Source organism: Erythrobacter sp. HKB08 (genome assembly GCF_004114695.1).
GTDB lineage: Bacteria > Pseudomonadota > Alphaproteobacteria > Sphingomonadales > Sphingomonadaceae > Parerythrobacter_A.
Map to the genome: position 1 here is coordinate 1,651,131 of NZ_CP035310.1, position 56,786 is coordinate 1,707,916.

The 56,786-nt window shown below is 64.4% G+C and carries 49 protein-coding genes, 4 tRNA genes and 1 other RNA gene (2 of these 54 cut by a window edge); 29 read left to right on the top strand and 25 right to left on the bottom strand.

All coding sequences use genetic code 11. The features are described 5' to 3' along the window. The 3 genes in view from EO245_RS07955 to trxA are tightly spaced (at most 48 nt apart) and all read left to right on the top strand, a layout consistent with a single transcriptional unit that may run on beyond the window. Positions 1 to 319: the 3' portion of a PD-(D/E)XK nuclease family protein gene (locus EO245_RS07955; RefSeq protein WP_128892419.1), read on the top strand. It extends 2,633 nt beyond the left edge of the window; 319 of the gene's 2,952 nt are visible here — the last part of the coding sequence; the start codon falls outside the window, past its left edge; its stop codon occupies positions 317 to 319. Next, positions 316 to 3,810: a double-strand break repair helicase AddA gene (gene addA / locus EO245_RS07960; protein ID WP_128892420.1), complete on the top strand. Its 3,495-nt coding sequence runs from the start codon at positions 316 to 318 to the stop codon at positions 3,808 to 3,810. The genes EO245_RS07955 and addA overlap by 4 nt, the downstream gene beginning before the upstream one ends. A 48-nt stretch (positions 3,811 to 3,858) precedes the next feature. Next, a complete protein-coding gene (gene trxA / locus EO245_RS07965) occupies positions 3,859 to 4,179 on the top strand; it encodes a thioredoxin (RefSeq protein ID WP_128892421.1) in 321 nt (106 codons plus the stop codon). On the opposite strand, the gene EO245_RS07970 is transcribed toward trxA, so the two are convergent. Together EO245_RS07970 and argJ are read right to left on the bottom strand one after the other, a co-directional pair. Then, positions 4,176 to 4,943, bottom strand: coding sequence for an inositol monophosphatase family protein (locus EO245_RS07970; RefSeq protein ID WP_128893510.1), 768 nt, complete (start codon positions 4,941 to 4,943; stop codon positions 4,176 to 4,178). The genes trxA and EO245_RS07970 overlap by 4 nt on opposite strands. A gap of 29 nt (positions 4,944 to 4,972) precedes the next feature. Continuing rightward, entirely contained in the window at positions 4,973 to 6,199 is a 1,227-nt protein-coding gene (gene argJ / locus EO245_RS07975; RefSeq protein ID WP_128892422.1) for a bifunctional glutamate N-acetyltransferase/amino-acid acetyltransferase ArgJ, read from the bottom strand. Positions 6,200 to 6,363: 164 nt separating this feature from the next. Here argJ and EO245_RS07980 point away from each other — a divergent pair, with 164 nt between their 5' ends. After that, positions 6,364 to 6,633, top strand: a complete 270-nt coding sequence (locus EO245_RS07980; RefSeq protein WP_128892423.1) for a hypothetical protein — start codon at positions 6,364 to 6,366, stop codon at positions 6,631 to 6,633. A 95-nt stretch (positions 6,634 to 6,728) separates the two neighbouring features. Continuing rightward, on the top strand, positions 6,729 to 9,476 hold the full coding sequence (secA, locus tag EO245_RS07985; RefSeq protein WP_128892424.1) for a preprotein translocase subunit SecA: 2,748 nt from the start codon (positions 6,729 to 6,731) through the stop codon (positions 9,474 to 9,476). A gap of 240 nt (positions 9,477 to 9,716) precedes the next feature. Here secA and EO245_RS07990 read toward each other — a convergent pair. Both EO245_RS07990 and EO245_RS07995 read right to left on the bottom strand, forming a co-directional pair. After that, positions 9,717 to 9,791: transfer RNA gene (locus tag EO245_RS07990), tRNA-Asn, on the bottom strand. 76 nt (positions 9,792 to 9,867) lie between these two features. After that, positions 9,868 to 10,656 (bottom strand): NAD kinase, encoded by a 789-nt coding sequence (locus EO245_RS07995; protein WP_128892425.1) that lies wholly within the window; start codon positions 10,654 to 10,656, stop codon positions 9,868 to 9,870. A gap of 136 nt (positions 10,657 to 10,792) precedes the next feature. Between EO245_RS07995 and EO245_RS08000 the strand changes: the two genes are divergently transcribed. Next, positions 10,793 to 12,100, top strand: coding sequence for a bifunctional diguanylate cyclase/phosphodiesterase (locus EO245_RS08000; protein WP_234026852.1), 1,308 nt, complete (start codon positions 10,793 to 10,795; stop codon positions 12,098 to 12,100). 8 nt (positions 12,101 to 12,108) lie between these two features. On the opposite strand, the gene mfd is transcribed toward EO245_RS08000, so the two are convergent. Together mfd and EO245_RS08010 are read right to left on the bottom strand one after the other, a co-directional pair. Next, the gene (gene mfd, locus EO245_RS08005) at positions 12,109 to 15,588 is read right to left on the bottom strand and encodes a transcription-repair coupling factor (protein ID WP_128892427.1); all 3,480 of its coding nucleotides are present in this window, start codon (positions 15,586 to 15,588) and stop codon (positions 12,109 to 12,111) included. Positions 15,589 to 15,624: 36 nt separating this feature from the next. Further along, entirely contained in the window at positions 15,625 to 15,912 is a 288-nt protein-coding gene (locus tag EO245_RS08010) for a succinate dehydrogenase assembly factor 2 (RefSeq protein WP_234026853.1), read from the bottom strand. A 55-nt stretch (positions 15,913 to 15,967) separates the two neighbouring features. On the opposite strand from EO245_RS08010, the gene recG reads away from it, so the two are divergent. Further along, positions 15,968 to 18,028, top strand: a complete 2,061-nt coding sequence (gene recG / locus EO245_RS08015; protein WP_128892428.1) for an ATP-dependent DNA helicase RecG — start codon at positions 15,968 to 15,970, stop codon at positions 18,026 to 18,028. Here recG and EO245_RS08020 read toward each other — a convergent pair. Further along, on the bottom strand, positions 18,025 to 18,498 hold the full coding sequence (locus EO245_RS08020; protein WP_128892429.1) for a low molecular weight protein-tyrosine-phosphatase: 474 nt from the start codon (positions 18,496 to 18,498) through the stop codon (positions 18,025 to 18,027). The two genes, recG and EO245_RS08020, sit on opposite strands and share 4 nt — an antisense overlap. 66 nt (positions 18,499 to 18,564) lie before the next feature. Between EO245_RS08020 and EO245_RS08025 the strand changes: the two genes are divergently transcribed. Continuing rightward, on the top strand, positions 18,565 to 20,337 hold the full coding sequence (locus EO245_RS08025; RefSeq protein ID WP_128892430.1) for a DUF885 family protein: 1,773 nt from the start codon (positions 18,565 to 18,567) through the stop codon (positions 20,335 to 20,337). Here EO245_RS08025 and EO245_RS08030 read toward each other — a convergent pair whose 3' ends face one another. Together EO245_RS08030 and EO245_RS08035 are read right to left on the bottom strand one after the other, a co-directional pair. Beyond that, positions 20,338 to 21,672, bottom strand: a complete 1,335-nt coding sequence (locus tag EO245_RS08030) for an AarF/ABC1/UbiB kinase family protein (protein WP_128892431.1) — start codon at positions 21,670 to 21,672, stop codon at positions 20,338 to 20,340. A 61-nt stretch (positions 21,673 to 21,733) separates the two neighbouring features. Beyond that, positions 21,734 to 21,895, bottom strand: coding sequence for a YqaE/Pmp3 family membrane protein (locus EO245_RS08035; protein WP_128892432.1), 162 nt, complete (start codon positions 21,893 to 21,895; stop codon positions 21,734 to 21,736). Positions 21,896 to 22,001: 106 nt separating this feature from the next. On the opposite strand from EO245_RS08035, the gene EO245_RS08040 reads away from it, so the two are divergent. Further along, entirely contained in the window at positions 22,002 to 22,499 is a 498-nt protein-coding gene (locus tag EO245_RS08040) for a DUF3429 domain-containing protein (RefSeq protein ID WP_255416936.1), read from the top strand. A 4-nt stretch (positions 22,500 to 22,503) separates the two neighbouring features. Here EO245_RS08040 and EO245_RS08045 read toward each other — a convergent pair whose 3' ends face one another. From EO245_RS08045 to EO245_RS08070, 6 genes are all read right to left on the bottom strand, one after another. Then, positions 22,504 to 24,672: a DUF11 domain-containing protein gene (locus EO245_RS08045; protein WP_128892433.1), complete on the bottom strand. Its 2,169-nt coding sequence runs from the start codon at positions 24,670 to 24,672 to the stop codon at positions 22,504 to 22,506. Continuing rightward, positions 24,669 to 29,675: a hypothetical protein gene (locus tag EO245_RS08050; protein WP_234026855.1), complete on the bottom strand. Its 5,007-nt coding sequence runs from the start codon at positions 29,673 to 29,675 to the stop codon at positions 24,669 to 24,671. Before EO245_RS08050 ends, EO245_RS08045 begins: the two co-directional genes overlap by 4 nt. A gap of 89 nt (positions 29,676 to 29,764) precedes the next feature. Further along, positions 29,765 to 30,811 (bottom strand): DUF11 domain-containing protein, encoded by a 1,047-nt coding sequence (locus EO245_RS08055; RefSeq protein WP_128892435.1) that lies wholly within the window; start codon positions 30,809 to 30,811, stop codon positions 29,765 to 29,767. Between the two features lie 67 nt (positions 30,812 to 30,878). Continuing rightward, entirely contained in the window at positions 30,879 to 31,358 is a 480-nt protein-coding gene (locus EO245_RS08060; RefSeq protein ID WP_128892436.1) for a hypothetical protein, read from the bottom strand. A 19-nt stretch (positions 31,359 to 31,377) separates the two neighbouring features. After that, positions 31,378 to 32,343 carry a DUF11 domain-containing protein gene (locus tag EO245_RS08065; RefSeq protein WP_128892437.1) on the bottom strand — a complete coding sequence of 322 codons (966 nt, stop codon included), beginning with the start codon at positions 32,341 to 32,343 and terminating at the stop codon, positions 31,378 to 31,380. A gap of 437 nt (positions 32,344 to 32,780) precedes the next feature. Beyond that, positions 32,781 to 32,857: transfer RNA gene (locus EO245_RS08070), tRNA-Pro, on the bottom strand. Positions 32,858 to 32,968: 111 nt separating this feature from the next. On the opposite strand from EO245_RS08070, the gene thyA reads away from it, so the two are divergent. The 5 genes from thyA to EO245_RS08095 all read left to right on the top strand — a co-directional run bounded on the left by thyA (position 32,969) and on the right by EO245_RS08095 (position 37,946). Further along, on the top strand, positions 32,969 to 33,925 hold the full coding sequence (gene thyA, locus EO245_RS08075) for a thymidylate synthase (RefSeq protein WP_128892438.1): 957 nt from the start codon (positions 32,969 to 32,971) through the stop codon (positions 33,923 to 33,925). Between the two features lie 76 nt (positions 33,926 to 34,001). Next, positions 34,002 to 35,312 carry a 3-methyl-2-oxobutanoate dehydrogenase (2-methylpropanoyl-transferring) subunit alpha gene (locus EO245_RS08080; protein WP_128892439.1) on the top strand — a complete coding sequence of 437 codons (1,311 nt, stop codon included), beginning with the start codon at positions 34,002 to 34,004 and terminating at the stop codon, positions 35,310 to 35,312. Continuing rightward, a complete protein-coding gene (locus EO245_RS08085) occupies positions 35,312 to 36,376 on the top strand; it encodes an alpha-ketoacid dehydrogenase subunit beta (RefSeq protein ID WP_128892440.1) in 1,065 nt (354 codons plus the stop codon). Before EO245_RS08080 ends, EO245_RS08085 begins: the two co-directional genes overlap by 1 nt. After that, positions 36,373 to 36,645 (top strand): lipoyl domain-containing protein, encoded by a 273-nt coding sequence (locus EO245_RS08090; RefSeq protein WP_164931285.1) that lies wholly within the window; start codon positions 36,373 to 36,375, stop codon positions 36,643 to 36,645. The genes EO245_RS08085 and EO245_RS08090 overlap by 4 nt, the downstream gene beginning before the upstream one ends. 5 nt (positions 36,646 to 36,650) lie before the next feature. After that, positions 36,651 to 37,946, top strand: a complete 1,296-nt coding sequence (locus tag EO245_RS08095; protein WP_128892442.1) for a dihydrolipoamide acetyltransferase family protein — start codon at positions 36,651 to 36,653, stop codon at positions 37,944 to 37,946. 4 nt (positions 37,947 to 37,950) lie between these two features. Here EO245_RS08095 and EO245_RS08100 read toward each other — a convergent pair whose 3' ends face one another. Further along, the gene (locus tag EO245_RS08100) at positions 37,951 to 38,304 is read right to left on the bottom strand and encodes a hypothetical protein (protein WP_128892443.1); all 354 of its coding nucleotides are present in this window, start codon (positions 38,302 to 38,304) and stop codon (positions 37,951 to 37,953) included. A 270-nt stretch (positions 38,305 to 38,574) separates the two neighbouring features. Here EO245_RS08100 and EO245_RS08105 point away from each other — a divergent pair. Continuing rightward, positions 38,575 to 38,651: transfer RNA gene (locus EO245_RS08105), tRNA-Asp, on the top strand. A 24-nt stretch (positions 38,652 to 38,675) separates the two neighbouring features. On the opposite strand, the gene EO245_RS08110 is transcribed toward EO245_RS08105, so the two are convergent. The 6 genes from EO245_RS08110 to EO245_RS08135 form a co-directional block, all read right to left on the bottom strand. Continuing rightward, positions 38,676 to 40,115, bottom strand: a complete 1,440-nt coding sequence (locus EO245_RS08110) for an MFS transporter (protein ID WP_128892444.1) — start codon at positions 40,113 to 40,115, stop codon at positions 38,676 to 38,678. Positions 40,116 to 40,174: 59 nt separating this feature from the next. Continuing rightward, positions 40,175 to 40,390, bottom strand: a complete 216-nt coding sequence (locus EO245_RS08115) for a DUF2842 domain-containing protein (protein WP_128892445.1) — start codon at positions 40,388 to 40,390, stop codon at positions 40,175 to 40,177. After that, positions 40,387 to 40,965 (bottom strand): 5-formyltetrahydrofolate cyclo-ligase, encoded by a 579-nt coding sequence (locus EO245_RS08120; RefSeq protein WP_128892446.1) that lies wholly within the window; start codon positions 40,963 to 40,965, stop codon positions 40,387 to 40,389. The genes EO245_RS08115 and EO245_RS08120 overlap by 4 nt, the downstream gene beginning before the upstream one ends. A gap of 30 nt (positions 40,966 to 40,995) precedes the next feature. Then, a non-coding RNA gene (gene ssrS / locus EO245_RS08125) (6S RNA) lies at positions 40,996 to 41,167 on the bottom strand. An 11-nt stretch (positions 41,168 to 41,178) separates the two neighbouring features. After that, positions 41,179 to 41,829, bottom strand: a complete 651-nt coding sequence (gene zapA / locus EO245_RS08130) for a cell division protein ZapA (RefSeq protein WP_128892447.1) — start codon at positions 41,827 to 41,829, stop codon at positions 41,179 to 41,181. Further along, a complete protein-coding gene (locus EO245_RS08135) occupies positions 41,826 to 42,020 on the bottom strand; it encodes a hypothetical protein (protein WP_128892448.1) in 195 nt (64 codons plus the stop codon). The genes zapA and EO245_RS08135 overlap by 4 nt, the downstream gene beginning before the upstream one ends. Positions 42,021 to 42,226: 206 nt before the next feature. Between EO245_RS08135 and tkt the strand changes: the two genes are divergently transcribed. The 6 genes from tkt (at position 42,227) to EO245_RS08165 (ending at position 48,568) form a co-directional block, all read left to right on the top strand. Continuing rightward, on the top strand, positions 42,227 to 44,227 hold the full coding sequence (gene tkt / locus EO245_RS08140) for a transketolase (protein ID WP_128892449.1): 2,001 nt from the start codon (positions 42,227 to 42,229) through the stop codon (positions 44,225 to 44,227). Positions 44,228 to 44,242: 15 nt separating this feature from the next. Beyond that, entirely contained in the window at positions 44,243 to 45,250 is a 1,008-nt protein-coding gene (gap, locus tag EO245_RS08145; protein WP_128892450.1) for a type I glyceraldehyde-3-phosphate dehydrogenase, read from the top strand. 10 nt (positions 45,251 to 45,260) lie between these two features. Next, positions 45,261 to 46,460 carry a phosphoglycerate kinase gene (gene pgk, locus EO245_RS08150; protein ID WP_128892451.1) on the top strand — a complete coding sequence of 400 codons (1,200 nt, stop codon included), beginning with the start codon at positions 45,261 to 45,263 and terminating at the stop codon, positions 46,458 to 46,460. Then, the gene (locus EO245_RS08155; RefSeq protein WP_128892452.1) at positions 46,457 to 46,909 is read left to right on the top strand and encodes a PaaI family thioesterase; all 453 of its coding nucleotides are present in this window, start codon (positions 46,457 to 46,459) and stop codon (positions 46,907 to 46,909) included. The genes pgk and EO245_RS08155 overlap by 4 nt, the downstream gene beginning before the upstream one ends. 2 nt (positions 46,910 to 46,911) lie before the next feature. After that, entirely contained in the window at positions 46,912 to 47,550 is a 639-nt protein-coding gene (locus EO245_RS08160) for a 2OG-Fe(II) oxygenase family protein (protein ID WP_128892453.1), read from the top strand. A 124-nt stretch (positions 47,551 to 47,674) separates the two neighbouring features. Next, positions 47,675 to 48,568 carry a fructose bisphosphate aldolase gene (locus tag EO245_RS08165; protein ID WP_128892454.1) on the top strand — a complete coding sequence of 298 codons (894 nt, stop codon included), beginning with the start codon at positions 47,675 to 47,677 and terminating at the stop codon, positions 48,566 to 48,568. A 76-nt stretch (positions 48,569 to 48,644) separates the two neighbouring features. On the opposite strand, the gene EO245_RS13390 is transcribed toward EO245_RS08165, so the two are convergent. Further along, positions 48,645 to 48,818 carry a hypothetical protein gene (locus EO245_RS13390; RefSeq protein WP_164931286.1) on the bottom strand — a complete coding sequence of 58 codons (174 nt, stop codon included), beginning with the start codon at positions 48,816 to 48,818 and terminating at the stop codon, positions 48,645 to 48,647. A gap of 170 nt (positions 48,819 to 48,988) precedes the next feature. Here EO245_RS13390 and thiE point away from each other — a divergent pair, with 170 nt between their 5' ends. Genes thiE through EO245_RS08180 form a run of 3 tightly spaced genes read left to right on the top strand, consistent with a single transcriptional unit; the run spans position 48,989 to position 51,615 of the window. Further along, entirely contained in the window at positions 48,989 to 49,621 is a 633-nt protein-coding gene (gene thiE / locus EO245_RS08170; RefSeq protein WP_128892455.1) for a thiamine phosphate synthase, read from the top strand. A gap of 54 nt (positions 49,622 to 49,675) precedes the next feature. After that, positions 49,676 to 50,899, top strand: a complete 1,224-nt coding sequence (locus EO245_RS08175) for a L,D-transpeptidase family protein (RefSeq protein ID WP_128892456.1) — start codon at positions 49,676 to 49,678, stop codon at positions 50,897 to 50,899. A gap of 17 nt (positions 50,900 to 50,916) precedes the next feature. Next, on the top strand, positions 50,917 to 51,615 hold the full coding sequence (locus tag EO245_RS08180) for a M23 family metallopeptidase (RefSeq protein WP_128892457.1): 699 nt from the start codon (positions 50,917 to 50,919) through the stop codon (positions 51,613 to 51,615). A gap of 3 nt (positions 51,616 to 51,618) precedes the next feature. Here EO245_RS08180 and EO245_RS08185 read toward each other — a convergent pair whose 3' ends face one another. Next, on the bottom strand, positions 51,619 to 51,999 hold the full coding sequence (locus EO245_RS08185) for an elongation factor P (RefSeq protein WP_234026856.1): 381 nt from the start codon (positions 51,997 to 51,999) through the stop codon (positions 51,619 to 51,621). A 131-nt stretch (positions 52,000 to 52,130) separates the two neighbouring features. On the opposite strand from EO245_RS08185, the gene efp reads away from it, so the two are divergent. The 4 genes from efp to EO245_RS08205 all read left to right on the top strand — a co-directional run bounded on the left by efp (position 52,131) and on the right by EO245_RS08205 (position 54,040). Beyond that, positions 52,131 to 52,694 carry an elongation factor P gene (gene efp / locus EO245_RS08190; RefSeq protein WP_128892458.1) on the top strand — a complete coding sequence of 188 codons (564 nt, stop codon included), beginning with the start codon at positions 52,131 to 52,133 and terminating at the stop codon, positions 52,692 to 52,694. Between the two features lie 25 nt (positions 52,695 to 52,719). Continuing rightward, on the top strand, positions 52,720 to 53,073 hold the full coding sequence (locus EO245_RS08195) for a hypothetical protein (RefSeq protein WP_128892459.1): 354 nt from the start codon (positions 52,720 to 52,722) through the stop codon (positions 53,071 to 53,073). Between the two features lie 17 nt (positions 53,074 to 53,090). Then, entirely contained in the window at positions 53,091 to 53,912 is an 822-nt protein-coding gene (locus tag EO245_RS08200) for an inositol monophosphatase family protein (RefSeq protein ID WP_128892460.1), read from the top strand. Positions 53,913 to 53,955: 43 nt separating this feature from the next. Further along, positions 53,956 to 54,040, top strand: a tRNA-Leu gene (locus EO245_RS08205). Between the two features lie 12 nt (positions 54,041 to 54,052). Here EO245_RS08205 and EO245_RS08210 read toward each other — a convergent pair. After that, complete coding sequence (locus EO245_RS08210; RefSeq protein WP_128892461.1) at positions 54,053 to 55,102, bottom strand: alcohol dehydrogenase catalytic domain-containing protein; 1,050 nt, start codon at positions 55,100 to 55,102, stop codon at positions 54,053 to 54,055. A 117-nt stretch (positions 55,103 to 55,219) separates the two neighbouring features. Between EO245_RS08210 and EO245_RS08215 the strand changes: the two genes are divergently transcribed. Further along, on the top strand, positions 55,220 to 56,786 hold the 5' portion of the coding sequence (locus EO245_RS08215; protein ID WP_199798637.1) for an SLC13 family permease. It continues 233 nt past the right edge of the window; the window shows 1,567 of its 1,800 coding nt (coding positions 1-1,567); its start codon is at positions 55,220 to 55,222; the stop codon falls past the right edge of the window.

A 56,786-nucleotide genomic window follows, 5' to 3' on the forward strand; every position in this document is an offset into this window, starting at 1 on the left:
CGGGCTGATGGCGCAGAATGGTGCATTCGGCTCGCTGACCGGGACACCTCTTCGCTTCGAATACTGGTCGCTCGCCAAATCGAGCAAGAGCCCGACCGGCTTCGGCTATGTCAGCAGCCCGGTGAAAGACGGGCGCAATCGCGCGTCGATGGAGCCTGAGGAGTTCCTGCCGAAAACAGAGTACTTCCTTCACGATGCGCTCGATAAATGGATACTCGGTAGCGAGCCGTTCACTGCGCGCGAAAATCCGGATGCCAAGGTTTACAACACCTACGACCAGCTGATGCGGCTCGAGGAATGGCTGGGGCGCGAGACATGAGCGGCAAGGTCTATCCCCTCTCCCCCAACCAGTCGGCGGCGGTCGAACCGCTCGATAGCGTCTGGCTTTCCGCCTCTGCCGGGACAGGCAAGACGCAGGTGCTGTCGGCGCGGGTTCTGCGACTGTTGCTGCAGGAGGATGTCGACCCCTCGCAGATCCTCTGCCTGACTTTCACCAAGGCGGGCGCGGCGGAAATGGCGAACCGCGTGAGCGAGGTGCTCGCAGGCTGGGTGCGCATGCCGGACGAAGTGCTCGGTAAGGACCTGCTCGCCATTGGCGCGCGCAACGATGCGGCAACGATCAGCCGCGCGCGGGGTCTCTTCGCCTGCGTGCTCGATTGCCCGGGCGGCGGGCTGCGGATCGATACGATCCATGCCTTCTCGCAGTGGCTCCTCTCCGCTTTCCCCGAAGAAGCAGGCCTGCGCCCCGGCACGCGCGCGATGGAGGACCGCGACCGCGAGGTGCTGGCCCAGCAAGTGCTTTCCGACATGCTGGTCGAATGGCAGCGCGATGGCGAGACGGAGATGCTCGATGCGCTCGCCGACCTCTCCATTCGCATGGGTCCGGGCGAGGCGCGGGCATGGATGCTCCGCTGCGGAGAGGCGCGCGACCTGTGGTTCGGCGCGGGTGGCTGGCAGGACGATCTCGAGCCTCGCTTGCGCGGGGTGCTCGGCATTCCCGCGGATGCGGACGAGAGCGATCTCGCACAGCTGTGTTCGGACGAGGCCTTCGACGTCGCATCGCTGCGTGCCTGTATCGCCGACCTCGAGGCATGGGGGACGGCGACGGCGGACAAGGGGATCGCCTCGATCAACGCATGGCTCAGCCTGGAGCCGGCGGATCGGCTGGAATCGCTGCACATCCTGTCGAACGACTTCTTCAAGAAAGCGGATTTCGAGACTCCCGATCGCGGCGCATCGCGCGGCGAGCAGATCGAGAAGAAAGCTCCCGGTTATATCGCGCATACCGAGGCGGTCAGCCGCTCGCTCGATACCGTGTTCGAGCTGCGCAATGCGCTGCAACTGGTTGCGTGGCTCGCACCCGCGCTGCGCATCGGGCGGCGCTTTGCGCTCAAATGGGACGAGGCGAAGAAACGCGAAGGCTTCGTCGATTTCGACGACCTGATCCGCAATGCTGCAGGGCTTCTCTCGCGCGCGGACATGGCGGACTGGATCCGCTTCAAGCTCGACCGGCGCTTCGACCATATCCTCGTCGACGAGGCGCAGGATACCAATGCGGCGCAGTGGCTCATCATCAAGAAGCTGGCGGAGGAATTCTACGCCGGGAAGGGCCAGCGCGACGGCAAGATGCGCACGGTCTTCGTCGTCGGCGATTACAAGCAGGCCATCTTCCGCTTCCAGGGGACCAGCCCGGAGAATTTCGAGGCGGCGAAGCGCTATTTCGAGAAGGAAATGGCCGAGGCCGCGAAGAATGCGGCGCAGCTGCGCGAGAATATCGACGCGCGCGAATTGCAGGACCTCGATCTCGACCGGTCCTATCGCACTTCGCAGCCGATCCTCGATTTCGTCGATAAGGCGATAGCTTCCATCGGGCCGCGCAATATCGGGCTCAAGGAAGACCCGCCGAAGCACGAAGGCGCTACCGACAGGCCAGGCGAGGTCGTGCTGTGGAAGCCGGTCTCGATGATCCCGGATGAGGACGAGGAGGAAGAGGAGCCGGAAGAGCGCCAGCAGTGGATATCGCCGCCCGAGCGCCTGATGGCCGACAAGCTGGCCGAGCAGGTCCGGTGCTGGCTCGACGAAGGCTATCCGCTCTTCAAGGGCGAGAAGCGCAATGCCGGGCCGGGCGACATCATGATCCTTGTGCGCAAGCGGCGCGAGCTTGCCGGGCTGATCGTCGCGCGGCTTCATGCGGCCGGCATCCCGGTGGCCGGTGTCGACCGCCTGCGCATCGGCGCGCCGCTCGCCGTGCAGGACCTGATGGCGGCACTGCGTTTCGCCGCCCAGCCGCTCGACGATCTCAACCTTGCGAACCTGCTTGTCTCGCCGCTGGGCGGGTGGTCGCAGGATGACCTGCTCGAACATGGCTACCGCGCAAAGAACGTGCGGCTGTGGGACCACGTCCGCAAGAGCGAGCATCCCTTTGCGATGGCGACTACGGAGCGGCTGCGCGACCTGTTGCGTCGGGCCGATTTCGAGCCCGTGCAGGCATTGCTGCACTGGATCCTCGTCGGGCCTTGGCAGGGTCGGCGCAATCTCGTCGCGCGATTGGGCGGCGAGGCGAACGACCCGATCGACGAGCTACTCAATGCCGCGCAAGCCTTCGCCAGCGCGCATACGCCGAGCCTTCAGGGCTTCATCCGCTGGTTCGATGCAGGCGAGGGCGAGTTGAAGCGCGAGGCGGGCGAGAGCAGCGGCCTCGTGCGCGTGATGACGGTACATGGCTCGAAAGGCCTGCAGGCGCCGATCGTGATCCTTGCGGACGCGGTGGGCGATCCCGACCGCTCGCTCTCAAGTCCGCTGGAGCTGCCGGACGGAGATCGCTCGGTCCCCATCCCGGCATTGAGCGCCAGGGACAGCATACCGCGGATCGAAGATGCGAAAGCGGCTGCGGCTGCCGAAGAGCGCGAGGAGCATTGGCGCCTCCTCTACGTCGCGATGACGCGGGCGGAGGAGGCGCTGTTCCTCGGCGGCGCGCTGCTGAGCAAGGAAAAGGCTCCGGCGCCCGATAGCTGGCATGCCCGGCTCGAGCCTCTGTTCGACGGCGATCCCGAGGACGATCCGATCTGGGGCTATCGAAGAACCCATGGTGCGCGCGGGGAAGCACACACGGGCCTCGTCCCGAGCGAACGCGAGGACGTGACCGCCGAGCTTCCCGACTGGGCGACGCGTCCCATCGGGCCGGAACCGCGCCCGCCGCGACCGCTCGCTCCATCGGCAGCAGGCGAGGATGCAGGGGCCGACCCGCCTTTGCCTCCCGATATTGCGAAGGAGGCGGCACGCCGCGGTGTGCTCATCCACGCACTACTCGAACGTGTGCCGCAGGTCGCTGCGGCCGATCGCGAGGAGAAGGCGCGGCAATGGCTTGCGAAGCAGGCGGACGACCTCGGCGAAGAAGCGCGGGAGGAGATGCTGCAATCCGCGCTGACGGTGCTCGATACGCCGGAATTCACCGCGATCTTTGCGCCCGATGCACTGGCGGAAATTCCGCTTGCGGCGACGGTCGAAGGGCAGGTCGTGGCAGGGACCGCCGACCGCCTGCTCGTCGAAGAAAAGTGCGTCACCGTAGTCGATTTCAAGACCGCACGGCGCCCTCCGTCTACTCTGGCGGAGGTGCCACAAACCACGATCCGCCAGATGGCGGCCTATGCCGCGGCGCTCGAAAGGATCTATCCGGGGCGCGAGGTTCGCGCGGCCGTTCTCTACACGCAAACCCCGCAATTGATTGCGATTCCCGCCGCCATGCTGGCCGAAGGGAAGGGCGCGTTGTCCACAACGCAGGAAAGCTATCCGCCCGAAAGCGTTGAGTAACCGATGCCTGCCTCTACATAGGCTGCAACAGCAAACAGGAGATTCCCCATGGCGACCGTCAACGTCACCGATGCGAGCTTCCAGTCGGACGTGCTCGAATCCGAAACCCCCGTCCTCGTCGATTTCTGGGCCGAATGGTGCGGCCCCTGCAAGATGATCGCCCCCGCGCTCGAGGAAATCAGCGACGAGCTTTCGGGCCAGGTGAAGATCGCCAAGATGGACATCATGGAAAACACCGGCGTGCCGGGTGAGATGGGCGTCCAGTCGATCCCGCTGATGGTCCTGTTCAAGGGCGGCAAGCCGGTCGCGCAGAAGCTTGGCGCTGCACCGAAAAGCCAGCTCAAGCAATGGCTTGAGAGCGAACTCTAAGCGAGTTTTTCCATTCGCTGCGCCAGCTCGTCCCACAGGGATGGGCTGGCCGCACCGATAAGGCCGGGGCGGTCCCATTCGTCCACCCGGTATTCGCTGCCGTCCGGGCGCGCGACCTTGCCGCCCGTTTCGTTGAGCCAGAGCGCTCCGGCAGCATGATCCCACGGCAGGGTGCGCTCGAACAGCGTTACGTCGTTCTCGCCCAGGGCGAGGCGCGGGTATTGCTCGGCAGCGCAGCGCGGGATGTCGACCAGCGTGTAGTTCGGGGCGATATGCTCCTGAACCTTCTCGCGGCGCCCTTCCTTCATGAACAGCGTCGAGATGCCCGCGATCGGCGGTGTCTGTCCGGTCGAGCGAGCGGACACGGCTTCGCCATCGATCCATGCGCCTTGCCCGCGATGGGCATGGCAGAACCGTTCGGCGAGCGGGTCGTAGATCCAGCCGCTCTGCGTCCGGCCGCCTTCTGCTAGCGCGATCAGGATACCGAAGGGCGCGTGCCCGCCGGCAAAATTGCCGGTTCCGTCGATCGGGTCGATGATCCAGCACTGGCGCGACAATCCCTCGTAGAGCAAGGGATCGGTCTCGCACGCTTCCTCGCCGACGATTGCGAGGCCCGGCATGATCGCCTCGACCCCTTCGGTCAGCGCGATTTCGCTTTCCTTGTCCGCGACGGTGACGAGCTCGTTCTTGCCCTTGTCCTCGATCTCGCTCGCTTCGAGATTGCGGAAGCGCGGCAGGATTATGTCGCGCGACACCCGCTGCATCAGCGCGAGCACGGCTTTGTCGATGGTTTTCACGAGCGATAGTCCGCGTTGATCGAGATGTATCCGTGGGTGAGATCGCAGGTCCAGACTTTCGCGCGGCCTTCGCCGATGCCGAGGTCAACCTCTATGCCGATCTCGTCGCCCTTGAGGTGCTGCGCGACCGGAGCCTCGTCGTAATCCGGCACGGGTAGCCCGTCGCGTGCGGCCCAGGTGCCGCCGAAACCGATCGAGAGCTTGTCGCGGTCGGCCGGTTCGCCTGCCTTGCCCACTGCCATGACGACGCGGCCCCAGTTGGCGTCCTCCCCGGCGATGGCGGTCTTCACGAGCGGCGAGTTGGCGATCGAAAGCGCGACCTTGTGCGCGCTTTCATCGGATGCTGCACCGGTCACCGCGATCTCGATAAGCTTGCTCGCCCCTTCGCCGTCGCGGACGACCAGCTGTGCGAGCCGGCGGCACACGTCGTTCAGGGCTGCAGCGAAGGCGTCAGCGCCCGCATCGTCGAAACTCGCAAGCGGCGCGTTCCCAGCCTTGCCGGTCGCAAACGCAAGCACCGTGTCACTGGTCGAGGTGTCGCTGTCGACCGTGATGCAGGAAAAGCTCGAGCGGTTCGCATCGGACAGCAATTGCTGGAGGAATGCCGGTTCAACCGCCGCGTCGGTGAAAATGTAGCCGAGCATGGTCGCCATGTCGGGCGCGATCATGCCGCTGCCCTTGATGATCGCTGCAATCTCGACCCGCGTGTCGCCGATGATCGCCGAGGCATGCGCGCCCTTGGAGAAGGTATCGGTCGTCCCGATTGCGTTCGCCGCCTCTTCCCAACCGACCGGTTCGGAGCCGAGCACGGCGGCAACGCCTTCGCGCGCCTTGTTCTTGGGCAGGGGTACGCCGATCACCCCGGTCGAGGAAACGAACACCTGGCTGCTCTCGCACCCGAGATGCGCGGCGACCTGGTCCATGATCTGCTCGACCGCCTCGCGCCCGCGATAGCCGGTGAAGGCGTTGGAGTTGCCTGCATTCACGATGAGTGCGCGCGCGTGGCCCGATTTGACCTGCTCGCGACCCATTTCGACTTCGCTCGACGGGCACGCGCTCTTGGTGAAAACGCCCGCGACCGCGGTACCTTCAGCCAGCTCGGCATAGGTCAGGTCGGCACGGTCCCAGTTCTTGTATCGCGCCCGCGCCGTGCGCAGCGTCACGCCGTCGATCTGCGGCATTTCCGGGAAGGGCAGGGCAAGCGGGGAGCGTTCGAGGTCCATGCGGCCTCGTATGGTTCGCGCCCCTTGACCGCAAGCGGCAATATGCAAGTACGCGCGGCCAGATCTCGCGATGTGCGGAGTACGAGGATCGGGAGGAACGCTTTTGTTGAACCTCCTTGCGCGCAGCTAGACTTGCCCCTGCGCCGACCCTATATGCGCCTGCGATGCTTCGCCGTCTTCTAACCTGCCTTGCGCTTATCACGGGCCTCGCCGCTTCCGGCGCGCCTGCGCATGCCGGTGTGGTGGAAATGGCGGCAGAACGGGTTGCCAGCTTCGAACAGCAGGCCACCGGCGAGAGCTCGGCCCATGTCGTAGCTGCCACGCCCGACGTTGCCGCCGTTGCCGAAGTTCCGGTCGCAGCGCGCACGGTTTCCGCACCGCGTGTCATCGAGACTGCCCCGGTCCTGATCGGTCCCGACCGCGCGCTCGAATAGCGCGAAGCTTTCGACACAATCCGAATTTCCGGCTGTCCGGCGACCGCGCTCGCCGTGGACGGCATCCCGTCAAGAATCCATTCGAAAGCCCCAAAATGCTCAAAGCACTCGGCAAAACCCTCTTCGGCTCGGCCAACGACCGCTATGTGAAGTCCATCGGCAAGGTCGTCGAGCAGATCAACGCGCTCGAACCGCAAATCCAGGAGCTCACCGACGAGGAGCTCAAGGCGCAGACCGACAAGTTCCGCCAGCAGCTCGCCGACGGTCAGACGCTCGACGACATCCTGCCCGAAGCTTTCGCCACCGTGCGCGAGGCATCGATCCGCGTGCTCGGCATGCGCCACTTCGACGTCCAGATGATCGGCGGCATCGTGCTCCACCGCGGCGAGATCGCCGAGATGCGCACGGGTGAGGGCAAGACGCTGGTTGCGACCCTTGCGACCTATCTCAACGCGATCGAAGGCAAGGGCGTCCACGTCGTCACCGTGAACGACTACCTCGCCCGCCGCGACGCGGAATGGATGGGCCAGCTGCACAATTTCCTCGGCCTGACGGTCGGCGTGATCGTGCCCAACCTCAACGAGTTCGAGCGCCGCGAGGCCTACGCCTCGGACATCACCTACGGCACGAACAACGAGTTCGGCTTCGATTACCTGCGCGACAACATGAAGCACGAGCGCAGCCAGATGGTGCAGCGCCCCTTCAACTTCGCGATCGTCGATGAAGTCGACTCGATCCTGATCGACGAAGCGCGCACCCCGCTGATCATCTCCGGCCCGACCGAGGACAAGTCCGACCTCTACGTCGCGCTCGACGAGATCGTGAAGAAGGTGCCGGAAGACTGGTACGAGAAGGACGAGAAGACCAAGAACATCTCGTGGACCGAGGACGGCATCGAACAGGCCGAGCAAATGCTCAAGGATGCCGGCCTCCTCGAGACCGACAACCTCTACGACGTCGAGAACACCCAGGTCGTCCACCACCTCGACCAGGCGCTCAAGGCGAACATCATGTTCAAGCGCGACACGGACTACATCCTGAAGGACGACAAGGTCGTCATCATCGATGAGTTCACCGGCCGCATGATGGATGGCCGCCGCTGGTCGAACGGCCTGCACCAGGCGGTCGAAGCGAAGGAAGGGGTCAAGATCGAGCCCGAGAACCAGACGATGGCCTCGATCACCTTCCAGAACTACTTCCGCATGTATCCCAAGCTGTCCGGCATGACCGGTACCGCCGCGACCGAGGCGGGCGAGTTCTGGGAAATCTACAAGATGAACGTCGTCACGATCCCGACCCACAAGCCGGTGTCGCGCATCGACGAGGAAGACGAGTTCTACAAGAACACTGCAGACAAATTCCAGGCGATCGCCAAGGCGATCCGCGAGAAGAACGAGATCGGCCAGCCGGTCCTCGTCGGCACCGTGTCGATCGAGAAGTCGGAACTGCTCAGCCAGTATCTCGACAAGGAAGGGGTGAAGCACGAGGTGCTCAACGCCCGCCAGCACGAGCGCGAGGCGCATATCGTGGCGCAGGCGGGCCGCCTCGGTGCGGTCACCATCGCGACCAACATGGCCGGGCGCGGCACCGACATCCAGCTGGGCGGCAACCTCGAGTTTCGTATCGAGGACGAAACTGGCCAGATGGAAGATGGTCCGGAAAAGGACGCCGCGATCGCGCGGATCAAGGAAGAGGTCGCAGGCGAGAAGAAGAAGGTGCTCGAAGCGGGCGGCCTGTTCGTGCTCGGCACCGAGCGTCACGAAAGTCGCCGCATCGACAACCAGCTGCGCGGCCGTTCGGGCCGTCAGGGCGACCCGGGCCTCAGCCGTTTCTACCTTTGCCTGGAAGACGACCTGCTGCGCATCTTCGGGCCGGACACGCTGTTCGCCAAGATGATGAACTCGAACCTCGAGGACGGCGAGGCGATCGGTTCGCGCTGGCTCTCCAAGGCCATCGAGACTGCGCAGAAAAAGGTCGAGGCGCGCAACTACGACATCCGCAAACAGGTCGTCGAATACGACGACGTGATGAACGACCAGCGCAAGGTCATCTACGAACAGCGCGCGGAGATCATGGACAGCGAGGCGGTCGACGATGTGGTCGTCGACATGCGCCACGATGCGATCCAGGCACTGGTCTACGAACACTGCCCGCCGGGGTCCTATCCCGAGCAGTGGAACGTCGAAGGGCTGAAGGAAAAGGTCGAGGAGGTGCTCGGCCTTACCCCGCCGCTCGACCAGTGGCTGGAAGAAGACCAGGTCGAACCGGAAATCATCGAGGAACGCTTGCGCCAGCAGACCGACGAGATCATGGAGCGCAAGTTCGCCAATGCCGAACCGGGCATCTGGCGCCGGGTCGAGAAGTCGATCCTGCTCGACCGTCTCGACCACCACTGGAAGGAACACCTCGCAACGCTCGACGCGCTGCGCCAAGTCGTCTTCCTGCGTGCCTATGCGCAGAAGCAGCCGATCAACGAGTACAAGCAGGAAGCCTTCAGCCTGTTCGAGAAGATGCTCGACACGCTGCGCGAGGACGTCACCGGCATTCTCGTAAAGAGCGAGCTGCGCGTGCCCGAGCCGCCGAAGGAAAAGCTGCCCGACCTGCCGGACTTCCTGACCGGCCACATCGATCCGCTGACCGGCCTCGACAATTCGAACGACGGCGATGGCTCCGAAGGCCAGGAAGCGCAGTTCGGCGCGCTCGCGGGTAGCCCGCGTGCGGCAGCAGGACCGGGCGGCGCATTCGTCGAGGATCCCTACAAGGACCAGAACATCAGTCGCAATGCGCTGTGCCCTTGCGGCTCGGGCAACAAGTACAAGCACTGCCACGGCGCGATGCGCTGAGCAGCTGCGCCCGGCTTGAATTCCGCCAGTGACCGCGCTGCGCCCCTGACCGGGGTCAGCCGGTCGCAGCGGCAAATACCGTCATGAATGCTTCTCGGCGCAGGATTCGCGCCCTGTTGGCTGCTGCCGGTCTATCGGGACCGGCGGACCGGGCAGGGACGCCAGTTCGGCGCGCCACAGGCGCACGACCGGGCGAGCAGCCCTAGGGCTGCTGCAAGCTGCTGATTTTCTGGAAAGAAGTGGCTCCCCGAGTTGGATTCGAACCAACGACCAAGTGATTAACAGTCACCTACTCTACCGCTGAGCTATCGGGGAGCAGCCTTGTCGGCAGGGGTGCGCCTATATGGGTGGTGAAACGGCTTTGCAAGCCTGTTTTGCAGGGTTTTTCGCTTCAGGTGACAAACTGCTCTGCAACGATGCGTTCGTCGAGCGCATGGCCGGGGTCGAACAGCAGGGTCAGCTCCGAATCGCGGGCGATTTCGATGCTCACCTCGGCGATGTCGCGCACTTCCTTCTGGTCGGCGACGGCGGCCACTGGGCGCTTGTCGGGCTCGAACACGGTGAACTTGATGCTCGACCGGTCGGGCAGGATCGCACCGCGCCAGCGACGCGGGCGGAAGGCGCTGATCGGGGTGAGGGCGAGCAGCTGCGAATCGAGCGGCAGGATCGGACCGTTGGCCGACAGGTTGTAGGCGGTCGAGCCGGCCGGCGTGGAAACCAGTACGCCGTCGCCCACCAGTTCCTTGATCCGCACGCGGTCGTCGACGATCACTTCCATCTTCGCCGTCTGGCGCGTTTCACGCAGCAGCGAGACTTCGTTGATCGCGCATTCGACGTGCTTCTCGCCGTCCTGCGTCACCGCCTCCATGCGCAGGGGAGAAATGCCGATCGAGCGCGAGCGGTTGATCTTGTCGAGCAGTTTCACGCCCGCACGGTACTTGTTCATCAGGAAACCGACGGTGCCGCGATTGATCCCGTAACACGGGATGATCGGCCCCTCGTCGAGCATCTTGTGCAAGGTCGCCAGCATGAAACCGTCGCCGCCGAGGGCCACGACCGCGTCGGCCTCTTCCATCGGCACCCAGTCGCACGAATCCTGCAATTCCTGCGCCGTTTCCTGGGCTTTTGCGGTGTCCGATATGGCCAGGGCCAGTCGCCGGAAGCCGTGATTGCTGCCCATGGGTCCCCTCATTCCCTCGGTGTGCGTAAAGCGGCGCGACCCTATGAATAGCTGTGCCATTTGGCAACGCGTTAGATTTCCTCCGCAAAAAGATGCGGCAAGGGGTTAGGGCAGGATCATGCTAGGACGCAGCCGGATGGATGATGCACGCGAAAGGGACAGCCTGACAGGTCTCGGCGGACCGGCTTTGGCCCGTGAAAAGCTGCTCGCGTGGCAGGAGGGGACGGCGCAGGGCGGACAGCCTGCGCCGGTTCACGCCATGCTGCTGGGGCTCGGGCGGTTCCACACGGTCAACATCGCGTTCGGCGAGGCTAGCGGCGATGGCGCCCTGATCGAGGTCACGCGGCGCATCCAGCACTTCGCCGACGATGAATTCGAGCATGCCGACTGGGCGGTCGTGCGCATGGGCGGCGGGCAGTTCCTGATCCTCGCCCACGAGGCTTGCAGTCGCGAGCGTTGGCAGTGGCTCGGCGAAGCGCTGGCCGATGCCGTGGCGCACCCGATTGCCGACGATGCGGGCGGCGGCTCCATTCGCTTGTGGCCGCGCGTCGCGCTGATCCGCGTCCTGCCGGGTGAGGGGCCTGACCTGATCTTCGACCGGCTCGCGGAAACGCTCGACCGGGCACAGCAGATCCGCGGGCGCCGGGTCCTGTGGGCCGATGGCGAGTGGACCGTTCCCGGTGTTCGTGCGGCGAAGGTCGAAGCGGATTTGCTCGGCGCTCTCGACCGGGGTGAAATTAGCGTTCGCTACCAGCCGCAATTCTCTTTCGGGGATGACCGCCTGTATGGCGCAGAGGCGCTGGCAAGCTGGGAGCATCCGAGCCTCGGCAGGATCGGCGGATCGACGCTGTTCGCCATTGCCGAGCGGGCCGACCATGTCGCGCAGCTGTCGCGCCATATCGCGGCGCAGGCGCTTGCCGGCGCGCTGCACTGGCCGGAGGGGCTGCGCCTGTCTGTGAACGTCACGCCGGCCGACCTTGCAGCCGCCAGCTTCGCGGACGAATTCCTCGCGCTCGTGCGCCGCTCGGGCTTTGCAGCCAGAAGGCTGACGGTCGAGATTACCGAGCAGGTCCTGCTCGGCGATCTTGAGCAGGCGCGAATAAGCCTCGGCAAGCTGAAAGATGCGGGCGTCCGTATCGCGCTCGACGATTTCGGCGCGGGTTTCTGCAACTTCCGCTACCTCAAGATCCTGCCGCTCGACTACATCAAGCTCGACCGCTCGATGATCGACGGCGTGGCGGAGGATCAGCGCGACCTCGAAGTGCTGCGCGGTATCATCGCGATGGCGAAAGCGCTCGGCCTCGACGTGATTGCGGAGGGCATCGAAACCGAAGCCCAGCTCGAGATCGTCCGCAGCGAGGGCTGTTCGAGCTGGCAGGGCTTCCTCGGCGGCAAGGCCGAAGGACGCGCGGTCTTCAACGAAAGAGCGAATACGCCACTCTAGGCGCCGGCTCAGGCGGCCTTCTTCGCCTTGCGGGCAACCCCGCTCAAACCCTTTGTCAGCTGGAACAGGCCGTTGAGGCGGCTCTGCGGGTCGTTCCACGCACGGTTGATCACCAGCTTCATGTCCGGCCGCAGCTTGGCCGTCCCCTTCAGGCGGTCGACATAGGCCAGCAGTCCTGCCGGGTCCGGGAAGTCGTCCTTGTGGAAGGTGACGAGCGTGCCGCGCGGACCCACGTCGATCTTCGCAATGTTGGCTGCAATCGCCTGGTGCTTGATCTCGATCAGCTTGACGAGGTTCGCGGTTGCATCGGGCAGCGGGCCGAAGCGGTCGATCATCTCGGCTGCCATCGCTTCGATCTCGGCCTTGTCCTGCGCATCGTTTAGGCGGCGATACAGCGCCATGCGTACGGCGAGGTCGGGGACGTAGTCTTCCGGGATCATGATCGGCGCATCGACCGTGATTTGCGGGCTGACGCTCTCCGGCTTGGCTTCGAGACCCGCCGCGCCTGCCTTTGCCGCCAGGATCGCGTCTTCCAGCATCGACTGGTAGAGTTCGAACCCGACCTCGCGGATGTGGCCCGACTGCTCGTCGCCGAGCAGGTTGCCTGCACCGCGAATGTCGAGGTCGTGGCTGGCAAGCTGAAAGCCTGCGCCGAGGCTGTCGAGATCGCCCAGCACCTTGAGACGCTTTTCAGCGACTTCGGACAGAGCGACGTTCTTCTCGTAGGTGAGATAGGCGTAGGCGCGCAGCTTGGACCGGCCGACGCGGCCACGCAGCTGGTAGAGCTGGGCGAGGCCGAAAATGTCGGCGCGGTGGATGATGATGGTGTTCGCGCTCGGCAGGTCGAGTCCGGATTCGACGATCGTGGTCGAAAGCAGCACGTCGTACTTGCCCTCGTAGAAGGCGCTCATGCGCTCTTCGATTTCGCCTGCGCCCATCTGGCCGTGCGCGGCGACGTATTTCACTTCCGGCACGTGTTCATGGAGCCAGTCGGACACAGCCTCCATGTCGGAAATGCGCGGCACGACGATGAAGCTCTGCCCGCCGCGATGATGCTCGCGCAGCAGCGCCTCGCGCATCACCATGTCGTCCCATTCCATGACGTAGGTCCGCACCGCGAGGCGGTCGACCGGCGGGGTCTGGATGGTGGAGAGCTCGCGCAGGCCGGTCATCGCCATCTGCAACGTGCGCGGGATCGGCGTCGCGGTGAGGGTCAGCATGTGCACGTTGGAGCGCAGCTGCTTGAGCTTCTCCTTGTGCGTCACCCCGAAGCGCTGCTCCTCGTCGACGATAACGAGGCCCAGGTTCTTGAACTTGGTGCTCTTCGACAGAATCGCATGGGTGCCTACGACGATATCGATATCGCCCTTTTCGAGGCCCTCGCGCGTTTCGCCCATTTCCTTCGACGGTACGAGACGGCTGAGGCGCCCGATCTTGAGCGGGAAGCCGGAGAAGCGTTCGACGAAGTTGGTGTAGTGCTGGCGGGCGAGCAGGGTGGTCGGCGCGACGACGGCGACCTGCTGGCCGTTCATCGCCGCGACGAATGCGGCGCGCAGGGCGACCTCGGTCTTGCCGAAGCCGACATCGCCGCAGACCAGCCGGTCCATCGGCTTGCCGCTTTCGAGATCGCGCAGCACGTCGGCGATCGCGCGGTCCTGGTCGTCGGTTTCCTCCCACGGAAAGCGGTCGACGAACTGGTTGTAGCTGGCCTCGTCCGCTTCGAAGACCGGTGCCTTGCGCAGCGCGCGTTCGGCGGCGACCTTCATCAGTTCGCCGGCAATCTCGCGGATGCGCTCCTTCAGGCGGGCGCGGCGCTTCTGCCATGCTTCGCCGCCGAGGCGGTCGAGCTGCACGGCCTCTTCGCTGCTGCCGTAGCGGCTGAGGACGTCGATATTCTCGACCGGGATGTAGAGTTTGTCGCCGCCGCGATATTCGAGCATCACGCAGTCGTGCTGGCTCTTGCCGACCGGGACAGGTTCCAGCCCGAGATACTTGCCGATGCCGTGCTCGACATGGACGACGAGGTCGCCGCGCCCGAGCGCCTGCAATTCGGCGAGGAAGGCATCGGAATCCTTCTTGCGCTTGCGGCGCCGCACCAGGCGGTCGCCGAGCACGTCCTGCTCGGTCAGCAGTTCAAGCTGCTCGTTGGCGAAACCGGTATCGATCGGCAGGACCAGCGCGACTGCCGATCCCTTGGCCGCGAGCCCCAGCGCTTCCTGCCAGCTTTCGGCAGGCTTCGTCTCCGCGCCGGCTTCCGACAGGATCGAGGCGATGCGTAAGCGGCTACCGGTCGAATAGGCGGCGAAGATCGGCTTCTTGCCCGATTTCAGGACCGCGTTAAGATGCTTGGCCGCCGCTTCGTAGATATTGTCGCCGCGGGCCCGCTCGGGCGCGAAGTCGCGTGCGGAACTGAAGCCGAAATCGACCACTTTGGCGCTGTCCGGCTCGGCGAAGATCGTCGCGCGGTGGGCGGGCGCGGCATCGAGCTCGCGCCCGAATTCGTCGTGTTCGAGATAGAGCGCGTCCTGCGGCAGCGGGCGATAGCTGCCCTTGGCCTGTCCGCTGGCGGTTTTGCGCTGCTCGAAATAGTCGGCGATATCGGACAGGCGCTCTTCGCCCGCCTGCAGCGCTGCGCTGTCGATCACCAGCAGGTCGTCGTCGCCGAGATGGTCGAACAGGGTCGCCATGCGCTCTTCGAACAGCGGCAGCCAGTGTTCCATCCCGGCGAGCCTGCGGCCTTCGCTGACCGCCTCGTAAAGTGGGTCCTGCGTGGCGGCGGCGCCGAACATCTCGCGGTAGCGGCTGCGGAAACGTTTGATGCTGTCTTCGTCGAGAAGCGCTTCGCTGGCCGGAAGCAGCAGGTGCGACTTAAGCACGCCGGTGCTCATTTGCGTATTCGGATCGAAGCTGCGCAGGCTCTCCAGCTCGTCGCCGAAAAAGTCGAGGCGCAGCCCTTCGTCGAGGCTCGAGGGGAAGATGTCGACGATCGAGCCGCGCACGGCATATTCGCCCTTGTCGACCACCGTGTCGGTGCGGCTGTAGCCCTGTCGCTGGAGGAGGGCGGATAGGCTCTCGCGGCCGATCTCCACGCCCTGCTTGAACTCGCGTACGCTCTCGCGGATGCGGAACGGGGTGAGGACGCGCTGGGTGACCGCGTTCACGGTCGTCACGAGCAGCTGCGAGCCGGTCTTGCCCGCCTGCAGGCGATAGAGCGCCGCCAACCGCCGTGCGCTGACCGAAAGGGCCGGGCTGGCGCGGTCGTAAGGCAGGCAGTCCCACGCGGGGAATTCGACGACTTCGAGCTCGGGCGCGAAGAAGTGCGCCGCATCGGTCACTGCCCGCATTGCCGCATCGTCCGCCGCGATGAACACCGCGCGGCCCTTCGCCGCGCGCGCGAGGTCGGCCATCACCAGCGGCTGCGCACCGCGGGCGACGGAAGACAGGGTCAGGGGCTGTTTCGCCGCGAGGATGCGGTTGAGGTCGGGCATTTCAGGTCAAACGTAGAAGGGCTCGCGAGTATCCCGTCAGCGCGGGATCTCCACGTAATCGAGCTTTTGCATCAATTCGATCATCTCGCCCTGGAAGCGTTCGGGCGTCGGCTGGGTCTTGAGCGCCCATGCCATGACGTCGACGTCGTCTTCGGCGAGAAGGTCTTCGAACCAGTCCATTTCCGCTTCGCCCCAACGGGCATGATAGCGGTCGAAAAAGCCGCCGATCATGTAGTCGGCTTCGCGCGTGCCGCGGTGCCATGCGCGGTATTTCGCGCGGGCGAGGCGTTCGGCCATGTCGGGTGTCTGCGGATTATCGGGCATGGCGCAGCGGGTAGGGCACTCGCATTGGCTGCGCAAGCGGCTATAGGACTGGGCAATGCGGCCCGAAATCCTCAACCCGCTGTTCGTGGAAACCGACGCGCTCGACGGCGTCGGGCCGAAGCTGCGCAAGCCGCTGGAAAAGCTCGGGCTGACGCGGGTGAAGGACGTCGCCTACCACCTGCCCGAACGCTTCGTGACGCGCCGTCCGATCGAGACGCTCGACGAGGGGAGCGAGGGCGAGCAGGTCGTCATCGCGCTTACCCCGACCGAGCATCGCGCCGCACGCAACCAGCGCGGCCCGTATCGCGTGCTGGCACAGGACAGCATCGGCAACATCTGCGCGCTGACCTATTTCGGACGTGCTTCCTACACCGCGAAAAAGCTTCTGCCGGTGGGCGAGAAGCGCTGGGTCGCCGGGCGGCTCGACCGGTATGGCGACATGCTCCAGATCGTCCACCCCGACCATGTGCTGGAAGAAAGCGGCGCGTCGCTCGCGCGGCTGTGCGAGCCGGTTTACGCGCTGTCCGAGGGGCTGACGCAGCCGAGGGTCGCGTCTCTCGTTGCACAGGCGCTCGAACGGCTGCCTGACCTGCCCGAGTGGATCGAGCCCGGACAGTTTGACAAGCAGAAATGGCCCAGCTGGTCCGATGCGCTCAAGCTGGCGCACAAGGGCGAGCACGAGGGCGCGCGCGACCGGCTCGCCTATGACGAATTGCTCGCCAACAGCCTCGCTCTCATGCTTGTGCGGGCGGACAACCGCCGGCGCAAGGGGCAGGCGCTGAAGGGCAACGGTTCGCTGCGGGACAAGCTGCAACTGCCCTACGAGCTGACGGGAGCGCAGGCGCGCAGCGTGCGCGAGATCGAGGGCGACCTCGCGCAGGAAGCGCCCATGCTGCGCCTGCTGCAGGGCGATGTCGGTGCGGGCAAGACGGTGGTCGCGCTCGAGGCGATGCTGATCGCCTGCGAGGCGGGCAAACAGGCGGCGCTCCTCGCTCCGACCGAAATCCTCGCCCGCCAGCATTTCGAGACATTGCGCGCGATGGCGCGGCCTACCGGTGTCGAGGTCGCGCTGCTCACCGGGCGCGACAAGGGCAGGGCGCGCGAAAGCATCCTGATGGGGCTCATGGACGGCAGCATCGACATCGTCGTCGGCACCCACGCGATTTTCCAAGACAGCGTGTCCTACAAGGACCTCGCGCTGGTCGTGATCGACGAGCAGCACCGCTTCGGTGTCGCCCAGCGGCTGCAACTGGCGAGCAAGGGCAAGGCCGCTCCGCATACGCTGGCGATGACCGCGACCCCGATCCCGCGCACGCTGACGCTCGCGCAATATGGTGAGATGGATGTGAGCAAGCTCGACGAGATGCCTCCGGGCCGCCAGCCGATCGACACGCGCGTCGTCTCGCAGGAGAGGATCGCGGACGTAGTCGAGGCGGTCGGGCGGCACATGGAAGCAGGCCAGCAGGCTTACTGGGTCTGCCCAATGGTCCGCGAGAACGAGAACGAGGATATCGCGGCGGCCGAGGCGCGATACGCAGCCCTGAAAGAGCGTTTCGGCGATGCGGTGGTGCTCGTCCATGGCCAGCTTGCACCGGAGATGAAGGACGCCGCGATGGAGCACTTCGCCAGCGGTGCGGCGAGCTTGCTGGTCGCCACGACCGTGATCGAGGTCGGCGTCGACGTTCCCGCCGCGACGCTGATGGTGATCGAACAGGCCGAACGCTTCGGCCTCGCACAGCTCCACCAGCTTCGCGGACGCGTCGGGCGGGGGAGCGAGAAGTCGACCTGCCTGCTGCTGCGCGGCGATGACCTGTCGGAAACCGGCCGCGAACGGCTGGCGCTGATGCGCGAGACGCAGGACGGGTTCCGGCTCGCCGAGGAAGACCTGCGCCTGCGCGGCGGCGGCGAATTGCTCGGCACGCGCCAATCGGGCGACACGCCGTTCCGCGTCGCCTCGCTCGAGCAGATCACCAAGCTGCTCCCGCTGGCGCATGACGATGCGCGGCTGCTGATGGAGCGCGACGGCGGCCTGTCGGGCGAACGCGGCGAGGCCGCGCGCGTGCTGCTCTACCTGTTCGAGCGCGACTGGGGCGTGCAGCTACTCAGGGGCGGCTAACGTGTTTTCGCAACGAGCGCTGCAACCAGCGCGTCGGCGGCCATGGTGACGTCTTCCCACGTCGCGCGGAAATTGTCTTCGCCGCCGTACCACGGATCGGACAATTCGCGCCCTTCGGAGCCCGGCACGATATCGAGCAGCATGGATACCCGCGCCCGGGCATCGTCCGGTTCGATCCGGGCGATATTCGTCATGTTCGAGCGGTCCATGCCGAAAATGAAATCGAAGGCGTGGAAGTCCCCGACCGTCAGCTGACGACCGCGATAGCCGGAAATGTCGATCCCGTGCTTCTCGGCCACTTCGATACTGCGCGGATCGGGCGGTTCGCCGACGTGATAGGCCGCAGTGCCGGCGCTATCGACCTCCACCGCGAGGCCCGCTTCCGCCGCGGCCCTGCGGAACGCGGCCTCGGCGAGCGGAGAGCGGCAGATATTGCCGAGACAGACGAACAGGACGCGGTGGCTGGTCATGCACGGCTCCTACTGGACCGCGCGCCCCGGCGGCAATAGGAAGCTCGGCAACAAGGGAGATACTCGATGAAGCACCTGCTCGCCGCCACAGCCGCGATTTCCATCCTCGTCGCGACGCCTGTCGCAGCCGACGACCACATGTCGGCCGCAGAAACCTACAAGGAACTGCGCGAGGAAATCTGGCAGGCGACGCTCGATAGCAACCCGCAGCTGGCAACGAGCATCGGTGACCGGCGCGGCGACGGGAAGCTGGGCGATCTTTCGCTCGAAGGCTTCGACCGCGAGGTCGCGGAATCGAAGGCCTTCCTCGCCCGGTTGGAGGCGATCGACCCGGCGAGCCTGCCCGAAGACCTGCAGGTCGATTACGCTATCCTCAAGCGCAGTTTCGAGGACGGGATCGCGGGCGCCGAGTTCGACCAGACGCGCTACATGATCTTCACCAATCGCGGCGGCTGGTTCACCGGTTTCGCTTCGCTTCCCTATCGCTCGCCGCTCTTCGGCCTGGCCGACTACGAGAGCTACGTGGGTCGCCTGGAATCCTTCGCTCAGCTCAATGAAGACGGCATCGCTCGCAGCCGCATGGCCGTCGAGCGCGGGCTGACGCAGCCGTGCGAGCCGATGCAGGGGCTGGAACAGCGCATCCAGACGCAGATCGTCGACGACTACACGACCTCGCCCTTCTGGCGTCCCTTCGCCGAGCGCCCGTCGACCATCTCGGAAAGCGAGTGGGAATCGCTCAAGGACCGCGCCACCGTCGCGCTGGAAGAGGGGGTATTCCCCTCCTACCGCGACTTCCTCGACTTCTATCTCACCGAATATGCGCCCAAGTGCCGGACCGGCCTGCCGGGGATCGGCGATACGCCCGGCGGCGATGACTATTACGCCTACCGCGTGCGCCTCTTCACCACGACCGACATGACGCCGGACGAGGTGCACAATCTCGGCCTGTCCGAAGTCGCGCGCATCCGCGCGGAGATGGAGCAGGTCGCGGCCGATGCCGGATTCGAAAGCCGCGAGGCCTTCATCGAACACCTGCGCACCGATCCGCAGTATTACGCCAAGACGCCCGAAGAGCTGATGACGGCGGCAAGCGCGCTCGCCAAGCAGATCGACGGGTGGATGCCCAAGCTGTTCGGCAATTTGCCGCGCCAGCCTTACACGGTCTCGCCTATTCCCGCGGCGCAGGCTCCGGGCAATACCACTGCCTATTACGAGCCGGGTTCGCTCGAGACGGGCCAGGCCGGCATTTACCGCGTGAACACGACCGAGCTCGACCAGCGCCCGCTTTGGGAGCTGCCCGCGCTCGGTGTGCATGAGGCAGTGCCGGGCCACCACCACCAGATCGCTCTCCAGCAGGAGCTCGACATCCATCCGTTGCGCGCGAACGGAACCTTCTTCACCGCCTTCGTCGAGGGGTGGGGCCTCTATTCCGAGCGGCTCGGCATCGAGATGGGGCTGTATGACACGCCCGCCAAGCAAATGGGGCGCCTGAGCTACGAAATGTGGCGCGCGACGCGCCTCGTCGTCGATACCGGCATGCATTCGAAGGGCTGGACCAAGCAGCAGGCGGTCGATTTCATGCTCGACAACACCGCGCTGACCGAGGCGAATATCGATGCGGAGGTCAATCGCTACATCACCTGGCCCGGCCAGGCGTTGGCCTACAAGATCGGCGAATTGAAGATCCGAGAACTGCGCACGCGCGCGGAAAAAGCGCTCGGGGCCGATTTCGACCTGCGCGCCTTCCACGATGCGGTGCTGGAAAACGGTTCGATCCCGCTCAACGTGCTCGAAGAGCATATCGACGACTGGATCGCGGAGCAGCAGGCGGAGGGCTGATCAGGCCGTCGCGGCGAAGGTTTCCTCGACCACTTCCCGCACATTGACGACGGCCTTGAGCCGCGCGCCGAGCAGCGCCGTTCCGCTGACCTTGCGCTGGACGAACAGCGTCTCGGCGGGCGGAACGTGCCACGTCTCGCGGTCCTCGGCGATCGCCATGCCCTCGTCGCGCAGCGGCGGGACAAAGGCGCGGTCGCCGAAGTCGAAAGGTGCATCCTTCGCCATTTCGCCGACGATGATGTCGATCATCCGGTCGACCCGCTCGCGGTGCTTCTCGATCACCACCGGGCTGACGAAACCGGCCGCGACCGATTCTTCGCGCACACGGTCCTGGTCGCGGTCGAGGCCCGCTTCAAGCAGGCGGCGATAGCTGCGCTGGATATCGGGAGCGACTGCGCGGGTCGCGCCGAAATCGAGCAGCACGACGCGCCCGCTTTCGCGCTGGTAGCGGTAATTGGCGAAATTGGGGTCGGTCTGCATGACGCCGAATTCGAACAGCTCGCGCGCTACGAGGCGGATAAGCCGTTCGAACACTTCGTTGCGCAGATCCTGCGGCTCGTCGGCGAGCGTTTCGATCGGGATGCCCTCGACGAAGCTCATCGCGAGGATTTTCTCGCGCGTCAGCCCTTCGTGCAGTTCGGGAATGATGAACCCGGGACGGTCGGCGAGGCGTTCGCGATAGAGCCGCATTTGCTCGCCTTCGCGGATGTAGTCGGCCTCCTCGTGCAGCTGTTCTTTCGCGGCCTTGAGCAGCGGATCGAGGTCCAGCTGCTTGGGCAGCAGGCCGGATACGCGAAGGAGCGTCGCGACATTGTCGACATCGCTGTCGATGCTTTGCGCGACACCCGGGTATTGGACCTTGATCGCCAGCGTCTCGCCGTCGCGGGTGACGGCCCGGTGGACTTGGCCGATGCTGGCTGCAGCAATCGGGCGCGGCTCGAAGCGGCGGAACTGGCGGCGCCAGTCCTTGCCCCATTGCTCGGCGAGCACCTTGTCCAGCTGGTGCGGCGGCATGAAATTCGCCCGGTCGCGCAGTGCGGCGAGGATATCGGCCAGTTCGGGAGGCAGGAAATCGCCTGCGTCCATGCTGATCATCTGGCCCAGCTTCATCGCAGCGCCGCGGAGGTGCGAAAGGCGGTCGGTCAGGCGCTTCGCATTGCCCGGCGTAAGCAGAAGCTCGTCCATCCGGGGACGCTCGCCCGCTGCGAGCCTGCGCGCGCCTTCCGCCAACATTCCGCCGGCAACGCCGCCGGCGAGCCTCGAAAAGCCGCCCAAACGAGAAAGGCGCCCACTGGGGACGGCGCGGTGGCGGCTCGGAAGATCGTCGTCAGCCATGGATACGATATGGGGCGCGGCCACCCAACGGCAAGCCGCGCCCCATGCCCTTCATTCGGTATTACCTACGCGCGAAATTCACATAGAGCGCGTGGATCACGCCCGGCACGAAGAAAATCAGCGTGAGGATCAGGTTGATCCAGAAATCGCGGTCGAGGCCGTGACGCAGGAAGACGCCGACCGGCGGGATGAGGATGCTCAGGATCAGTACGATAAGGCCCATTATTCAACTCCGTAATTCAGCAAGTGACGTGTTACCGTCCGTTGCCCAATCAACGGCGGCTCGCTCGTAGAGTTCCGTTCGCGGAGACGGAACATCCGGGCTCCCGGTGCGTTTGAACCCGCTAATTTGGTCCGCAGGAGTCTCCGCTTTCAAACAGTCAGTCGATCTTCCCAGGGGCACGCTCGCGCTCGGATATGCGGGATTGCTGCCGCAGCTTGCCGCGCTTGTGCTGGTGGTGGCTGGCGGCGAGTGGGCCTGGATCGCGCTGGCGTCTTCCCACGCCTATGCCTCGCTGATTTTCAGCTTCCTCGGCGGAGTGTGGTGGGGGCAGGCACTGCAAACGAGCAATCCGCCGAGTTGGGTGCTTCCCATAGCCGTGATGCCCAGCCTGATCGGCCTCGCGCTGTTCCTGCCGTGGACGCTCGGCTGGCCGTGGCCGGGGCCGTCGCTGCTGTGGCTCGGCCTGCTGATCGCAGCATCGCCGCTGGTCGACCGCGCCCTCGGCTTTCACGAGCACGCGTGGATGCGCCTGCGATGGCACCTCTCGCTCGGGCTGGGCGGATTGTCGGTAATGATTGCAGTCATCGCCCTGAGCGGGCGGTGACACGCTATTCGATAGCGTAGCGGGTGCGCAGGCTGAAGCTGCTCCCGGCAGCCATGCTCCCGCTTGGCCGGATGCGGAAATGCGTAATGTTCGCATCGCACCCATCGGCATCTGCGGTCGGCTGGTATGTCCAGCTCGCCCCGCCGTCGGACGAGAACTCGAGATGGTCCGCTGCGTCCGTCAGCGACGAAAAATTGTAGGCCAGTCCGCTAGTCGGTGAGCCTTGCGTAAAGACGACGGGCAAGCCCGACCCCGCCGCATTGAAGCACATCTTTGCTTCTGGCGGACCGGCATCGGCGATCGAAATCGTATTGGCGTCGGTCGGCGAGATGCCGGTGTTCGACACCGTGATGAGATAGTCGACCAGCGCGCCCGGGATCGCCTTGGGATTGTTGGTCCCGTTGACCGGATCGGACACGAGCGAACTGACCTTCGTCACCGAAAGTGCGGTTGCCGGACGACAGAAATTGATGTCGTGCAGGGCAATCCCCTGCTGTCCCGGATCGCTCGGCGCGAGCGAGTGGTTTCCGTAGCGGATCACGATCGTATCGATGGGCTGCGAAAAGGTGACGGTGATGTTGCCGTCGGGACGGTCGGAATCCGACGCGGCATCGCCATAGGCGGTGTTCCCGATGACATAGTTTGATGCGCCGTTCGTCACCGTCGGAGTGACCAAAGCGCCGTTCAGTCGTCCGAACACTTCGATCCGGTCGGCGAACTGCCCGGCTGCGTAGTCGATATCGAAAATGCTGAACTGCGCGCCCTGCATCTTGGCCGGCAGCGAAATCGTGGTGGTCACGACCTGCGATGTGTTGGCCATGTCGACAAGCTGCAGCAGCGTGAACTGCCCGGTGCCGCCGTGGACGATGTTCTGCCGCGAGGGAGACTGGCCCCCTACGGTGGCATTGTTGAGCCAGGTGCCGGGGTTCGACATCGAGAAGCCGATGTTGCCGAGGGTTCCGAGCGAGTAGGAGGCCGAGGTGGTGCCGGCGGTCCAGGAGATGCTGTCCCAGTCGAAGATGATATTGGAGTTCGGGCACGAAAGGACGGGCGGCGTACCGGCAACACGCGGGCCAGCAACCGTCATGGTAGCAGTCGCGTAATCGTCCTCCGACGTTGCGCCGTTCGCCGGGGTCGAGTCGCTGTCGAAGGTGCTGCTGGCCCAGACTTCCGCCCGGTTGGTCAGGACTGCCCCTGCGCTCGCATTGATCGTCCCGCTGATGTCCAGCGTGACGCTTTGGCCCGGAGCGAGGGTACCGGCATTCCAGTCACCGGTCGTCGGATTGAAGGTCCCGGTACCCGTGTGGCCGGTATAGTTGAAACCGGCAGGAAGGGTGTCGCGAACGACGACCCCGGTGGCGGTCCTGCTGGAAAGCGACGAATTGGTGAGCGTGAGGCGGAAAGTGGCCGTGGCGCCGGAAGCCGGGCTGGCATTGAGCGCCGTCTTCGCCAGCGACAGGTCGGCGGCAGGACGCGCGTAGGAGAAGTCCGAGATGCCCGTGAACTGGCCCGTGGGGTCGCCGGTGCCCGTGTAGCTGAAATAGACGATTCGGATCCGTTTGACCGCGGTCGTACCGAAATTGAATCGCAGGTCGCCATTGGTCGCTGCCGTGTCCGACGGAGATACGCCGGTCCAGCCGTTCACCGCCGCATCGCTGGTCCTGCTGACCGAGACACTCGCGGTCCAGAAGCCCGAGTTTGTCGCCGAGTTCTGCCACACGCCATTGCCGGTGTCGTAATAGACCTCGATCGCATCACGGAACGAGCCGTTGTCGATATCGGTCAGCACGAACTGCAGGTTCTTTACCGCTTCCGACAGGTTGAAAATCGTCGTGATCTTGTCGTTCGGATCGTAGCTCGAGTTGTCGAAGTTGAGCAGCAGCGGCTGCGGGGCGCTGCCGATCGTGCCGGTATAGTAGGACAGAAATCCGCCATAGCTGGGCACGAACGTACCGCCGTTGACCTGCGCGCTGTAGCTGACCTGCACACTCGTGCCGTCGGTGCCGGTCGCAGTGAAATTGCTCGGCGCCGCCTGGAGGTTGGTCAGGCCGGCAGAGGCCCAGTCGATCGTTTCGGTCTGCGCGCTCGCCGGCGCAGCGATCAGTGCCGCAAAGGCTGCCAGAAGGCCTGCGATAGCCCGAAGGAGCTTCGGCGAGATGGCGTGCCCCGTCATTTGCGGCCTAGCCCCAGAAACGAGAAGCTGTCTGCGTCGAACTTGATCCGGACACTGGCGTAGAGACCCTCATCGGTGTCGCGCATGCCCGAAAAGTCGGGGTCGCGAAAGCCGGTTATGTTGTAGCCGACATTGAGCAGCACGCCCTTGGCCGGGACGAACCCGACGTTCGGACCGACGGCATAGCTGACCGTGTCGTCACCGAGGTTTGCACGCACGGTCGCGCTTGCCCCGATCTCGAAGCGCTCACCGACACCGATCCGTGCATCGAGCCCGGCGAAGGTCGAAACGCTGTCCAGTTCGAACCCGCCATAGCTATCCAGATTGTAGCGAGCGCCGAGGAACAGGCCGATCTCGCTGCGGCGGGCGAGTTCTTCCGTCTCGTCGCCGTCGCGGGGCGACCAGTTGGTCGAAAGGCTTGCGATCAGGCGCTTGGCGCCGGCATCGCCCGAAACCGTCAATGCGGTCCGACCCGCAGGGCCGGCTTCACCCAGCACTGCATTGGAGACGGAATCGCTACGGAACTCCAGCTTCCCGAGGAAGGCAATTTCGGATTCTGCGGGGCGATGAGCCAGCGCGATTGCCGCGTCCATGACTTCGGTCTGCGCGCCATTGGTGCCTTCTGCCGTGGTCCAGCTGAAGCCCGAACCGACCACGCTACCTTCGCCGAGCTGTCGGATCGCACCGAGCGACACACCCCAGCGGTCGGCATATTCGCCATCGCGATATTCGCCGCGTGCCGTCGCGCTCCACGCTCCATCGCGCCAGGCTCCGCCGAGCGTTACTGCCGTAAAGTCCTCGAAGAGCGCGCCGCCGGGACCGAACTGGCCGCCGCTTGCTGCAGGCTGGTCGACATTGACGAGATCGTCGACCTGCGGCGAACCGTCGAGGGTCCAGTTGCTGTCGAAAGTGGCATCGAGCGACAGCTTCGGGTTCACCTGCCAGGTCTGGGCGAGGCCGAAGGCTGCGAAGCTGCGATTGCCACGTTCGCCGATATCCTGCTTGCCGAGCGTGCTGGAAACGCGCCCGCCGACCCACGGCGTTAGCTCGAAACCGCCGCGCAGCGTGCTGCTTTCGAAACCGTTGCCATCGGCAAATTCGTAGTCGGCGATGATCCGCACGTCGTTCGTGATCGCGTAGCGCGCGCCGACACGATGGCGCAGGGGCAGGTCGACGGAATCGGTCGAATCGAGCGGCATCGAAGTCGCAGCCGTCAGCTCGAGCTTGTTGTGGAACATGCGCTGCGTCGCGCCTGCTTCGAGGACGGTGGAACGGTTGGAAGTGCCATCCGTGAGACGGTCATCGAAATGCGCGATGCCGACGCGGATGTCGGAATTGGTCGAGGAATAGCCGAGTTCGACCTGGGCAGCACGGCGACGGGCCGCATCGGTCAGGCTGTCGTCCTGCCACAGGCTCGCGATAATGCTCATCTGCTCCGAGAGGCGCATGCGGGCATCGGCACCGATCTTCCGGCGACCAAGCTCGGCATTGTTCTGCTGGCCGACCCCGAAGGTCGATTCCGCCGACTTGGCATAAGCGAGCAGGTCGAGCTTGCCCGACTGGTGCTGCGCTTCGATCAGCCAGGCCATCGAGTTTTCGCCCGAGGTACGGCTGCCGGCGATTTCCGCGCGCAGTTCGGTCGAATTGCCGAGCTTGGCGCGAAGGTCGAGACCGACGATGTTGGTCCGCAGGTCGTCGCCGCCATCGCTGATCATGGTTGCACCGATGCGAAGGGTGTCGCCGCCATTGCGCCAGTCAATCCGTCCGCCCGCATTCATGACGCCGCCGCCGAGCTGGTCGGTTTCATATTCGATGACGATGAACTGCGGGTTGAGATCGAAGTCGCGGCTCAGGACCGGCTGCTTGAAGCTGATCGTGCCGGCGAGGAAGTCGATGTCGTAGTCGAGGAAACGCGTCAGTTCGCGGCGCTCGACGATGAGCTCGGAACGGAAGCGGTCGCGGACTTCGAGGATGACGTTTTCGGTATTGGGGACGATCGCCCGGCTGCCGAGACGATACGGTCCGCTGATACCCTGTCCCTGGATCTCGTCACGGCGGAAGCGGGTTCCGGCTTCGGCGCCGAACGCCTTGATACCGAACTGGCCGATCCGCGCTTCGCCGCTGACGCCGGTCGCCACGCGGCGATAATTGGCAAGGCGCGTCTGGTCGAAGTTGGTTTCGAAATCGCCATACTGAACGTTGAAGGCCGGCCCCTCGACGCGGGCATAGACCTTTTCGCGCGATGCTGCGTCGAACTGGCGAACGGATGCGTCGCCGAAGACCGTGTAATAGGCTTGCGGATCGAGCGTGCCGAGCACGCGCTGATCGCCCCGGTCCTTCGCGCTGTCATAGGCGAAGGTGACCAGAAGGTCTTTCGCGACCGGGCCCTTCGCATAGACCGCGACGCGGGCTTCCTCGCCAAGGTCGCTTGCGAAATTGCCGGCGCGGTCCATTCCGTCGGCAACGGTGCGCGAACCGATCGATGCTTCGGCCAGGCCGACGACGGTCCAGTCGATATCGCCGGGGGCGATCCAGGTTTCCAACTGCTGTTCGCGCGACACTTCCCCGTCGTCGAAACGGAAGGTCAGCTGCAGGGCGCCGCTGGTCATCGTCGGGGCAAGCTCGATCAGCGCGATCCCGCTTTCGTCGGCGACCGTCCAGCGGGCCGAGGTAGGGCCCTGGCGGGTCAGCTGGTTCAGTTGCTGGCGGGTAATCTGCTCGGCGCTTTCGTAGGGCGCATTGAGCGTGAAGTCGCCGGACACGCCCTCGCGAAGCGGGCGATTGTTCCGATCGAGAATGCGGACCGCGACAACCGGGCGAGTGCGACCGTCGGCCACCAGGCGAGACTGGTCTGCGACCAGTTCGACCTTGGTCGGGAGGTTGGTGAAGAAAACGGGGCGCTCGTGGCGCGACGCGACAAAGCCGTCCGCACCGAGAATCTCGGCCGCCAGCAAGGTCCGTTCGCCGGACAGCGGCACGCCGCGCCAGGTGCTCACGGCGAATCCGCCGCGCTCGGGCTTGCGGATGCCGTCGAAGGCCAAGGCGTCGACAGGCTTTCCATCGACGAACAGGCGCACGGTCTGTTCTTTGCGGTGGCGGATCGCGACGCGGATGGCAGGTGCGCGCGGGTTCGCATCGAGCGTCGGGGCGAGCCAGCCGTCCGGGCCATCGCCGAGCGACAGCCAGTCGGTTTCATTCGGGATTGCCTCGCCCTCGACCGTGTCGGAGAGGGTCGGGCTATTGGCGTTGCGTTCAGCCGCCTCGACGCGAAGCTGGTCGAGCACATCCTGCGGCACGGTTGCATGGAAATCCGCCACGGCAAGCGATCCGCCCTGTCCGATAACGAACAGCGAGGTTGCGCTGCCGGCGCTGCGGGAGGACCGGTTGCAATCGACGAAGCCCGAGCCTTCCGGCAGCGTCATGGGCGACGCCTGTACGACATGGGTGCCCGGCACGACTCCGTCGAAGTGATATCGGCCGTCCCGGTCGGTGATCGCGAAGCTGCCGTCCTCGAGCATGACGCGCACGCCCGGGATGCCGATACGTCCGCTGCGAACGCTGCAGTCGCCAGCGGAAATCCGTCCGATGATGGTCATGCGGCCGCTGATTGCGTCGCGCTCGACGCGCACCGACGCTTCCGTGCGCGAGGATCGGCCGAGGCTGTCGGTCACTACTGCGACGTTGTTCGCATAGCCCGGCTGGGCATCGGGACGCACTGTCATCGCATAGACGATGCGGCTCGAGCTTCCGCCGGCGATGTCGCCGAGCGAGAATTGCAGGCTGCGCCCGTCCGGAGCGATGCTAACACTTCCCTCCGCCGGTTCGGCGCCGTCGATCCGGACGGAATCGAGGCGCGGACGAAGCCAGACAGACGGCGTATCGACCACGGTCACATCGCGCTTCACGCGGAACGGATCGGTGTTGCGGACAGTCAGAGTGTAGAAGATCGCATCGCCGGGCTGGGCGATCTGGCGCGATGCCTCCTTGGTAATGGCAACTGCACCCGAGGGCGCATCGAGCGGAATGTCGATCTGGACCGGAGTCGGGTCGGTCAGCACGAAGCTGGCGCCGTAGGATGCATCGGTAATTACGAAGCTGCGCCCGTCAGGCCGCGTCAGCCGCGCAATCTCGTTGGGCGAGGCTTGCGACGGCGCGCTGTAGGGGGAGGGGGGCTCGATCCGCAGGACGTAGGTCCCGAGATTGGTTAGCGGGAACCAGAACTCGCCGGCGCCCATTTCGACGACGTTTCCGGTGGCATCGGTGACCGGCTCGCCTGAAATTACCGTCGATGGCCAAGGGGTTACGCCATCCTCGGCGAAGACCTGCGCAGGTTGGCCGGTGATTGCATCGACCAGCGAAACGACCGCGCCGGAAACCGGTGCGCCGGTCTCGCTGTCGAAGACCACGCCGAACGGATCCGCAAGCACGCTTACCGTGGTCTGCAGAACGATCGTACCTTCGCCCGGGCGCAGGGCGCTGATCGTTACGACATCTTCATCGACGACGCTGAGTACGCAATCGCCGGGCTGCACCGGCGGCGGCGTCCGGCGTGTCGCAATCCGGCCAGCAAAAACTCCGGTGTTCTCGCCAGTCTCGAAGACGGTGATCTCTTCCTGGTCGCCGGATCGGCCGTTGATCCGGATCGCCAGGCTGTCGATCGCACCGGCATCGGTATTCGCTTCGGGCAGGGCGATCGTGAAGATCAGGTCCTGGCCTGCGCGAAGCACGCTCGTCGGCTTCACATTGGTCAGCGTCGGCGCGTTTGCCCTCACCGAGGAGGTCGAAATCGACGTGCCGCATGACGGCTGGTAGATGGCGTATTGCTCGCCCATCCCCGGGACGTAGGTGACGATCTCGGGCGGACGCGTCGCCACTTGCAGCTCGACCGGGTTGGATCGGCCGGAATATTCCCGACCATCGTGCGACCAGCTGGCATTCGCGACGTTGACGATCGTTTGCGCACGCGCCGGCCCTGCAGGCACGACCGATTGCAGCAATACCACGAGGAGTATTGCTGCAATCAGGCGAACTGAGGACCGGCAAGCGTGCATAGACAGCGATCCGGTCGCCGCGGTGCGGCGACCTTGACCTATCAGTCGATCGTCACGGTGAAGTAGAGGGTCTTGGTCTCGCCACCCGCCACGTCGTCGAGCGCTTCGCTCACCGATGTATTGGCAGTGGTATAACCATTGACCTCGCTACCGCCCGAGCAAACGCCCGAACCGTCGACCGTGCCATTGACCATGACGTCGCCGGTGGTGCCATAGGCATCCGGGTAGAACGTCACTTCGGCCGGTAGCGTATCGCTCACCGTGATACCGGTGGCGGTCGCAGCGCCCGAAGCGTTCGAAACCTGGATGCAGTATTCGACGCGCGCGCCCGGGATTGCGTAGGGCGACGAGTCGAGGTTGACCGGATCCCAGACGACCCGGCTGGTCTTGACCACGGTCACCGCTGCCGCATCGACCGTGATGGTGTGCGAAGCGGAGTAGTCGCCTTCGTAGTCGGAATCGCTCACGCCCGACAGGTCGGCCAGGACGGTATCGATACCGTTCTTGTCGTTCGCGGTAGCCGTATCGATGATTTCGGCACCGATGCTGCCCGAACCCGCTTCATGCGCGTTCGCGGTCAGGATGATATCCGTCGACTGGCCGTTGGTGGCCGTCGCAGGAATGTCGAACGATACCCAGACATCGAAGCTGGCGTCCGGCGCAAGGGAATCGATGAAGTCGATTTCCTCACCGGCATCATATGCGCCGTTGCTGTTGGAATCGACGAAGATGGTAACGTTTTCAAACGTGTAGTCGGGCGATGCGACCTGCGAAGCGGTCAGATCGAAACCGACGGTATCGTTCGAAAGGTTCGTCACCGTGAACTGGCGGACGACACCATCCTGATTGGCCGAAACCGTCGGCGATGCGCCAACGGCTGCGACCGTCACGTTGATCTTGCGATCGACGGTAAACTCGTCGGTTGCCTCGACGGCAGTCTGTTCGACGCCGCCTACACTGAAGCTGACCGAAACATTGTTCTGGATTATTTCGCCGGCCCCGGTTCCCTCGGCCATCGCGGGCGTCACCGAGAAGGCGACGAGCGCTACCGAACTAACCGCACCCAGCAATTGCCTGGAGCGTTTCATAGCTATGGTCCTCACTTGATTCTTCGCGCTCAAACCCGCCCGCGAAGTCTGGCGGTGGATCCTGGGATCAGCGGATGATCGCCGGATATTCTAAGCGGCCGGTTTCGCCGGGCTCGACGCGGTCGAGGGTCCAGCGAATGTGCGTGACATCGGAATGCACCGCAGCACGGCTCCCGCCTTCTGCGAGAGCTACGACGAGCTCGGACAGGAGGCCCCATGTGTTGCCGCCATCGACCGACACCACGAGCGCCGGATCGGCTTCGGGTGCGAGACGCACGGCCTTGGGAAGGGGGTTGGTCATGACGAAATCATCGACAGCGACACTTCCGGTGTTGGTGTAGTTCGTGCCGAAGATCAGCTTGTCGCCCGGCACCGCCCGGTCGGGTTCGACCAGTTCCGTGCGGGTCTCGCCGCCTTCCTCGATGACTTGCTTGACGACTTTGACGTCGCCTTCGAGCGTGATCGGCTGCGATTGCGCAAAGGCAGCGGCATTGGGAACCGCTACTGCAATCAGCGCTGCGCTGACAATTTTGACGAGCTTTTTCATTATCTTGCGACCTTTTTTGTTAGTCGATTTCAACCTGGAAGGTGACCACTGCGCTCGAGCCGCCGGCAACGGTGCCGAGGTCGACCGAGATGCCTGCTGCGTCCGCCTCGCCGGCATCGTCACCGGTTGCATCGGTCAGCGAAGTACCGTCGAGCGTGAGGGTGCCTGCAGTGTAGGAAGTGCCCGCCGGATAGGCGTCGGTAACGACGAGATCGTCGACCGAACCGCTGCCATCCACGGATGCTGTAATGGTATAGGTGACGATCGAGCCGGGAACGACGGTCGTCCCGCCGAACGGGTCGGCCACGTCGGCTGTCTTCACCAGGGAAACGGTCGTGATACCGACGACGAGTGAGCTGTCGGCTGTCGCGCTCGCGCCGGTCGCTCCGACGACTGCATCGACACCGCTTTCGCCTTGCCCGTCGAACACCGTGCCCGGTGCGCCGGTACCCGTTGCAGCGGCGGCGGTCAGTTGCACGGTGCTTTCCTGCGTATCGGCGGCATCGGCCGGGACGGTCACGACAACAAAGACCGTGATCGCCGCATCCGCATCGAGGACGGATGTCGTCTCGGGTGCAGTCAGGATTTCGTCGATCCCGTCGTCGTAAACCCCGTTGCCGTTGGTATCGACCGCGATCGCGACGACGGTGGTGTCGAAGTCGTTTCCGGCAACCACGGGCTCAGCCGTCAGTTCGAACGCCTCGGGTCCGTTGCCGGTGTTCGTAACCTCGAACGTAAGAACTGCCTGTCCCGGGGCAGTTCCGACCGGACCTGAATCCAGCGTCGTAACCGTCACGTCGAGCAATTCGTCCACCGACAGGTCGACCGTATTGGAATCGACCGTCGTCTCGCCATCCGGCGTCGTATAGGTCGCCGTGGCGGTGTTGGAGATGATCGTGCCGGCATCGACGCCCTCGGCAAGGGCAGGGGTGCTGACAAGCGAGGCTACCAACATGGGGGCAGCAAGGATCGTGCGCGTTTTCATATCCGCGCAACTACGTGGCAGGCGTTAACAATCTCTTTGCCTTGAGCCTTCCCAAGGGTTGCACGCGGCGCGTCGATGCCTTGAAACCGTTCTCAGGAGTGCGAAGCAAATACCGGAAAAACAAGGAAACGATGGTCTCGAAAGAGTGATGCTCCGCAGCGCGAACAGCCATAACTTTTATCGTTAATGTGCGCGCCGATGCGGTTGCCAGATGACCAAGGAGGGGGTTTCGCGCTCACCTGCACTGCGCATGGCTGTGCTCGCGCCGGGCTGGATCGGCAGCTTTCCAACGGCATATGCGGGGATATTCCCACCTCCCGCAGCCACACCCGTGTGCGGCCAACGGCGACGGTCCTTAAGAACGCCGCGCGACAGGGAAACGCGTACGGCCGCCGGCCTCGTTAGAGGCGGAGCGCGGTTTCATGCTGAGATTGAAATGGTCGGGGAGAGAGGATTCGAACCTCCGGCCCCTGCCTCCCGAAGACAGTGCTCTACCAGGCTGAGCTACTCCCCGACCGTGTCGGTCCCGCATGGGTCTAGCCTCACGCGGGTCGAGGCAAGGCGCGCCCTATAGGAGGCGATCGGCGGGGTGGCAAGCGGTCAATTGCAGGTCTAGGGACTTTGCATGGCCACAGCCGCGATTCCCTCCGATTCTTCCGCCGCCCGGCACTACGAGCAGCAGTATCTCGATCTCATGCGCCACATCTGGGAGCGTGGCAGCGAGCGTGTCGATCGCACGGGAATCGGCACGCGCTCGGTTTTCGGCGCGATGCTGCGATTCGATCTGTCGGACGGGCGCATGCCGCTCATCACGACGAAACGGGTCTACTGGAAGACCGCCACGCGCGAGATGCTGTGGTTCCTGACCGGCGAGACCAATATCCGCCCGCTTGTCCTCCAGGGCGTGAAAATCTGGAACGAGTGGCCGCACGCCAACTACGTGCGCGAGACGGGCGAGGACATTTCGCTCGAGGAATTCGTCCAGCGGATCGCGGATGACGAGGCCTTCGCGATACGCTGGGGCGATCTCGGCCCGGTGTACGGCAAGCAGTGGGTCGACTGGCCGACCTATCGCTATCGCAAGGACGGGACCTACGAGAAGGGCGAGGGGATCAACCAGGTCGCCGAGGTCGTCGAATCGCTGCGCAACAATCCCGGCAGCCGCCGGCACATCATCGAAGGCTGGAATGTCGCGGAACTCGACCGGATGGCGCTGCCGCCGTGTCACAAGACCTACCAGTTCCACGTCGGCGACGGGAAGCTGAACTGCGCGCTCTACCAGCGCAGTTGCGACGTCGCGCTCGGCCTGCCGTTCAACCTGTGGTCCGGGGCGCTACTGCAGCGGATGATCGCGCAGCAGGTCGACCTGGAGCCGGGCGAATTCGTCTGGATGGGCGGCGACACCCACCTCTACATCAACCACGAGGAACTGGTGACCGAACAGCTGAAGCGGGAACCCTCGGGCGAGCCGCGGCTTGAAATCCTGCGGCGACCCGATTCGATCTTCGACTACACGATCGAGGATTTCGCGGTGCACGACTACGCTCCGCAGGCCCCGTTGAAGGCGCCGGTCGCCGTCTGATCGCGCCAACTTGACCGTTGCGACGGCGTGAAATAAAATAACGCATACGTATAAGATTGCGTCTGGGAGAAATGTGATGGCCGACAGGGCCGAGGATGCGGGGAAGGGCGGCAACAAGCCTGCTCTGTCGCTGCATGTTCCAGAACCGAAATACCGCCCGGGCGATGCCGTGGATTACTCCGACCTCGACGTCGGTGAACCGGGCAAGCAGCCGCGTCCCGACGAGGCGTGCGACCCGTCCGAGATGCGCGACCTCGCTTATGGTCTCGTCCGCGTGCTGGGCGACGACAACAAGGCGCACGGGCCGTGGGACCCGAAACTCGATGCCGAAACGCTGCGCACCATGCTCGGCCACATGGCCCTCGTGCGCGCATTCGACGAACGCATGTTCCGCGGCCAGCGGCAGGGCAAGACCAGCTTCTACATGAAGTGCACCGGCGAAGAGGCGACCAGCGTTGCCGCCTCGATGGCGCTCGCATCGGACGACATGGTCTTCCCGAGCTATCGCCAGCAGGGCGTGCTGATCGCGCGCGGCTATCCGCTGGTCGAGATGATCAACCAGATCTACTCGAACAAGGGCGACAAGCTGAAGGGCCGCCAGCTGCCGATCATGTATTCGAGCCGCGAGCACAGCTTCTTCTCGATCTCCGGCAACCTCGCCACGCAGACGCCGCAGGCTGTCGGCTGGGCGATGGCGAGCGCGATCAAGGGCGACAGCCGGATCGCAGCGACCTGGGTGGGCGAGGGTTCGACTGCGGAAGGCGACTTCCATTCCGCCTGCACCTTCGCGACCGTCTACAACGCTCCGGTCATCCTCAACGTGATCAACAACCAGTGGGCGATTTCCAGCTTCTCCGGTTTCGCAGGGGCAGAGCGGACTACTTTCGCCGCCCGTGCTCTGGGCTACGGCCTTGCCGGCCTCAGGGTCGACGGCAACGATGCGCTCGCGTGCTTTGCCGCCCAGCGGTGGGCCGCCAACCGTGCCCGCGCGAACGCCGGTCCGACGCTGATCGAATATTTCACCTACCGCGCCGAAGGGCATTCCACGTCCGACGATCCATCTGGATACCGCAGCGCGCAGGAGCGTGAGGAATGGCCGCTCGGCGATCCGGTCATGCGCCTCAAGCGCCACCTGATCGAACTCGGCGAATGGGACGAGGAGCGGCAGGAAAAGATGGACGCCGAATGTGCCGAGCGCGTGAAAGCGGCAACCAAGGAAGCCGAGAAGAACGGCATCCTCGGCCATGGCCTGCACCACCCGTTCCACACCATGTTCGAAGACGTTTACGAGGAACTGCCCTGGCACCTCGAAGAACAGGCTGCGCAGGCGATCCGCGAGCGCGAGATCAAATGGCCCGAGGGTCGACCCCAGGGGGGGAAGGCATAATGAGCCAGACCAAGACCAAGACCGCTCCCAAGACCGGCGAGACTTCCGACGAACGCCGGATCAACATGATCGAGGCGATCAACGACGCGCTCGACATCATGCTCGAGCGCGATCCTGACGTGATCGTGATGGGCGAGGACGTGGGCTATTTCGGCGGCGTGTTCCGTTGCACCGCGGGCCTGCAGGAAAAGCATGGCAAGACGCGCGTGTTCGACACGCCGATTTCCGAATGCGGCATCATCGGTGTCGCGGTGGGGATGGGGGCCTATGGCCTGCGCCCGGTGCCGGAAATCCAGTTCGCCGATTATATCTACCCCGGCCTCGACCAGCTGATCTCCGAAGCGGCGCGCCTGCGTTATCGCTCGGCCAACGATTACATCGCGCCGATGACGGTCCGTTCGCCCTTTGGCGGCGGTATTTTCGGCGGCCAGACGCACAGCCAGAGCCCGGAGGCGATCTTCACCCACGTCTCGGGCCTCAAGACGGTCATTCCCTCGACGCCCTACGACGCGAAGGGCCTGCTGATCAGCGCGATCGAGGACAACGACCCGGTCATCTTCTTCGAGCCGAAGCGCATCTATAACGGCCCGTTCTCCGGCTATTACGACAAGCCGGTCGAACCGTGGAAGCGCCACAAGGACAGCGTGGTACCGGAAGGCTACTACAAGATCCCGCTCGGCAAGGCGCGCACGGTCACCGATGGCGAGGAACTGACGATCCTTGCGTACGGGACCATGGTCCACGTCGCCGAGGCGGTCTGCCGCGAGAAGGGCGTCGAGGCGCATATCCTCGACCTGCGCACGCTGGTCCCGCTCGATATCGAGGCGATCGAAGCATCGGTCAGGAAGACCGGCCGCTGCCTGATCGTCCACGAAGCGACGCGCACCTCGGGCTTCGGCGCGGAGCTGTCCGCTCTCGTCACCGAGCGCTGCTTCTATCACCTCGAAGCCCCGGTCGAACGCGTGACCGGCTTTGACACTCCGTATCCGCACAGCCTCGAATGGGCCTATTTCCCCGGCCCGGTTCGCATCGGCGAAGCAATCGACAAGATCCTGTCGGAATGAAGCAGATACCCTTCGAGCTTCCCGCGTCCGTCGCGGATTTCCGGCCGGTAGCGGTCGAGCGTTGGCTGGTCGGCCTGAACGCGGAATTCGAAGAGGGCACATCTCTCGTGTCGGTCGAAACCGAGATCGCGATTGTCGAACTGCCGAGCCGCTACCCTGGACGGCTGGCGGCAGTTCACGTTGACGATGGCGGACCTGTTTCGATGGGCGACGTGATAGCGACGATTGAAGTGACCGATTGGGTCTTTGAAAACATGGTATGCGAGTAATCGAGATGGCGAAATTTACCTTCAACATGCCCGATGTGGGCGAGGGCGTTGCCGAGGCGGAAATCGTCGATTGGCACGTGAAGGTCGGCGACCAGGTCGAAGAGGACCAGCATCTCGTCGACGTGATGACCGACAAGGCGACGATCGACATCGAAAGCCCGGTCACCGGCAAGGTGCTCGAAGTCGCAGGCGAAGTCGGCGACATCATCTCGGTTGGCGCGATGCTGCTCGTGATCGAGGTCGAGGGCGAAGTCGAAGAGGCTGCGGAGGGAGAGGCGGCTCCTGCTCCGGCCCCGGCGCCCAAGGCCGAAGTGGTGGAAGAGCGTATCGAGGTCGAAACCTCCGATGCGAGCGATGCCGACGATGCGATGGCGGCCGATCCCGAGCCTGCCCCCGCACAGCCGTCGCCGCCTGCTCCCGAACCGAAGCCGCATGCCAAGGTTCTCGCCACGCCCGCAGTGCGCAAGCGCGCGCGCGACCTCGGCATCGACCTTGCCCAGGTCAAGCCGGCAGAGGATGGCCGCATCCGTCACGGCGACCTCGACCAGTTCCTCTCCTACAACAGCGCCTACACCGGCGCGGCGCGCACCCGCGCGGACGAGGAGAAGAAGGTCATCGGCATGCGCCGCCGCATTGCCGAGAACATGGCTGCCTCCAAGCGCAACATCCCGCACTTCTCCTATGTCGAGGAAGTGGATGTCACCGATCTCGAGGACATGCGCGCGGACCTCAACGCGAACCGCGGCGACAAGCCCAAGCTGACGATCCTGCCGCTGCTGATCACCGCGATCTGCAAGACGCTGCCGGATTTCCCGATGATCAACGCCCGCTACGACGACGAGGCGGGTATCGTCACGCGTCACGGCGCGGTTCACATGGGGATGGCGACGCAGACCGACGCCGGCCTGATGGTCCCGGTCATCCGCGATGCGCATGCGCGCAACCCGTGGCAGCTCGCCAATGAAATCGCGCGTCTTGCGGAAGCTTCGCGCACGGGCAAGGCGAAGTCGGAAGAGCTTTCCGGCGGCACGCTGACCGTGACATCGCTCGGCCCGCTCGGCGGTGTCGCTACGACGCCGGTCATCAATCGTCCGGAAGTCGCGATCATCGGCCCGAACCGCATTATCGAACGACCGATGTATGTGGCGGACGGCAATGGCGGCGAGCGGATCGAGAAGCGCAAGCTGATGAATATCTCCATCAGCTGCGACCACCGCGTGGTCGACGGCTATGATGCGGCGAGCTTCATCCAGGCGCTCAAGAAGCTGATCGAAACGCCGGTGCTGCTGCTGGCGGACTGATCCGTCAGCGCACGATCGCGCTGTAGGTCAGCCGACCCGAACTGCTGCCGAACGTCCGCAAGCGGATGTGCGTAACCTCTTCGGGGGCGGCGAGCCTGCGCCCGACGCGCAGATTGCCGAGCTGGCCCCAGCTGCGCCCGCCATCGACCGAGACTTCGAGCTCGTCCGAACTTGCGCGCTGAAATTGCAGCGATTCGGGAATCGGGCTGGAAACGACGGTCCCCCGACGCGCTTCGGCCCCGGTCCATTCGACGACGAGTACCACGCGGTCGCCGCGGCGCAGGTTTTCCGCGCGCTCGACGGTGCGCGTGCTCGCAGCGTCCATGCTCTCGACGAACACTGCGCGCGACAGGGCCACGCGGTCCTGTGCGGCAACGCTGCCTGTGCAAACCAGCGCTCCGAGCGCCAAAAATGCCCCAATTCGCATCGCCAGGCCCCCTTTTGTTGCGGCGACGGTTGATGGGGAGGGGTGTCGCAGCGAAGGGCGAAAATATGGTTAACGCGGCGCTAGCCATGGGGTGTTTGAAGGAAGTGCAAATTCCTGCATTTTTTGGCCCCATTTTGCGTTGACACCATATGCCACGGGCCGTATTGGCGCGTCTCCCAAGAGGCGCTGCCGCCAAGATGCGCGGGTGTAGCTCAGTTGGTTAGAGTGTCGGCCTGTCACGCCGAAGGTCGCGGGTTCGAGTCCCGTCACTCGCGCCACTTGGGACCCTTTTTTCGGAAAACCTATTCTTGTGACTGCGCAGCGATCCTGCGCAGGTTTTCCTCGTGCCCGGCCTTGTCGATCTTGTAGCGCGACAGGAAGGCGAGCGAGGTCAACCACAGGATCAACAGCGAGGGCGCGTAGAATGCGCCGAGCGCCCAGATCGTGTCGGGATCGACCGTTCCCGGCTCTGCACCCTCGGGGAAAGCAATCGCCGACAGGATGAGGCCGGCTGCGAGCACGCCAAGGCCTTGCGTGGTCTTCCGGGTGAAAGTGATCGCTGCGTAATAGACGCCCTCGTTACGTCGCCCGGTGCGCACCTGGTTCGCCTCGACGAGGTCCGCGATCATCGAGAAGGCGACGGCCTGCACAGCGATTATGAGCGCGAGGTCGAGCATGTTGATCGTCAGCACCAGCGGGAAGAGGATCGGATCTCCGTTCTCCGGCATGATGCCTGCAAGCCGGGCGAGGACCGGTGCCGGCTGGATCGTGAAGGCGAGTATGCCGAGCGTGATCGTCGCCCGTTTCTTGCCGAGCTTGCGCGTCATGTAAGGCGCGATGAGGAAGCCGAGCAGCGCGGAAATGAAGACCGTGCAGGTCCAGATAAAGAGCTGGAATTCGCTGAATTCCCAGAAATAGTTGAGAATGAGGAAGGCGAGTGCTGCCGAAAGGCCGGTCGCCACGGCGAACAGCACCGTCGAGAAGAAGAGCGCGATGAAGCTGCGCTCGCTCAGCACTTCGACCATTTCGCGGAAGATGCGCCGCACGCTATATTTCTCGCCGGTCGCGACCGGTCGGTGGAGGTGCGGAATGCGGTGATGCGTGCCGAGCGCCGAGATCATGATCGCTGCGAGGATCAGCAGCGAGCCGATGATGCCGTAGGTCTCGTACGCTCCGCGATCGCGCATGCCGAGCGGGCCGGTCAGCAGCACGCCGAACATGATGATGCTCATCACATTGCCGCCCGACCAGCCGAAGAACAGGCGGTAGGATTGCAGGCTCGTGCGCTCCTCGTAGTTGCGCGTGAGCTCGGGGATCAGCGCGGAGCTCGGCGTTTCGTAGAATGTGATGAATGTGCGGATCAGCACGGCGAGGACCGTGAGGTAGACGAACAGGCCCGCATCGCCCCAGTCGGGCGGATTCCACAGCAGGAAGTAGCTCAGCGCCACGGGGATCGCGGCGGCATACATGAAGGGATGCCGACGTCCCCAGCGCGAGCGGAAATTGTCCGACCAGTAGCCGACCAGCGGGTCGCTGATCGCGTCGAAAACGAGGGCTATCAGGATGGCGAGGCCGACGAGGCCCGGTTCGAGCCCGACCACTGTTCCGTAGAACAGCAGCAGGAAATAATCGAAACCGTTGTTCTTGATGCCGAAGGCCGCGGCGCCGAAGCCGTGCGCCAGCTTCAGGCCGACTGACGGCCGATCGTCGGACGCATTCTGCGCCTCGTTTTCATTCGCCATTCGGCGCTCTCCCTTGCCCGCAGGCTAGCAGGAGGATGCGCGATGGCAATCCGGCAAATTCAGCCCTTCCGGCCGGTCTCCATCCATATGAGGAAGCGGCGCAGTGGCAGCAGCCACACTATGCCGAGCAGGAGATAGACCAGCGTCTGCACGAGCGTGGGCCAGCCCTCGATCAATTCGGGCACGTAACGCGCAATGACGAGCGCATATACCGTCAGGCCGACGACCAGCAGCAATATGCCGACAGGGATGCGCCAGGTGGGTTGGTCTCTCATGAAATCTCTACCTCGAACAGTCGGGTCGGCGTGACGACAGCGTCCAATATGCGGTCGTGTTCCTCGCAGGGAAGCTCGTCGCATAGCTGCGCGTCCCAGGCGAGACCGATGGCGAGTGTCCCCGGATGATCGGCAAGCCAGCGGTCGTAATGTCCGCCGCCCTGGCCGAGGCGGTGCCCGTCCTGTGTGAAACCGACGAGCGGCATGAACAACACGTCGGGGACCAGCGCCTCCGCATCGCTGCCGGGCTGGAGCAGGCCGAACGGCCCGACCTCGAGATCGCTGTCGCCGAAGGGATCGGTCCAGGCGGCGAATTCCATCGGTGCTGTCTTGCCTGCGAACCGGGGGAGGGCGATCGCGTGCCCTCGCTCGATGAAGAACCCCGCGTAGTTGGCCGTCGGGCACTCCAGCGAATTGGCGTGGTAGAGGCCGATGACCGCATCGGGCGCAATCCTTTCCAGCACCGGATTGGGCGGCTGGCGGAACAAGAGGCCGCGGATCGCGTCGGGCAGGGCCTCGACATGTGCGCGCCGTTCCTCGCGCAGCCGTTTCCGAAGATCGCGCTTGGCCTGCACCTTGGGTTGTCGCTCCTGCTGAAATCGAGTGGCGGAACCACCATGGGTCGTTTGCCGGGAAATCCTCTGACGCCTAAACGTCAGGTGGGCGCCGTATACCCCAGTCCCCAGGACGAACCCGTATTCCAGGGCAGGGACAGCTCCCTTGGATTGCTTATAGCCTCAGGGATATTCACGAACGGCTCGTGCCGGGCAGTCCCGCCGACTGGCTATCTAGGGCTGCGCGGTGCGACCCTCAAGCTTGTCGGCACAATTTTCGAGCAGGTCGGCAAATCTTTCGAGCGCAGGGGCGAGGTCTGCCACATCGGCGCCCGCCGCGCCGCTGTCCGACGGGAAGGGGTGCGGCGGGATTGCGCTCGCCTGTTCGAGCTTCTCGCGAAGTTCGGCGGCTTCCTGTTCCAGCTCCGTAACGCGCGCCTGGGCGGCATCGCGGTCTTTCTCCGCCTCGTGGGCTTCGTTGCGGCGCGAGATGAGCTGGCCGCGAAGCTCGTCGACTTCGGATGCATGGCGCTGCTGCGCGGACTGGATCCCGTCGAGCTCGCTTTCCAGCTCGGCGATGCGCGCCTTGAGTTCATCGGTCTGGCCGGTCGCGTTGCGCGCCTCGCGCTTCGCCTCGTCCAGTTCGGCTTCGACAGCCTTGCGACCTTCGGCAGCGGAGATCACCTGCTTGCGTGCTTCGTGCAAATCGTCGGCGACGAAGAGCCCGGCAAAAAGCAGGTTCTGCGATTCCTGCGGCGAGAGTGTGCCCATCGCCTTGAGCTTTTCGTCGAGCATCTCGCTCAGCGTGACAACATGCGCCTCTTCGCCTTCTCCGCAAGCGACGGCGTAAGTGCGTCCGCCGATCGAGACTTTCACCTCGCTCATTCGCCGATCTCCGCGATAAGCGCGTCGAGACTGGCGATCTGTTCGGAGACGACGGAGCGCAGGCGCTCGTTCTCGGCTTCGAGTTCAGGGTTGCCGGAGCTATCGCCGGGCACGGAATCGGCCACGGCTGCGATGCGCGCAAGCGCGGCCTCGATGCGCGATACGGCGTCCTCTATCCGGTCCCCACTCATGGCCTGTATTTATCGCCGAATTCGCGGCTGCGCAAAGGGTTGGCGCGGCCTGTTGAAAACTGTGCTCAACAAAGCGCGCCGGGATCGCGGTGGATGCGGGCGGCCAGCGTCCTTGACCTCGCCCGACGCGTCCGCGAAGGCTTCGCGCGCCCGAATCATGCTGGACTCGCGTCCTGCGAGCAGCCCTGCAACAGGAGCCTACCCGAATGAGCCTAGATCCCGCGCGAATGGTCCCCATGGCAAACGCCATCAGGGCCTTGTCGATGGATGCGGTGCAGGCGGCGAATTCGGGGCACCCCGGCATGCCGATGGGCATGGCCGACGTCGCGACCGTCCTGTGGTCGAAATATCTGAAGTTCGATCCTTCCGCGCCGGACTGGGCAGACCGCGACCGCTTCGTGCTGAGCGCGGGCCACGGTTCGATGCTTATCTATGCGCTGCTCCATCTCTCGGGCTACGAAAACCCGACGATGGAAGACATCCGCAACTTCCGCCAGCTGGGCAGCCCATGCGCCGGCCACCCGGAAAACTTCCTCCTCCCCGGCGTGGAATGCACCACCGGCCCGCTCGGCCAGGGGCTCGCGATGGCCGTCGGCATGGCGATGGCGGAGCGGCACCTCAATGCGGTTCACGGTGACGACCTCGTCGATCACCGCACCTGGGTCATCGCGGGCGACGGCTGCCTGATGGAAGGCATCAACCACGAGGCGATCGGTCTTGCCGGCCACTTGAAGCTCGGCCGCATGATCGTCCTGTGGGACGACAACAACATCACCATCGATGGCGACACCGACCTGTCGACCAGCGAGGACATCAAGGCCCGCTACCGCGCGACCGGCTGGCACGTCGCCGAATGCGACGGGCACGACTTCAACGACATCGAGCGCGCGATCGACGAAGCGGTTGCCGACGATCGCCCCTCGCTCGTCGCGTGCAAGACCGTCATCGGCAAGGGCGCGCCCAACAAGCAGGGCACCAGCGCGACCCACGGCGCACCGCTCGGTGCGGACGAAATCGCCGCGGCCCGCGAAACGCTGGGCTGGGAATACGAACCCTTCGTCGTGCCGGACGATATCCTGTCCGACTGGCGCGCGACCGGTGAAAGCGGGAAGAAAGCGCATGCCGAATGGCAGCAGCGCCTCGACAGCGACACCGGCCGCAAGGCTGCCTTCGAGAACGGCACCATGCATGCCGGCGACCTCGCGGGCCCGGCGCTCGAAGGGCACATCGCTGCCCTGGTGGCCGAGCCGCAGAAGGTCGCGACCCGCAAGGCTTCGGAAATGGCGCTCACCGCGCTGACGGCGAAGATCCCTAACATGATCGGCGGCAGCGCCGACCTGACCGGCTCGAACAACACCAAGACCGCTTCGACCGCGCCGATGAGCGCGGACGATTACTCAGGCCGCTATGTCTATTACGGCATCCGCGAGTTCGGCATGGCCGCGGCGATGAACGGCATGGCGTTGCACGGCGGCATCATCCCCTACGGCGGCACCTTCCTCATCTTCAGCGACTATGCGCGCAACGCGATCCGCATGTCGGCGCTGCAGGAAGCCGAAGCGATCTACGTGATGACGCACGATTCGATCGGTCTCGGCGAAGACGGCCCGACCCACCAGCCGGTCGAGCAGGTCATGAGCCTGCGCCTTATCCCGAACCTCAATGTGTTCCGCCCGGCAGACGTCATCGAAACGGCCGAGTGCTGGGCGCTGGCGCTGCAGGCCAAGGGCACGCCTTCGGTCCTGTGCCTCTCGCGCCAGGGCCTCCCGCAGGTCCGCGGCGAGGGCGACGAGAACTGGAGCGCGTCCTCCAACCGCTCGGCCAGGGGCGCCTATCGCCTCAAGGCTGCGGGCGCCGACCGCAAGGTCGTGCTGATCGCGACGGGCAGCGAAGTCGCGCTAGCCCTCGAAGTGGCCGCGCAGCTCGAAGGCAAGGGCATCGGCGCGGACGTCGTCTCCATGCCGAGCATGGAGCACTTCGAAGCGCAGGACGATGCCTACAAGGCGGACATCCTCGGCGGCGATGCGCTGCGCGTTTCGATCGAGGCGGGCACGACGCTCGGCTGGGAACGCTACACCGGGACGGACGGCATCAACATCGGCCTCGACCGTTTCGGCGCATCGGCCCCGGCGGAGGAACTCTTCGCCAAATTCGGCTTCACGGCGGACGCTATCGTTCCGCAAATCATGAACAAACTGAACGGCTAAGCAGGAGCATTTTTCATGGCGACCAAGGTTGCAATCAACGGTTTCGGACGCATCGGCCGCCTCGTGGCGCGTGCCATTCTCGAGCGTGACGATCACGACCTCGATCTGGTCTCGATCAACGACCTGGCCGACACCAAGTCGAACGCCCTGCTGTTCCAGTACGACAGCACGCATGGCCGTTTCCCCGGTACGGTCGAAGTCGATGGCGACGCGATCGTCGTCAACGGCAAGTCGATCAAGGTCACCAGCGAGCGTGACCCGGGCAACCTGCCGCACGGCGAGCAGGGCATCGACATCGTGCTCGAATGCACCGGCTTCTTCCAGAGCCACGAAGCTGCCGAGCCGCACCTCAAGGCGGGCGCCAAGCGCGTGCTGATCTCGGCCCCGGCGAAGAACGTCTCGGCGACGATCGTTTACGGCGTGAACCACGACATCCTGACCTCGGGCGACGTGATTGTTTCGAATGCGAGCTGCACCACCAACTGCCTCTCGCCGATGGCCAAGGTGCTGCACGACACGGTTGGCATCGAGCGCGGTTTCATGACCACGATCCACAGCTACACCAACGACCAGCGCATGCTCGACCAGATGCATTCCGACATGCGCCGTGCGCGCGGCGGTGCGCAGAACATGATCCCGACCACCACCGGCGCTGCCCGTGCGGTCGGCCTCGTCCTGCCCGAACTCGCCGGCAAGCTCGACGGCTCCTCGGTCCGCGTGCCGACGCCGAATGTCAGCCTCGTCGACCTGGTTTTCACCCCGGGCCGCGACACCAGCGCGGAAGAACTGAACGCCGCGCTCAAGGCGGCTGCCGAAGGTCCGATGAAGGGCGTGCTCGACTATACCGAGCAGCCGCTCGTCAGCAACGACTTCAACCACCACCCGGCAAGCTCGACCATCGACAGCCTCGAAACCTCGGTCATGGAAGGCAAGCTCGCCCGCGTCGTTTCGTGGTATGACAACGAGTGGGGCTTCTCGAACCGCATGATCGACACCGCCGGAGTGATGGCCGGCCTGCTGTAAGGGCAAAGCAATGGCGAACTTCAAAACCCTCGACGACCTTGGCGATATCACCGGCAAGGTCGCGCTGGTGCGCGTCGACCTGAACCTGCCGATGAAGGACGGCTCGGCGACCGACGTAACCCGCGTCGAAGCGGTCAAGCCGACCATTCTCGAACTGTGCGATCGCGGGGCGAAAGTCCTGCTCCTCGCGCATTTCGGGCGGCCCAAGGGCCAGCGTCACTCGACCATGAGCACCAGCTTCGTGCAGGGCGATGTCGAGGAAGTGCTCGGGAAGGAAATCATGTTCGTGCCCGAGGTCATGGGACCGGTGGTCGAACAGTCGCTTGGCATTCTGCGCAATGGCGATATCGGCCTGCTCGACAACGTGCGCTTCTGGCCGGGCGAAGAAGCCAACGATCCCGAGTTCGCCAAGGGTATCGCCGCGCATGGCGATTTCTACGTCAATGACGCCTTTTCCGCTGCGCACCGCGCGCATGCCTCGACCGAGGGGCTGGCGCACCACCTCCCGGCCTATGCGGGCAGGGCGATGGAAGCCGAACTCAAGGCGCTCGACGCCGCGCTCGGCAATCCGGAGCAGCCGGTGGCGGCAGTCGTCGGCGGGGCGAAGGTATCGACAAAGCTCGACGTGCTTCAGAACCTCGTCGGCAAGGTGCAGCACCTGATCATCGGCGGCGGTATGGCCAATACCTTCCTCGCCGCGCGCGGGGTCGATGTCGGCAAGTCGCTGTGCGAGCACGACCTGACCGACACCGCCAACGCCATCATGGACAAGGCCGACCACGCCGGCTGCACGGTGCATCTGCCTTATGACGTCGTGGTAGCGAAGGAATTCGCCGCAAACCCGCCGTCGCTGCGCACCTGCAACGTGCACGAAGTCTCGAGCGACGAGATGATTCTCGACATCGGCCCGCAGGCGGTCGAGGCGCTGGCCGACGTTCTTAAGACCTGCCGCACGCTGGTCTGGAACGGTCCGCTCGGCGCCTTCGAGACCGAGCCGTTCGACGCGGCGACGGTCTCGCTGGCGCGCACCGCGGCTGCCCTGACGCAGGACGGCTCGCTCAAGTCGGTCGCCGGCGGCGGCGATACGGTGGCTGCTCTCATGCATGCCGGTGTCGCGGGCGATTTCTCCTATATTTCAACGGCTGGCGGCGCGTTCCTCGAATGGATGGAAGGCAAGGAGCTGCCCGGCGTGAAGGCTCTGCAGGCATGAGCGAGAACGAAGCCGTCGGCGCTTCCGGCGGGCTGGTCACCGTAACCGAGGGCGAGTTCGCCGGCTGGAAATGCTGGCAGGGCGATGCGTTCGAGGAACGCGCCGGACCCTTCTACGAAAAGCTCGACGAGAACGGCGAGCCGGTTGTCGCCTTCCGGGCAGAGCCGCGCCACATGAACGGTGCGGGCTTCATGCACGGCGGTTGCCTGATGACCTTCGCCGACAGCGCGATCTTCTCGATTGCCCGCGAGGCGATGGACGGATCGCATGGCGTCACCATGAGCATGACCAGCGATTTCCTCGATGCCGCGCGCGTCGGGCAGCTGATCGAGGCGCGCGGACAGGTCACGCGGGCAGGGGGCAAGACCGTCTATGCCCGCGGGATCGTAACCGCGGACGGCAAGCCGGTGTTGAGCTTCACCGGCATCATCCGGAAAATCCGCCGCTGACCATGCCGGAAACGCGCCACCTCTTCGCCACTCCCTTCGTGATCGACACGTTGCAGAGCGAAGAGGGGCTGCGGATGCTGCGCGATGCGATCGAGGCGGAGCATGCGCGCGACGCTGACGGCGTCAGCATTTCCAATATCGGCGGATGGCATTCCAACACGCAGATGCTCGATTGGGGCGGCGAGGCCGCGCGGGCGCTTGCACTGAAGGCGATGCAGCTTGCCGATGCGCAGACGCTCGACGTGCGCAGCCCAGATGACAGCCGCTTCACCTGGCACCCCGAGATGTGGGCAAATGTCAGCGGCAAGGGCAATGCCAACCAGTATCACTTCCACCCCGGCAGCTACTGGTCGGCGGTCGCCTATGTCGACGATGGCTATGACGGGGACGAGAACCCGGAACTCGGCGGCGAACTGCAGTTGCTCGACCCGCGCATGCCGATGGTGCGCATGACTGCACCCGACCTGCGAATGCGGGGCGAGGGCGGCGATGCGCAGCAGAACGAGGTGCTGGTGCGTCCGCGAACCGGCATGATCGTGATGTTCCCCAGCTGGCTCCAGCACGCGGTGCGCGCGTTTCTCGGCCAAGGCACGCGCATTTCCATCGCGATCAACCTCATCCCGGTGCTGAAGCGGGGCTGATGGACGCGCATCTCGAAAAGGGTGCGAAAGCTCGCCGGGGACGGTTGCGGGCGGCACCGCTGCGCGTTAGAGGCGCGGCGCGTGCATTCGTATGCACGGACAAGTTTCACGACGAGGATCATCCATGAATTTCGACGAAATGACCGCCAAGATCGCAACCGGTGACGGCTTCATCGCCGCGCTCGACCAGTCGGGCGGTTCGACCCCCAAGGCGCTTCGCGGCTACGGCGTCGAGGACGACGAATGGAACGGCGACGAGGAAATGTTCGCCAAGATCCACGAAATGCGCTGCCGCATCGTCGAAAGCCCGGCTTTCACCGGCGAGAAGGTCGTCGGGGCGATCCTGTTCGAAAAGACCATGGAAGGCTGCACGCAAGACGGCTCGCCGATCCCGCACAAGCTGCGCGCCAAGGGCATCGTCCCGTTCCTCAAGGTCGACAAGGGCATGCACGACACCGAGAACGGCGTGCAGCTGATGAAGGAGATGCCGGAACTCGACGCGAACTGCGCGCGGGCGAAGGAACTCGGCGTGTTCGGCACCAAGATGCGCTCGGTCATTCACGACGCGAATGCAGAGGGCATTGCCGCGAACGTTCGCCAGCAGATGGACTTCGGTCTCCAGATCCTCGGCAACGGCCTCGTCCCGATCCTCGAGCCGGAAGTGAGCCTGAAGAGCGAGACCCGCGCCGAAGCGGAATCCATGCTGCTCTCGAGCGCACTCGAACAGCTCGAGCGCGTGCCTGAAGGCAAGCAGGTCATGTGGAAGCTGACCATCCCGGCCGAGCCGAACACCTACAAGGCGCTGACCGAGCATCCCAAGGTGCTGCGCGTCGTGGCGCTGTCGGGCGGCTATTCGCGCGACGAGGCATGCAGCGAGCTCGCGAAGAACGGCGGCATGATCGCCAGCTTCAGCCGCGCGCTGCTCGAGGAACTGCGCCAGCAGATGGACGACAAGCAGTTCGACGAGGCGCTCGAAAGCGCAATCGACGAGATCTACGCAGCCAGCGTCGCGGGTTGATCAGACAAAAAAGCTAAATCTGAAACGCTGGCCGGTCGGCTCCCTTCTTGATGTGAGCCGACCGGCCATCGTCGTATTAGGGCTGCAGTTCCTTGCAGGTTTCGGTCAGGCCGAGAAACAGCCAGCCGAACAGGCAGCCGAGGGTGTAGCCGTATTCGCCGTCCTTGCTGGCCATCGCCGGTGCCGAGGTGAAGGCCAGGCCTGCGACCGCGGCAAGCATGACTGCGTGCTTGGTGTACTTCTTTGCCATTTGTTTATTTTCCTTTCAGACCCAAATAAACAGGGTGATTCGAAAGTAAAATGGCCTATCATGCTCTGTCAAATAGGTCATTTATACTTCTTGTGGATTGCGTGGGCCGCGCTGAGCGCACCGATCTTTGCTTATCGACGCCTATGCTGCGAGGCGTTAAGGCGTTGCCGATGCAAGACGATATCTCAACCCAGCTGTACCTGATCTCCCCGCTCGATGTGGGCGGGGACTTCCCCGATCGTCTCGCCCGCGCGCTCGATGCGGGCGAGGGGCTTGTCACGGCATTCCAGTTCCGCGTGAAGGGTGTGGAGCAGCACGAGGCAGCAAAACTCGCCGAACCGCTGCAGGCGACCTGCGCCGAGCGGGACGTTGCCTTCATCGTCAATGACAGCATCGCACTGGCGAAGCGCTTGAAGGCAGATGGCGTCCACCTCGGCCAGAAGGACGGCAATCCGAAAGAGGCGCGCGAGGAATTGGGTCGCGAGGCGCAGATCGGCGTCACCTGCCACGCCTCGCGCCACCTCGCGATGGAAGCGGGCGAGGCGGGGGCGGACTATGTCGCTTTCGGCGCCTTCTTCCCTTCGACCACCAAGGACACCGAGCATCGGGCAGAGGTCGACCTGCTCGAATGGTGGACCCAGCTGTTCGAAATTCCCTGCGTCGCCATCGGCGGCATAACGCCCGATAATTGCAAGCCCCTGATCGAGGCTGGTGCGGACTTCCTCGCCGTGTCGGGCTCGGTGTGGAACGGCGACGAAGTTGCTGCGATCAAGGCATTTTCGGAGCAAATCGCCAGCGCGTGAGTTGGGTGCTCATGAAGGGGCGGGTCGCGTCCCCGTTTCATGAGGGAGCTACCCATGCGCAAACTTCTTACCATCGCCGTATCGTCCATCGCCCTTGCCGCATGTGGCGGCTCGCCGGAGCAGGCCGAGCAGCCGGAAACGACTGCCTCCGCAGAACCCCAGACAGATTACGGTTACGAGACCTACAGCGAGGATAACCTCGCCGACACGATGGCCTCCAACGACGATCGCTACATGACCGAAGCCAGCGACGGTGGCGGCGATAGTGCACAGAAGTCAGACACCCCCGACAGCGAGAAGCGCCCGGTCATGCAGGCGCAGGTCGTGCTCGACCGGATCGGTTTCGGCCCGGGCGTAATCGACGGCAAGATGGGCATGAGCACCGAGAACGCGCTGATGGGTTTCCAGGAAGCGAACGATCTCGACACGACCGGCAAGCTCGACGAGGCGACCAAGCAGGCGCTCGCCGAATGGGACCGCATTCCGGCAACGCGTGTCGTGACGATCCCGGCAAGCTGGGGCGAGCAGGATTACACGGACATTCCGGAAGATACGGCAGAAAAGGCCAAGCTGGAGCGGCTCGGCTACAAGTCGCTCGACGAGCGGCTGGCGGAGCGCTTCCACACGACCGTCGATGTGCTCAAGCAGCTGAATCCAGGGGGCAAGCCCGCCGGAATGGGCGTCTCGCAAACCGCGTCATCGGATAGTGCTAGCGAGAAGGCGCAGGGACAATCGTCCAGCTTCTTCACCGCCGGCCAGCAGGTCCGCGTTCCCAACATCGGCGGCGACCGCATCGCCAAGGGCGCGATCGAGAAGGCCGACTGGCAACGCACTCTCGCAAGTCTCGGAGTCGGCAGCGACCAACCGCAAGTCGACAAGATCGTCGTGAGCAAGAAGGGCGACACGCTGAAGGCCTACCAGGGCGAGAAGCTCGTCGCGCTTTTCACGGTCAGTTCCGGGTCCAGCGAATTTCCTTTGCCGCTGGGCGAATGGGATATCCTCGGTATCGCGCACAACCCGCCGTACAGCTACGACCCGGAAGTCCTCTCGGGTGGAAGCCGCGACGGCGAGGAATACACCTTGCCGCCGGGTCCCAACGGGCCGGTCGGGATCGTCTGGATCGATCTCAGTAAGGAGCATTACGGCATCCACGGCACGCCCGAGCCCGAAACCATCGGCCGCGCGCAAAGCCATGGCTGTGTTCGCTTGACGAATTGGGACGCGGCAAGGCTGGCCGGGATGGTCTCTCAGCAGACGCAGGTGATTTTCGAAGCCTAAGCGGCTAGAGTCGAAAAATGCAGATTGTCGACCGTATCCTCACGATCATCATCACCGCCACGCTGACGAGTGCCGTCTGGATCGTGGCGGGCGGCTCCCTGATCGAGAACGCCACGGCGGACAGCCAGCGCGCTGCCACCCGCCCGGCGGAGGCCGCGCCGAGCCCGGTGCCGCCGATCGTACTCGGCAACGACAGCATGATGGAGCCCGGCGCTACCGATGCGGCCGATGCCGGCGGGCTCGATGTCGAGACGGTGGCAACGCCGGACGCGGACACGGCACGGCAGCTGATGGTGCCGGTCAAGAACATCCGCCCGGGCGATCTCACCGACACTTTCAGTGATACGCGTGGCGGCGGTGCCCGCATGCATGAAGCGATCGACATCATGGCTCCGCGCGGGACGAGCGTTGTGGCTGCAGCGCCCGGCGTGGTCGAGAAGCTGTTCACCTCGAAGGCGGGCGGCAAGACGATCTACGTCCGCTCGCCCGACCGCCTGACGATCCACTACTACGCGCATCTCGATGAGTATGCGCAGGGGCTGAAGGAAGGTCAGCGGGTCCGACGCGGGCAGCGCCTCGGCACGGTCGGCTCATCGGGCAATGCCGACGATGCCTCGCCTCACCTGCATTTCGCGATCCTCCAGACGACCGAGCAGGCCGAATGGTGGGAGCCGGCGAACGCGGTGAACCCCTTTCCGCTGCTGACCGACAGGTAGCGTTTAGCCGGGGCGCGCCCCGCTGCGGCGCACGCAGCGCATCCGGCCTGCCTCGCCGTCCTTCTCGATGACCCGCAGCGTTCCGCTCGAAATTCGCTCGAAGCGCATGCCCTTCATCGGACCGCGGGTAAAAGTCACCGTATCGCCTGCGAGCAGGTATGTGCCCGAGCCTTCGTCGGTGTGATAGCTCGAGGCATTGTCGACCACGAAGCCCTTGCCGGGCAACTCCTGCCAGGCAAGCCCGCCTGCATCGCCCGGGAGCGAACAGACGTATTCGCCATGCGGCAGCGTACCGAGCCTGCCCGGCACGGCGGACAGCGGTGCGGTGAGGGCGATCGCGGTGCCCATGCAGGCGATGGCGGAAAGAATTCGAGCGTGCTTCATGCTGACCTTCGGATAGCGAAGCGGCGCGCCTAGCGCCAGCCGCCTTGCTCCGGAATGAAGGGTGGGCTAAAGGCGCGGGCCAATTCAGGCCGCCTGTGGCGGTCGCAATTCCTTATCGAAGGCTCTTTCCCATGAAGATCAGCGGCGTGGACATCCGTCCGGGCAATATTCTCGAATACGAAGGCGGCATCTGGAAGGTCGCCAAGATCCAGCACACGCAGCCCGGCAAGGGCGGCGCCTACATGCAGGTCGAGATGAAGAACCTGCAGGACGGCCGCAAGACCAACGTCCGCTTCCGCAGCGCCGACACGGTCGAGAAAGTGCGCCTCGATACGGCGGACTATCAGTTCCTTTACGAAGACGGCGACATGCTCGTTTTCATGGACCAGAACACATACGAGCAGATCAACCTGCCGTCCGACCTGCTGGGCGATGCGCGCCCGTTCCTGCAGGACGGCATGCAGGTGAAGCTCGAGCTGTGGGAAGAAAAGCCGATCTCGGTCGAACTCCCGCAGCAGGTCGAAGCCGAAATCGTCGAAGCCGACGCGGTGGTGAAGGGGCAGACCGCTTCCTCCAGCTACAAGCCGGCGGTTCTCGACAATGGCGTGCGTATCATGGTCCCGCCGCACATCGAAAGCGGCACGCGCATCATCGTTGACGTTTACGAGCAGAGCTACGTCGGCAAGGCCGGCTGATACGCTCTCACCAAGGAGGTCGCTCATGGCAGGTGCCGGTCATCCCAAGCTGGAAGGCATCGATATCGAGGGGAGTTACATCCTCGGAGTGATCTACGACGATGTCTCGCTGACGCTGGAAATGGATTTCCGCCTGAAGGAAAGCCATCCGAAATATGCGGAACCGGCAGAGGGCGAGGACGGTTGTTTCCGGCAGGGGTTCATTCGCTTTGCCGACATGGACGACCTCAGGCTGCGCAAGGCGAAAGCCGAAGAAGGCAAGGAAGTCGATTACAGCGACATCTATTCCGCTACCTTCGACGGCGATTATGCGAATATCGCCAGCGGCTGGGGTGAAATCGAATTGACGGCGCAATCGATCCAGATCGCGCTCGACTAACAGGAAGTAGTTTTATCATGGTAGCCCTTCCGGGTGTAATCCGCGTCATGGAACGCGCCGCGCGCAAGGCGGGTGGTCGCCTGCGCCGCGACTTCGGCGAAATCGAGCACCTGCAGGTCAGCCGCAAGGGACCGGCGGACTTCGTCTCCAAGGCAGACATGCGCTCCGAACGCACGCTCTACGACGAGCTCAAGGCCGCGCGCCCCGACTGGGGCTTCCTGCTCGAGGAAGCGGGCGAGATCGAAGGCGATCCCGACCAGCCGCGCTGGGTCATCGACCCGCTCGACGGGACGAGCAACTTCCTCCACGGCATTCCGCATTTCGCGATCAGCATCGCGGTGCAGGAACCCAAGCTCGGCGGCGGTGGCTGGGGCGATGTGACCTATGCGTGCATCTACCAGCCGATCACCGACGAGACCTTCTGGGCAGAGAAATCGCGCGGCGCATGGCTGCACGATGGTCGCCTGCGCGTATCCTCGCGCCGAAACCTGTCGGATTCGCTGATTGCGACCGGCATTCCCTTCCAGGGCGTCGGCAATTTCGAGGAATGGACGAAGATCTACCGCGCGATCGGGCCGGAAGTTGCAGGCATCCGCCGTTTCGGCGCCGCCTCGCTCGACCTCGCCTGGGTCGCGGCAGGCCGCTTCGACGGATACTGGGAAAGCTCGCTCAGTCCTTGGGACACGGCGGCAGGGTGCCTTTTGGTGCGCGAGGCGGGCGGTTTCGTGAGCGACTATCGCGGTCGCAGCCAGCCGATCCACGACGAAACCATCCTTGCGGCGAACGACCAGCTTCACACCAGGCTCCACAAGCTGCTGGCCGGAGCGCTTAAGGCTTGATGACGGTTTGCGGCGCGGCTATCCGCGCCGCTCCCGCAGAAGTGCCCCTGTGGCGGAATCGGTAGACGCGAGCGACTCAAAATCGCTTTTCTTCGGAAGTGCCCGTTCGAGTCGGGCCAGGGGCACCAGATTTCTTAGCGCTAGTCCACCGCGATCCGCACCTTGACGACGCCGTCCTCACGGCTGTCGAACAGGCGATAGGCTTCCGCGCCTTCCGATAGCGAGAAATCGTGGCTGAACAGGCCATCGGCTTTCACGCGGCCCTGCTGCACAAGCGGGACGAGATGGGGCCACATGTTCTGCACGTCGCACACCCCGCCACGCACGGTCACGTTCTTGAACAGGATGAGCGGCAGGGGGAGGGTGTCCTCCGGCTCGGGAATGCCGATGAAGCTCGCGTTTCCGCGATGCGCGACGATCGGCAGGACGCTGGCAATGGCACCGCTTGCGCCCGAGGCTTCGAAGACCGAATCCGCACCGCGGCCACCGGTCAACTCGCGTACCTGCTTCTGCAGGTCTACTCCGGGCGATAGCGTCGTCGCGCCAAGCTTTTCCGCCATTTCGCGGCGGGAGGCGACCGGATCGATCGCGATGACCTGCGCCGCCCCGAGCGCATAGGCCAGTTCCACGCCGATCAGCCCGATCGGGCCGAGGCCGACGACCGCGACAGTCCCGCCCGGTTTCGGCTCAGCGCGCGTCAGGCCGAAATAGGCGGTCGCCATTGCATCGGTCAGCAGCATCGCCTGGTCGTCGGTCAGCCCGTCGGTCGAGTAGAGCGTGCGGTCGGCATTGGGGACGCAGACATACTCCGCCTGTCCGCCCTCGAGACCCGGCCCGATGCCGAATGCAGTCGCAACCGGGCACTCCATCGTCCGGCCCGTCTTACACGCCGGGCAGTTGCCACAGCCGGTCCCTCCGGCCGCCAGCACCTTGTCGCCGACCTTGAAGCTGTGAACCTCGGGCCCGGCTTCGACCACTTCGCCGATGAATTCGTGACCGCAGCAGAATTTCGGGCTGTCGGCGCCATATTCGGTGCTGCCGATATGTGCGCCGTGGTACATGTGAAGGTCGCTGCCGCAGATCGAGCAGGACGAAACCTTCAGGATCGCGCTGTTCGGGCTGCGCAATTCGGGATCGTCGTAGCTCTCGTAGCGAATGTCTCGCGGCCCGTGGAACACCAGTGCTTTCATGCGTAACCTCTCCTTGGGAAAGCACCGTGCGCCAAGCGCAATGCCTTTGTCCATCTTCCTCTGCGCACAGAAATCGCTTGAATTGCTGGTGGGGGTTGGCAAACCTTGGCGGCGTAGATGATCGACCTTCCATCACCGCACGCGATCGCAGCCATGGTTGTGACAGTCGCGATGTTCGTCGGTTTCATCCGGGGGCGGATGTCGATCGAGATCATCTCGCTGCTCACCATCGCGGTCATCGCGGTCGGCCTTTATTTCTTCCCGCTGCCGAACACCGACCCGACCGACGGGTTGCAGCTCGCTTTCTCGGGCTTCGGCCATTACGCGTTGATCACGATCTGCGCGCTGATGATCATGGGGCGGGGGCTCGTCGTGACAGGGGCGCTGGAGCCTGCCGCGCGCTTCCTCGAAGGCGTGTTCAAGTGGAACCTGCAACTCGGCCTGCTGTTCTCGCTGCTGATCGCCTTCGCGTTGTCGATGGGCGTCAACAACACGCCGGTGCTCGTCCTGCTCATCCCGATTTTCGCGGCGCTGGCGGCCAAGGGGGCGCTGCCGACATCGCAGACGCTGATGCCGCTCAATGCTGCATCGCTGCTCGGCGGGCTTGCCACGACCATTGGTACCTCGACCAACATCCTCGTCGTTTCCATCGCGGTCGACCTTGGGATGGAGCGTATGGGCGTGTTCCACTACACGCCGATCGTGCTCGCCGCCTCGCTCGTGGCGCTGCCGTACATCTGGCTCGTCATGCCGCGGATGCTGCATGACAACACGGTCGAGACTTCGCATGCAGAGCGGCGGTTCCGCAGCCGCCTTCGGATCGGCCCGGAAAGCGCGCTGATCGGGCAGGACCGCGGGTCCATCCAGCCGCAGCTGCCGGAGGGGATCGAATTCCACGACCTCGGCCCGGGCAAGATCGAGCGCGACCAGCGGCTTAATATCTCGGGCACGCACGAAGCTCTCGAGGATGCGATGCGCACATTGCGCGGCGAAGTCGCGCCGACCTGGGTGCTTGACCGTATTCGCCGCCGGTCGAGCGAGATCGGCGAGGACATTACCGTTGTCGAGATGACGGTCACGGCGGATTCGCGCCTCGTCTCGCGCAGCCTGCCGACTTCGGGCATCGCCGATCTTTACGGCGTCGCGGTCCTCGGCATCCACCGCCCGGAACGTATCCTCGGCGAGAAGAACGAATATAGCGAAGGCGGCGACCTACGCATTCGTGAAGGCGACGTCCTGCTGGTCATGGGCCTCACGGGCGACCTGCAGGAATTCGCGCGCAGCGACAGCCTGCTGATGCTCGAAGGTGCGCGCGAGCTTCCGCGTCGTTCCAAGGCGCTGCTTTCGGCCGTAATCATGGGCGGCGCGGTCGGCACGGCATCGATCGGCCTGTTCCCGATCGCCATCTCGGCACTTGCCGGTGCGATCCTCATGTTCCTGACCGGTTGCGTCAAATTCGACCGCGTCGGCAAGGCACTGTCTGCACAGGTCATCGTGCTGGTCGCAGCCAGTATCGCGCTTGGCCGGATCATCGATGAAAGCGGCGCGGCGGAATGGCTCGGCACGGTGCTCGCAGCCGGTCTGGGCAGCCTTGCGCCTGCCGCGGTCCTTGCCGCGATCATGATATTCGTGACGGTGCTGACGAACTTCGCGTCCAACGCCACGGCGGCAACAGTTGGTACGC

Bases quoted from the DNA above. Each gene is read 5' to 3' on its own strand.
- EO245_RS07970 (WP_128893510.1), bottom strand. From the start codon at position 4,943: ATGCAGCGGGTGTCGCGCGACATAATCCTGCCGCGCTTCCGCAATCTC.
- EO245_RS08195 (WP_128892459.1), top strand. From the start codon at position 52,720: ATGGCAGGTGCCGGTCATCCCAAGCTGGAAGGCATCGATATCGAGGGG.
- EO245_RS08010 (WP_234026853.1), bottom strand. From the start codon at position 15,912: ATGCCCGATAATCCGCAGACACCCGACATGGCCGAACGCCTCGCCCGC.
- pgk (WP_128892451.1), top strand. From the start codon at position 45,261: ATGGCGAACTTCAAAACCCTCGACGACCTTGGCGATATCACCGGCAAG.
- EO245_RS08020 (WP_128892429.1), bottom strand. From the start codon at position 18,498: ATGACCAGCCACCGCGTCCTGTTCGTCTGTCTCGGCAATATCTGCCGC.
- EO245_RS08165 (WP_128892454.1), top strand. From the start codon at position 47,675: ATGAATTTCGACGAAATGACCGCCAAGATCGCAACCGGTGACGGCTTC.
- EO245_RS08045 (WP_128892433.1), bottom strand. From the start codon at position 24,672: ATGACGGGGCACGCCATCTCGCCGAAGCTCCTTCGGGCTATCGCAGGC.
- EO245_RS08180 (WP_128892457.1), top strand. From the start codon at position 50,917: ATGCAGATTGTCGACCGTATCCTCACGATCATCATCACCGCCACGCTG.
- EO245_RS08090 (WP_164931285.1), top strand. From the start codon at position 36,373: ATGAAGCAGATACCCTTCGAGCTTCCCGCGTCCGTCGCGGATTTCCGG.
- addA (WP_128892420.1), top strand. From the start codon at position 316: ATGAGCGGCAAGGTCTATCCCCTCTCCCCCAACCAGTCGGCGGCGGTC.
- EO245_RS08200 (WP_128892460.1), top strand. From the start codon at position 53,091: ATGGTAGCCCTTCCGGGTGTAATCCGCGTCATGGAACGCGCCGCGCGC.
- EO245_RS08035 (WP_128892432.1), bottom strand. From the start codon at position 21,895: ATGGGCCTTATCGTACTGATCCTGAGCATCCTCATCCCGCCGGTCGGC.
- EO245_RS07995 (WP_128892425.1), bottom strand. From the start codon at position 10,656: ATGGGCAGCAATCACGGCTTCCGGCGACTGGCCCTGGCCATATCGGAC.
- mfd (WP_128892427.1), bottom strand. From the start codon at position 15,588: ATGCCCGACCTCAACCGCATCCTCGCGGCGAAACAGCCCCTGACCCTG.
- thyA (WP_128892438.1), top strand. From the start codon at position 32,969: ATGGCCACAGCCGCGATTCCCTCCGATTCTTCCGCCGCCCGGCACTAC.
- trxA (WP_128892421.1), top strand. From the start codon at position 3,859: ATGGCGACCGTCAACGTCACCGATGCGAGCTTCCAGTCGGACGTGCTC.
- EO245_RS08085 (WP_128892440.1), top strand. From the start codon at position 35,312: ATGAGCCAGACCAAGACCAAGACCGCTCCCAAGACCGGCGAGACTTCC.
- EO245_RS08160 (WP_128892453.1), top strand. From the start codon at position 46,912: ATGCCGGAAACGCGCCACCTCTTCGCCACTCCCTTCGTGATCGACACG.
- recG (WP_128892428.1), top strand. From the start codon at position 15,968: ATGCGGCCCGAAATCCTCAACCCGCTGTTCGTGGAAACCGACGCGCTC.
- EO245_RS08065 (WP_128892437.1), bottom strand. From the start codon at position 32,343: ATGAAAACGCGCACGATCCTTGCTGCCCCCATGTTGGTAGCCTCGCTT.
- EO245_RS08060 (WP_128892436.1), bottom strand. From the start codon at position 31,358: ATGAAAAAGCTCGTCAAAATTGTCAGCGCAGCGCTGATTGCAGTAGCG.
- argJ (WP_128892422.1), bottom strand. From the start codon at position 6,199: ATGGACCTCGAACGCTCCCCGCTTGCCCTGCCCTTCCCGGAAATGCCG.
- EO245_RS08025 (WP_128892430.1), top strand. From the start codon at position 18,565: ATGAAGCACCTGCTCGCCGCCACAGCCGCGATTTCCATCCTCGTCGCG.
- secA (WP_128892424.1), top strand. From the start codon at position 6,729: ATGCTCAAAGCACTCGGCAAAACCCTCTTCGGCTCGGCCAACGACCGC.
- zapA (WP_128892447.1), bottom strand. From the start codon at position 41,829: ATGAGCGAGGTGAAAGTCTCGATCGGCGGACGCACTTACGCCGTCGCT.
- EO245_RS07980 (WP_128892423.1), top strand. From the start codon at position 6,364: ATGCTTCGCCGTCTTCTAACCTGCCTTGCGCTTATCACGGGCCTCGCC.
- EO245_RS08080 (WP_128892439.1), top strand. From the start codon at position 34,002: ATGGCCGACAGGGCCGAGGATGCGGGGAAGGGCGGCAACAAGCCTGCT.
- EO245_RS08055 (WP_128892435.1), bottom strand. From the start codon at position 30,811: ATGAAACGCTCCAGGCAATTGCTGGGTGCGGTTAGTTCGGTAGCGCTC.
- EO245_RS08175 (WP_128892456.1), top strand. From the start codon at position 49,676: ATGCGCAAACTTCTTACCATCGCCGTATCGTCCATCGCCCTTGCCGCA.
- tkt (WP_128892449.1), top strand. From the start codon at position 42,227: ATGAGCCTAGATCCCGCGCGAATGGTCCCCATGGCAAACGCCATCAGG.
- EO245_RS08030 (WP_128892431.1), bottom strand. From the start codon at position 21,672: ATGGCTGACGACGATCTTCCGAGCCGCCACCGCGCCGTCCCCAGTGGG.
- EO245_RS08095 (WP_128892442.1), top strand. From the start codon at position 36,651: ATGGCGAAATTTACCTTCAACATGCCCGATGTGGGCGAGGGCGTTGCC.
- EO245_RS13390 (WP_164931286.1), bottom strand. From the start codon at position 48,818: ATGGCAAAGAAGTACACCAAGCACGCAGTCATGCTTGCCGCGGTCGCA.
- EO245_RS08000 (WP_234026852.1), top strand. From the start codon at position 10,793: ATGGATGATGCACGCGAAAGGGACAGCCTGACAGGTCTCGGCGGACCG.
- thiE (WP_128892455.1), top strand. From the start codon at position 48,989: ATGCAAGACGATATCTCAACCCAGCTGTACCTGATCTCCCCGCTCGAT.
- EO245_RS08110 (WP_128892444.1), bottom strand. From the start codon at position 40,115: ATGGCGAATGAAAACGAGGCGCAGAATGCGTCCGACGATCGGCCGTCA.
- EO245_RS08115 (WP_128892445.1), bottom strand. From the start codon at position 40,390: ATGAGAGACCAACCCACCTGGCGCATCCCTGTCGGCATATTGCTGCTG.
- EO245_RS08135 (WP_128892448.1), bottom strand. From the start codon at position 42,020: ATGAGTGGGGACCGGATAGAGGACGCCGTATCGCGCATCGAGGCCGCG.
- efp (WP_128892458.1), top strand. From the start codon at position 52,131: ATGAAGATCAGCGGCGTGGACATCCGTCCGGGCAATATTCTCGAATAC.
- EO245_RS08210 (WP_128892461.1), bottom strand. From the start codon at position 55,102: ATGAAAGCACTGGTGTTCCACGGGCCGCGAGACATTCGCTACGAGAGC.
- EO245_RS08185 (WP_234026856.1), bottom strand. From the start codon at position 51,999: ATGAAGCACGCTCGAATTCTTTCCGCCATCGCCTGCATGGGCACCGCG.
- gap (WP_128892450.1), top strand. From the start codon at position 44,243: ATGGCGACCAAGGTTGCAATCAACGGTTTCGGACGCATCGGCCGCCTC.
- EO245_RS08155 (WP_128892452.1), top strand. From the start codon at position 46,457: ATGAGCGAGAACGAAGCCGTCGGCGCTTCCGGCGGGCTGGTCACCGTA.